We start from the raw sequence: 57,671 nt of genomic DNA, 5'->3' as shown, positions 1-57,671 counted from the left end.
ATTCCGAAAGGAATGCTAATACCGCATACGCCCTACGGGGGAAAGCAGGGGATCTTCGGACCTTGCGCTAATAGATGAGCCTAAGTCAGATTAGCTAGTTGGTGGGGTAAAGGCCTACCAAGGCGACGATCTGTAGCGGGTCTGAGAGGATGATCCGCCACACTGGGACTGAGACACGGCCCAGACTCCTACGGGAGGCAGCAGTGGGGAATATTGGACAATGGGCGAAAGCCTGATCCAGCCATGCCGCGTGTGTGAAGAAGGCCTTTTGGTTGTAAAGCACTTTAAGCGAGGAGGAGGCTACTTGGATTAATACTCTAGGATAGTGGACGTTACTCGCAGAATAAGCACCGGCTAACTCTGTGCCAGCAGCCGCGGTAATACAGAGGGTGCGAGCGTTAATCGGATTTACTGGGCGTAAAGCGTGCGTAGGCGGCTTCTTAAGTCGGATGTGAAATCCCTGAGCTTAACTTAGGAATTGCATTCGATACTGGGAAGCTAGAGTATGGGAGAGGATGGTAGAATTCCAGGTGTAGCGGTGAAATGCGTAGAGATCTGGAGGAATACCGATGGCGAAGGCAGCCATCTGGCCTAATACTGACGCTGAGGTACGAAAGCATGGGGAGCAAACAGGATTAGATACCCTGGTAGTCCATGCCGTAAACGATGTCTACTAGCCGTTGGGGCCTTTGAGGCTTTAGTGGCGCAGCTAACGCGATAAGTAGACCGCCTGGGGAGTACGGTCGCAAGACTAAAACTCAAATGAATTGACGGGGGCCCGCACAAGCGGTGGAGCATGTGGTTTAATTCGATGCAACGCGAAGAACCTTACCTGGTCTTGACATAGTAAGAACTTTCCAGAGATGGATTGGTGCCTTCGGGAACTTACATACAGGTGCTGCATGGCTGTCGTCAGCTCGTGTCGTGAGATGTTGGGTTAAGTCCCGCAACGAGCGCAACCCTTTTCCTTATTTGCCAGCGGGTTAAGCCGGGAACTTTAAGGATACTGCCAGTGACAAACTGGAGGAAGGCGGGGACGACGTCAAGTCATCATGGCCCTTACGACCAGGGCTACACACGTGCTACAATGGTCGGTACAAAGGGTTGCTACCTAGCGATAGGATGCTAATCTCAAAAAGCCGATCGTAGTCCGGATTGGAGTCTGCAACTCGACTCCATGAAGTCGGAATCGCTAGTAATCGCGGATCAGAATGCCGCGGTGAATACGTTCCCGGGCCTTGTACACACCGCCCGTCACACCATGGGAATTTGTTGCACCAGAAGTAGGTAGTCTAACCGCAAGGAGGACGCTTACCACGGTGTGGCCGATGACTGGGGTGAAGTCGTAACAAGGTAGCCGTAGGGGAACCTGCGGCTGGATCACCTCCTTAACGAAAGATTGACGATTGGTAAGAATCCACAACAAGTTGTTCTTCATGACGATGTATCTGAGGGTCTGTAGCTCAGTTGGTTAGAGCACACGCTTGATAAGCGTGGGGTCACAAGTTCAAGTCTTGTCAGACCCACCAAATCTGACTAACAAGCATTGTTAAATGCTGAATACAGAAACAGAAACATTGACTTATTGATAAGCTGGGGACTTAGCTTAGTTGGTAGAGCGCCTGCTTTGCACGCAGGAGGTCAGGAGTTCGACTCTCCTAGTCTCCACCAAATTTCAAGACAAGAAAACTTAAAGCACTGCTTTAAGGCTTTTCCTTGAAATTTAAGCAAGAAGCTATGCTTCGCGCAGATAGGTTGGATTATAGAATTTAGTAAGTTGAAGCTTATTAACTTCTGTGATTTATCACAGTTTCCTGACCTGACGAAGGCTGGAAAAATCATTAACAGAATATATTTGAGTTGAAATAATTTGTTCATACTCGTTTTAGTTAACTTAACAAGCAATTGTTAACGTTGAATGAAATGAGTTACTAGCGAAATTAACTGAATCAAGCGTTTTGGTATGTGAATTGAATTGAAGCTGTACAGTGTTTAAGTACACAGAACAACAAACTGTAAGGAAGTGATGAGAAATCATCATAGACTGTCTTAATCCTACTTGTAGGGATTAACGACTGTTTGGGGTTGTATAGTCAAGTAATTAAGTGCATGTGGTGGATGCCTTGGCAGTCAGAGGCGATGAAAGACGTAATAGCCTGCGATAAGCTCCGGGGAGGCGGCAAATATCCTGTGATCCGGAGATTTCTGAATGGGGAAACCCACCTGTCATAAGGCAGGTATCGTATGATGAATACATAGTCATACGAGGCGAACGAGGGGAAGTGAAACATCTCAGTACCCTTAGGAAAAGAAATCAATTGAGATTCCCTCAGTAGCGGCGAGCGAACGGGGAAAAGCCCATTAAGTCATATCAGTTTTAGTGGAATGCTCTGGGAAGTGCAACCATAGTGGGTGATAGTCCTGTACACGAAAGGGCTGATATGATGATGTCGAGTAGGGCGGGGCACGTGAAACCTTGTCTGAATATGGGGGGACCATCCTCCAAGGCTAAATACTCCTGACTGACCGATAGTGAACCAGTACCGTGAGGGAAAGGCGAAAAGAACCCCTGTGAGGGGAGTGAAATAGATCCTGAAACCGCATGCATACAAGCAGTGGGAGCCGACATGTTCGGTGACTGCGTACCTTTTGTATAATGGGTCAGCGACTTACATTCAGTAGCGAGGTTAACCGCATAGGGGAGCCGTAGAGAAATCGAGTCTTAATAGGGCGTTTAGTTGCTGGGTGTAGACCCGAAACCGGGTGATCTATCCATGAGCAGGTTGAAGGTTGGGTAACACTAACTGGAGGACCGAACCCACTGTCGTTGAAAAGCCAGGGGATGACTTGTGGATAGGGGTGAAAGGCTAATCAAACTCGGTGATAGCTGGTTCTCCCCGAAAGCTATTTAGGTAGCGCCTCGGACGAATACCATTGGGGGTAGAGCACTGTTTCGGCTAGGGGGTCATCCCGACTTACCAAACCGATGCAAACTCCGAATACCAATGAGTACTATCCGGGAGACAGACTGCGGGTGCTAACGTCCGTAGTCAAGAGGAAAACAATCCAGACCGCCAGCTAAGGCCCCAAAATTATAGTTAAGTGGGAAACGATGTGGGAAGGCATAGACAGCTAGGAGGTTGGCTTAGAAGCAGCCACCCTTTAAAGAAAGCGTAATAGCTCACTAGTCGAGTCGGCCTGCGCGGAAGATGTAACGGGGCTAAAACTATATGCCGAAGCTGCGGATTTGCAATTTATTGCAAGTGGTAGGGGAGCGTTCTGTAAGCCGATGAAGGTGTATTGAGAAGTATGCTGGAGGTATCAGAAGTGCGAATGCTGACGTGAGTAACGACAATGCGAGTGAAAAACTCGCACGCTGAAAGACCAAGGGTTCCAGTCCAACGTTAATCGGGGCTGGGTGAGTCGACCCCTAAGGCGAGGCCGAGAGGCGTAGTCGATGGGAAATTGGTTAATATTCCAATACTTCTATGTAATGCGATGAGAGGACGGAGAAGGTTAAGTCAGCCTGGCGTTGGTTGTCCAGGTGGAAGGTTGTAGGCATGTATCTTAGGCAAATCCGGGGTACTGTATGCTGAGAACTGATAGCAAGCTGTACTTGTACAGTGAAGTGGCTGATACCATGCTTCCAGGAAAAGTCTCTAAGCTTCAGTTACATAGGAATCGTACCCGAAACCGACACAGGTGGTCAGGTCGAGTAGACCAAAGCGCTTGAGAGAACTCTGCTGAAGGAACTAGGCAAAATGGTACCGTAACTTCGGGAGAAGGTACGCTGCCGACGGTGATAGGATTTACTCCTTGAGCTATTGGCAGCCACAGAAACCAGGCCCCTGCAACTGTTTATTAAAAACATAGCACTCTGCAAACACGAAAGTGGACGTATAGGGTGTGATGCCTGCCCGGTGCTGGAAGGTTAATTGATGGGGTTAGCGTAAGCGAAGCTCTTGATCGAAGCCCCAGTAAACGGCGGCCGTAACTATAACGGTCCTAAGGTAGCGAAATTCCTTGTCGGGTAAGTTCCGACCTGCACGAATGGCATAATGATGGGGGCGCTGTCTCCAGCAGAGACTCAGTGAAATCGAATTCGCCGTGAAGATGCGGTGTACCCGCGGCTAGACGGAAAGACCCCGTGAACCTTTACTGCAGCTTGACATTGAACTTTGATCTTACTTGTGTAGGATAGGTGGGAGGCTTTGAAACCGAGACGCTAGTTTCGGTGGAGCCAATCTTGAAATACCACCCTGGTAATATTGAGGTTCTAACTCTGTCCCGTTATCCGGGACGAGGACCATGTCTGGTGGGTAGTTTGACTGGGGCGGTCTCCTCCTAAAGAGTAACGGAGGAGTACGAAGGTGCGCTCAGCGTGGTCGGAAATCACGCGTAGAGTATAAAGGCAAAAGCGCGCTTAACTGCGAGACCCACAAGTCGAGCAGGTACGAAAGTAGGTCTTAGTGATCCGGTGGTTCTGTATGGAAGGGCCATCGCTCAACGGATAAAAGGTACTCTGGGGATAACAGGCTGATACCGCCCAAGAGTTCATATCGACGGCGGTGTTTGGCACCTCGATGTCGGCTCATCTCATCCTGGGGCTGAAGCAGGTCCCAAGGGTATGGCTGTTCGCCATTTAAAGAGGTACGCGAGCTGGGTTTAGAACGTCGTGAGACAGTTCGGTCCCTATCTACCGTGGGCGTTGGAAATTTGAGAGGATCTGCTCCTAGTACGAGAGGACCAGAGTGGACGAACCTCTGGTGTACCGGTTGTGACGCCAGTCGCATCGCCGGGTAGCTATGTTCGGAAGGGATAACCGCTGAAAGCATCTAAGCGGGAAGCCTACCTCAAGATAAGATTTCCCTAGGACTTTATGTCCTCTAAAGAGCCGTTGAAGACTACGACGTTGATAGGTTGGATGTGGAAGCATAGTGATATGTGAAGCTGACCAATACTAATTGCTCGTGAGGCTTGACTATACAACACCCAAACAGTTGGTGTTGTGGTTCAAATCACTGCAAACAACTTGATTTAGTTATAAAGCTAGATAAAATATCCAACTCAAATATACCTGTTAATAACTCATTTGATGAAAGTTAGGCACGAAGAGCACTGCTCTGAGGTTAGACCCAACGAATAGTCATAAACAGTTGTGCTGGCGACAATAGCAAGAGTGAACCACCTGATCCCTTCCCGAACTCAGAAGTGAAACCTCTTAGCGCTGATGGTAGTGTGGAGTTATCCATGTGAGAGTAAGTCATCGCCAGCTCATTAATTCTAAATCCCCCTCCGCTTAAAGCAGAGGGGGATTTTTTTATGCTGAATATATTAAAACTAAAAAGAGTAGAGCGGAGAAGACTTCACTATAAGGGCTTCTAAAATTTAATAGGTAAAAATAAGAAGAAGTAATCAGATGAAAAGAGCCGGAAATAAGCTATCTATAAGGGCCTAAATAGTAAAAAACCAGCATTTTCTGGCTTTTATGTCTTATTTACAAGAGGTTATAGAGCACCTTTTAAGTTTTCTTGATGTGCTTTAACCTGTTTGGCATATTTCTTTCCTTGACGTTTCATTTTCCAGCTCGAATGGTAGCCTGTTGGACCGACATTATAATAAGCCAAAGCTTTGGGCCAACTTTCTGCTTTTTGGTTATAGTTAGCGAGAATATAAGTGCCACAATTAATATTATTAATTTCTTCAAATAAATCGCCAGGGCAGGTTTGTTGCCAATAGCGCGGGATAACTTGGGTAAGTCCAATAGCACCAGCAGGGGAAACAGCATAATTTCTATAGCTGGACTCTTGTCTTATGACCGCCGCAACTAGTAATGGATCGACATTATAGCGATCGGCACTTTGTACAATCATGGGTGCAATACGTAGTGCTGTAGTTGGTTCAACAGCATATGCCTTTTGAATGCCATTGGCTAATTTTGCTGAACGCTTTTCAACGGAACCGCCACCAAGTGATGCACAACCAGTAAATATTAAAAAAGTTGTTGTTAAAACTAAAACAGATTTAGCTTTAATATGAGATGTTGGCAAGTATCGTTGATAATTAAGCAAACTGTATATCCATTGGTATAATGTCTGAGAAGATCATATTGAGCTGTGCAATTACAGTCAAGTTGAGACAGAAGGGACTATTTTATGGTTTTGTTAAATCCGTACTTTATTTAAGCTAAATAGAGGTGATTAATCGAAATCCTAGATTTTATGCTGTGAGTAGACCCGCTTGCAAAGATAGTTTTGTCATATAAACCCATCGTATTTAGCTTCTTTATAGGTGATTGCATGGACAAGTCAAAGAAATTCCTCTTGCTTATAGCAAATAGCCTAAGCAGTATCTACATTGGTAAGACTGGCTATTCTCCAAATATTAAGTTTGAAATTATGAGGATATAAGGCCTAATGTAAAGACATGACTGAGGACTTATAAAAAGTTTCAAATTTCAAAAAAGGGTATTTCTCACATATGGAAAACAGTATTGAATATTTGTTTTATGATGCTCATCGATAATGTTTAAAAATAGAGTGGAGATACATAAAAAATTAAAAACATTTATCTAATATTAAATTTACTCAATAAATCTAAATTCTGTGATAGCGATACGTTTTTTGAAGCCCAACAAATAAGTTCAGCCGTTGTTAGATAGCATGAATCTAAGTCCAACGCTTTCTTATTTACATTACTTTCAATGTGAAGCCATGATTCTTTATTTAGAGAAACCATGGCTTCAACATGTCCGAAAGGGATGTTTTAATTTATTTCAATTCGCTTGATGACTTTCCGAGTTCACGGCGTGCAATGATGAGTTGCTGAATTTGTTGCGTACCTTCAAAAATATCTAGAATTTTAGAATCTCTTGCCCATTTTTCTAAAAGCTCATCTTCGTTGTAGCCTACTGTTGAGGCAAGTTCGACGCACTTAAGGGTAATTTCATTACAAATTCGACCAGCTTTGGCTTTGGAGATGGAGGCTTCTTTTGAGTTTGGCTTTTTGTTATCTGCCATCCAGGCGGCTTTTAAGGTCAGTAAACGAGCCGCTTCCCATTCGGCTTCCATGCGATAAATTTGGCTCGCAATATGAGTCGTTTGTAAGTATGGCGTTATATATTGAGGATCCAAACAATCGCTGAAAATCTCTTTAATGCGTTCTAGTGAGGCCTTGGCACAGCCTATAGCCATCGCTGCAACGAGCGGACGGGTATTATCAAAAGTTTCCATCACGCCAGCAAAGCCTTTAGCGATGTCAATTTCTGCATTTCCCAATAGGTTGTTAGCTGGTACTTGGCAGTCGATTAAACGAATAACTGCAGTATCAGAGGCTTTAATTCCTAGCTTATGCTCTAACCGTTCTACTGTCATGCCAGCAGTTCCTTTAGGAATCACAAAAGATTTGATCGCTGAACGACCTAATTTTTTATCCAGAGTTGCCCAAACGACGATAGCATCGGCACGGTCACCTGAAGTCACGAAAATCTTTTCACCATTTAAGATGTAATCTTCACCATCTTTTGTTGCTGTGGTGCGAATAGCAGCAGAGTCCGAGCCACAGTTTGGTTCAGTAATTGCCATGGCTGCCCATGTGTTTTTGAAACGCCCTAACTGCTCTTCATTGGCAACAGCTGCAATTGCTGAGTTTCCCAACCCTTGGCGGGGCATTGATAGAAGTAAAGCGGTGTCTCCATAACACATTTCAATTACACTTAAAGCGGTAGAGAGATTCACTCCATTTTTATTGCCTTGTTCATTGGTGCCCCGCTTACCGACAGCAGCACCCGCGTTCATACCTTCACCGCCTTCATTCATACCATCGACCAAAGATGCCAACATATCCAATTCTTTAGGATAGCTGTGTTCAGCTTTGTCGTATTTTCGGGAGATAGGACGTAGTACATTGATGGCCACTTGGTGGGCTTGATCAATCAGTAATTTAAATTTTTTAGGGTTTTGTAAATTCATGCCAGTTTTCCTTTTTATTATGCATGTAGACCAGAGTGAACAATCGCTGTTGCACGTAAATCACGATACCAACGCTCAACAGGATGTTCTTTGGTGAATCCGTGCCCACCTAAAATCTGTACACCATCGGTGCCAATTTTCATGGCTTTTTCGGCACAAAGTAAACGTGCTAAATAGGCTTCACGGTGAAATATCTGCCCAGATTCAGCTAGACTTGCGGCATTTAGAATGAGCATACGCATTGCATCAATTTCAATGGCCATATCGGCAATCATAAAAGCAACACTTTGACGGTGAGAAATTGGTTCACCAAAGGCGGTACGTTCATTGGCATATTCAATACAATATTTTTTGACCGCTTCACATGTGCCGACCGCCATTGCACACCACATTAAATTGCCGAGGTCTAAAAATGCCGTGTAGTTGAAATCTTCATCACCTAAGCGTAAAGCAGGGGTTTGATTAAAAATTAAAGTTGCTGTTTCCGTTGCTTTGAGCCCCATAGCAGGAGATTTTTTAAACTGAATACTTTCATCCCGTCTGAGAATAAAAACTTCAGCTTGGCCATTAAGTTCAGCACTGACAAGGAAAATATCTGCACCTTCAGCCAATAGTACCAGTGTCTTTTCACCTTGAATAAAATATTGACCATCACGTGAAATGGCTTTGGTTTTTAACTGGTAAGGATTAAAAGCAGGCGTAACTTCTTGGATTGCAAAGCTAGCGCGAATGCTACTGTCTTGCGCAAAACTATTTAAATATAAAGCTTGTACTTGCTCAGAACCCCATTGTGTAATGGCATTAATCACACTAAAGGTAGAGAGCATACCAGCGGCTAAACTAAAATCACCTTTGGCCAGATGTTCTGCAATAAGTACATTACTCAGAATATTTTTCTCAGCAGCGACACCACCGAGTGCCTCAGGCAAAGCATAAAAGTTCAGACCTAGCTCTTCAATATATTGCCAAAGCTCTGTTGGAAAAGTTTCATTTTGATCGGCACTTGCGGCTAATGGGTAAAGTATATCGGCGGCAAACTGAGACATGGTGTCGATGGTCATTTGCTGATCTTCTGAATAGCTCAGATCAAATAATGATTTTTCTTGATTGTTGAGCCGTTGTTTATGTAGATCTTTATTGGCTTTAAAGGCTTTTTGTGTTTTTGATAGAGTCTTATAGCCCGCTTTTGAGCCTTGATAAAGCGATTTCTCCATAAATTTTCTAAGTTTTAATTGGTCAAGTACGTCGCTACTTGCCATTTTTGTGATCAGTGATAAGCCAAATCCCTGCGCCTTATTTACCATATTTGTCATTATTTTCATCCAGCAGAATTATTCTGTGGTTTTATGCTGACATAGCGGCACACGAATAACTATGTCATGACTGACATGACGTATTGTCAAAGATAAACGGTATGTGGCGTATTTTAAATTATTCTAATATTTTGTTTTTTAAGTTTTTTATTGAATCGTTTGGAATTGAAATGATTGATCAATTGACCAAAATGACATCGCGTCATTTTGGTCAATGTACTTTTAGATAAATTTTTTCACCATTGCGCGAACATTAGTTTTCGCTTCAATCACAGTCATAAAGGTATAAGCACCGATGAATTTACGGCTGATAAACATAAATTCTTTCGGTGGAACACTAAAATAGCGAGACGCCATCGACTTTGAGGCTTGTTGCATTACACGGCTATGAAGCTGACTGGCTTTCCAGTCATAAGCAAAGTGTTCATCCATAACACCAGCAGGTAAGTCTGGGTTGTTGCTTGGGCTGCTGAATGCTTCAGTTGCGAGTAAGAAGACTTTAGCCATATCGGGTTTAATGCTTTGAGGGATAGAGTCGAAAAACTCATAGCCTGTCATCGCTTGAACCATTTCTTCACTACTATGATTAAACCCAGCATGAATGAGCTTGCGTGCAACACCAAGTAAGTGTTCATCAAACTGTCGTATTGCGCCGAAATCAAGCAGAACGATTTTGTCCAAGATGTCATTGCCATTACCTAAGCGAACGAGGTAATTACCAAAGTTCGGGTCGGTCTGCATTTCACCCCATTCAAAAATCTCACGTACCGCAATTTCAAGTGATGCTTCGCCAAGTTTGTTGCGACGTTCTTGCGGCAGAGACAGCATGACAGGGCTGTTAATCGGCACGCCACGTTCAAATGTCATACACAATACTTGGTCTGTGCAGTAGCCATCTATAATTTGCGGCACGATGTAGCGTGGGTCTTCTTTTAAGCGAGCAGCAAAGCGGCGTGTGGTTGCAGCCTCAATTTTATAATTCACTTCACGGTGCATCATCTCACGAACTTCATCGAACCATTGGTCGAACTCGCGTGTTTGCGGCACCATACGTGTCAGTTTAAGCATGTTTTTAAACAGGCTCATGTCTGAGTCAATGGCTTCAGCAACGCCAGGATATTGAATTTTCAATACCATCTCTAAACCATCAGACTTACGCGTTGCACGGTGGACTTGTGCCAGTGATGCAGTGCCCAGTGGCTCATGATCGATGGTTAAATCATCTAGTTTAGAACCCAACTGGTTGTGCAGTTGCTGTTTTATCGCAGGCCACGCTAAAGCGACTGTTTGGTTATTTAAAGTATTTAAGGCTTGCGTGATTTCTTCAGGTAGAAAGTGTTCACCATAAAGTGCCATCATTTGGCCAATTTTGACGATAGAACCTTTAAGTTTGCCTATTTCAGAAACAAGATAATCGGCCTGTTCTTTCATTGCTTTTTTGCGTTTCTTTTCTTTTTCTTCTTCGCTAGAAAACATAGTTGTCGCATTAGACGCAGCCCAACGTGTTCCAGCAAGCAACGAAGCTTTGGCAATCGATAAACGACGATCCATAGAGGAGGTTTTCAGTTGTTTAAGCTTATCGTTGTGATCTGACATAATTCAGTAAAATCCTTTCATCAGCAAGGGCAGCATTTTAGATTGTAACGGATAATATCGTGTATTCACGTATTAAAAAAGTTCAACTTGCTGAATCTCGAGTTAAAAAAGGCCATAAGTGTTAAGCAACCATCTAAATAAAGCCTAATCGGGATTGTTACATGCGAAATTTTACTTTAAGGGTATTTTTCTGAATCAATTCATCTTTATGCATTTGTATGTGTTGCAGGATCATTTCTTGTACCGGTTGGTGCATAAACCCATGTGCATAACCTTTAACAATGATGATGCTCGGTAGGCTAAAAAAGAAGTATCGAGCATCTTCAATAGTTGCACATTCATAGATCCCTTGTTGCTGTAACAGCTTTTGGAAATAGGCTTTTTCAGTGGCGACATGATTGTTTTCGGTGTCATTCCAATAGCGTTCACGCATCGCCATTAAATTGTTGTGTTTATAACTCATAAATTTGGGGAATATTGGCAGAAGAACTCACCTTATAATAAGGCTGTTTGATCAGGTTTCAATGCAAAGCCTGTGACTTCATGTAAAAAGCTGTGCGGTGGAAATTTTATAAGAGGCTAGTATGTTCATACAAAATAGGATGTTATATTAAAGCGCTGCAGCACGCAGATGCTGTGAATGATTAGATTAAAAAATCAATGAAGAAAATTTGCTTTGGGGAAAGGAATTGAAACAAATATTCAGTGCGTTGCTTGTTGTGGGATTATTCAGTGGTTCAGCCTATGCAATGGGCCCAACTAAAAAATATGAAGCATGCATGAAGCAAACTGGCAATGTCTTGAGTGAAATTGATGCATGCATGAGTAAAGAATATAAAGTACAAAAGAAACGTTTAAAGAAAGTATTTAAGCCGTATTTAGCGAAGGCTCCTGCAGAAGAGCAAGGACTGGTTAAACAGTCTCATCAGCAATGGCTGGCGCAGCGTGATCAGATTTGTAATAACAAACCTATCGTGAAAAATGAAAAGACTGAATTACAGCGTATTTCTTGTCTGATGCAAATGACGCAAACCCGTGCAGATATGTACGAAGCACGTACAGGCAGTATCAGCAAATAAGAGCAAAGCGTATGAAAATGTGTTTGCCGTGCATCAAAACATTATAAATCATAGAAAAACAGGGTATCATAAGGCGTTTTTATTATGACCTTGGAGACGCCTTTAGTGGATCGCCCGACTATTAGCCCTGAACATATACAGGAAGCCGCTGAAAACTTAAGCACAATTCGTGATTTTATCCGTTTTGGAGTGACAGCATTACGTCAATACGATGCACATTTAGGTCAAGGTACAGAAGACTATTTTGCTGAAAGTTCAGCTTTGGTTTTACAAACTTTATCTTTAGATTGGAATGCGGATGCTGAAATCTTAGAGTCGAAGCTACTACCAAGTGAAAAGACAGAAGTTTTAAGCTTATTAGAACGTCGTATTAATGAAAAAGTACCGACTTCATATTTGCTTAATTTGGCATATTTTGATGGCAAACCATATTATGTTGACGAACGTGTACTGATTCCACGTTCACCGATTGCAGAATTGATTCAAAACCGTTTTGCGCCTTATTGCTTGGGTGAAAATGGCCAAATGGGTGAGGCAGTCAATAACTTGCCAGAAAACCCGAATCCAAAAACGCCACAACGTATTTTAGATATGTGTACGGGCTCAGGTTGTATCGCGATTGCTTTGGCTTATGCCTACCCAGATGCCGAAGTAGATGCAACGGATATTTCTAAAGAAGCTTTAGAAGTGGCTCAAATTAACTCGGAACACCACGACAAACAGTATCAAGTCGCTCTACTTGAGTCTGACTTGTTTTCCAAAATTCCTGCTGAAAATCAATACGATCTTATCGTGTCGAATCCACCTTATGTGGATGCTGAAGACATGGCAGATTTACCTGAAGAATTCCACCATGAGCCAGAATTGGCATTGGCGGCAGGTCAAGATGGCTTAGATTTGGTTCGTAAAATGTTAGCTCAAGCGCCAGATTACTTAACTGAAGATGGTCTCATCGTGATTGAAGTGGGTAATTCTGAATGGGCAATGCGCCAAAACTTTAATACCGTTGATTTTTACTGGTTACAGTTCCAAAAAGGCGGTACAGGAATCTTTGCATTGACCGCTGCTCAATGCCGTCAATTCCGTGATTTATTCATTCAATCTGTTCAAGCATAAAAGGAGTCGTTAGACATGGCAGGTAATAGTATAGGGCAACTCTTCCGTGTAACGACTTGTGGTGAATCTCATGGTGTAGGCTTAATGGCGATTGTGGATGGTGTTCCACCGGGCCTCGAGCTTACAGCAGACGATTTACAAAAAGATTTAGACCGTCGTAAGCCAGGCACATCTAAATTTGCGACACAGCGCAAAGAACCTGATGAAGTTGAAATCATTTCAGGTGTGTTTGAAGGTAAAACGACTGGAACTTCAATTGGTTTACTCATTCGTAATACCGACCAAAAATCGAAAGACTACGGTAACATTGCACAAAGCTTCCGTCCGGGACATGCAGACTATACTTATACACAAAAGTATGGTTTCCGTGATTACCGTGGTGGTGGTCGTTCAAGTGCGCGTGAAACGGCTATGCGTGTGGCTGCGGGTGCAATTGCGAAAAAATACTTGGCTGAAAAGTTTGGTATTTTAATTCGTGGTCATGTGACCCAAATTGGAACTGAAGTTGCGGAAAAATTGGATTGGAATGAAGTACCTAATAATCCATTTTTCTGTGGCGATGTCGATGCCGTACCGCGTTTTGAAGCACTGGTGACTTCATTACGTGAACAAGGTACCAGTTGCGGCGCAAAACTTGAAATTTTGGCTGAAAAAGTGCCTGTAGGTTGGGGTGAGCCTGTTTTTGACCGTCTAGATGCTGACATTGCCCATGCCATGATGTCGATTAACGCGGTCAAAGGGGTTGAGATTGGTGATGGTTTTGCCGTTGCTGGTCAGTTTGGACATGAGAGCCGAGATGAGTTAACCACTGATGGCTTCCTTGCGAACCATGCAGGGGGCATTTTAGGTGGTATTTCGAGTGGCCAAACTATTCGTGTTGCAATTGCGCTTAAACCAACAGCATCTATTACCACACCGGGTAAAACGATCAATATTAATCGTGAAGACACGGATGTATTAACCAAAGGTCGTCATGACCCTTGCGTGGGTGTGCGTGCGGCTCCGATTGCAGAAGCGATGCTTGCGATTGTTTTAATGGATCACTTTCTGCGTCATCGTGCTCAAAATGCAGATGTCGTTGCACCATTTGCACCGATTGAATACTAGAAAATTCTCTTTATATTTAAGAGAATACACATTAAAGTCAGACTTCGGTCTGACTTTTTTTATTTACGTATGAAAGCTAATCTTAAATGTAAGAAAAGAGCTGTTGGCATATTATGCCCGCTATGGTTATCACGATACTCAGAAAACAGCATCTTACCTATTAAGTTAAGTGCCAAATTTGGTCTTACTGAGTAAGAAAATTTAGAGAGTTAATTTTTAAAAGAAAAAAGAAGGGGCGTATGAATAAAAAAATAAGCACAGCCAGACGAGGCACCATTATATTTTTATCATTACTCACAGTTTTGGTTATTTCATTGTTGATATACGGCTATGACAGTATGCATGACCCTGAAAAAGTCAAAGCGCGCTTATATGCTTGTGGAAAATTTGGTGATCGGCACATGCTTATTGATAAGCAGTATTTACTTTTTGGCAGAGTGACCTATCAAGGTGTTAATTACTGGGGGAAAAATATCAAAGAAGAACACGAGGCCAAAGGTTGTGATGATCAAATTCAAAGTATTGCTTTGAAAGTGAAATGGCCTGAAATGAGAACGTCGAGTGAAGGCTTTAGACTAGGTTCTGAGTATAAAAATGATATCACAATCGCATTAAACCAACGCTCAGTTTGGAAAGAGGAGTGGGGAAGTAAAGACTTTTTTAATGAGTTTTTACTTTTAAAACAATATTTAAGGAAAGGAATGTCTTCTGGTGGAGAAGAGGTGAGTGAAGTATGGATAGATGAAACAAAAACATTTAACTCAGATTTGGGACTCTACGAAATAGACGTAAAAAGTGATGATGGTGTTGGAAAAAAGGTGTATTGGCAGGAGCGTAAAGGTAAAGGGGTAAGCCTAACCATTAAGTGTCTTTATTTTAAGACTGGTGCAACAAGTTGTGAACTTAATGCACATCAACCCAATTATGGGTTTAATACGAGTTATATAAAGATCGATTTTCATAGCGAATTACTGCCACATTGGCAAGAAATTTATCAAGATGCAGAACAACTCATTCATTCTTTTAAGGTTGAGAAAAAATAAAATGAAACATCCGAAGAGTATAGACCGTACCTATGCTCAAAGATGTTTAGATGACCTTAGGATAGCGCTAATGTCCGACAGTACGTGTCCTCTTTTGAAGCAAAAAGATAGTCATGTTAGCCAGTATAGTGCAATGCTTGTCCTAAACTGAGGTTGTGCTTTATAAAAATAAACGAAAGATAATACTTTAAGAGCAGTTTTCAACCGGATCATTACATGGTATATAAATTGCTCATAGAATAATAAGCATTATTGCAGGAGAGAAATGTTCTGCATTCGCCGAAGGAGCAACGACCCCGGAAACTCTCAGGCAAAAGGACTGTAATAATGAAAAAACTCTGGAGAGAAGTGTTCAATCACTCACCGAAGGGGATGGTTTAAAACATCATGGGATGTTTTAGGTCGAAGCTCTCAGGTACACATGACAGATGGGGTTGACATCAAACAATAAAAAGGAGGTGTCTATGTGTCATGTCGTTGTCATTGGTGCTGGAATTACAGGCGTCACAACTGCTTATGAATTAAGTCAACTGGGTTATCACGTGACAGTTGTGGATCGTCATTTATTTCCAGCCATGGAAACTTCTTTTGCAAATGGTGGACAACTGTCTGCATGCAATGCGGAAGTTTGGAACCAAAAATCGACAGTGCTGAAAGGCATGAAATGGATGTCTCAAAAATCTGCCCCTTTATTGCTCAATCCTGCGTTTAGTGTGCATAAATATGCATGGCTGATGGAATTTCTGGGCAATATTAAACATTATGAGGCTAATACCCACGAAACAGTACGTTTGGCTTTATTGGCTCGTCAGCGCTTGTTCGAAATTGCGGATAAAGAGTCAATCGACTTCAATTTAGAAAAACGTGGTATTTTGCATTTTTATCATAATAAACAAGATTATGACGTTGCCATCCGAGTCAATGATTTACTCAATAAAGGTGGACTTGAACGCTGTGGGGTAAGCAATGAAGAAATTAAGCAAATTGAGCCGACATTGACCGGCGACTATTATGCTGGATTTTATTGTGAGGGTGATGCGACGGGTGATATTCATAAGTACACCACAGGTTTGGCTGAAGTTACCAAAAAGTTAGGTGTGAAGTATCGTTTTGGTATGGATGTGACAGATATCGAACATTTAACTTCAGGTGTTGAAGTGAAGTTACAGCCAAGTTCAGAGAATGTTGAACTGCTTCCAAATGAAGTGGAAATGTTGGCTGCCGATGCTGTTGTGGTTTGTGCTGGGGTGGGTAGCTATCAATTGGCTGAATTGGTCCAAGAACGCGTCAATGTTTATCCTGTAAAGGGATATTCGATTACGGTGATGTTAAATGACGAAGAGAGTCAGCAAAATGCGCCGTGGGTGAGTTTGCTGGATGAAAGCGCGAAGATTGTAACTTCACGTTTAGGTAAAGATCGTTTCCGTGTTGCGGGCACTGCTGAATTTAATGGCTATAACCGTGATATCCGTGCAGATCGGATTCAACCTCTTGTTGACTGGACCAATCGTAACTTTAAAGTCTCGACAGAGCATGCGGTGCCTTGGGCAGGTCTTCGCCCTATGATGCCGAATATGATGCCTGTAGTGCGCCGTGGAAAGCTAGAACGTGTGTTCTTTAATACAGGACATGGGCACTTAGGTTGGACGCTATCTGCGGCAACTGCGGCAATGATTAGTCAAGAAGTCGCGACAGCGTATCCTGTTTAATTCGAGTGCATCCTTGGAGGGATAAAAACAAGCTTGCTTCGAGCTTGTTTTTATCATTTTTGTTCAATGATGTTATAATTCTGCCTTAATTTCAAAAGATTGCTCACAAATGAATACTTTAAACTTGAGCAAAAATAAGTAGTATTGTTTCAAGCAATTGATGACTAATGTGAAGGTGCATAATGATTAACATGAAAATGGCTTTGGTGGTTTTAGCTTCTGCAACAATGCTGTCGCTTGCTGCGTGTAGTGACAAAAAACAAGAGACTGAACAAACGCCAGTGGAAAGTTCAGCGGCTGAAACACCAGTAACCAATATTGAAGTTAGTCCAGAGATGATTGATGCTGCACCTTTAGAGTCTGAAGAAGCAGGTGCATCAGCACCAGCGGCAGCTTCTGAAGCGAAATAAGTCCAAAAATAATAAAAGCCTCCCAATGTGGAGGCTTTTTTTATGGGTGAGAGTGATATCAGCGTTTAATCGTAAATATTTAGATTCAGGATATAAATCAAAAAATTATATTGAAACCATAACGAACAATCGATAGAGTTTATTTAGTAAATATTGTCAATCTGTAATACTTTTCATTAATGCATCCTTCGCAAGCAAATAGACAGTAGAAAACATGATGTTTAATCATAACTCATGTAAAAATAAGGAAATATTTTGTACGCAGTTAAGCTCACAAAAGTCTCGTTGAATTTTAAACAGCATGGCCGAGCATTTTTGATTGTTGCTACGGTGATTTTTGTCTGCTGTTTGCTTGGGATATTCACTCGACCGATTGCATATTTCGCTTATTTTTGGCCAGCTAATGCCGTACTGATCGGCTTATTTTTAAGGTTTAAGCGACTCAGAAATGTTGGTGGCTGGTTGGGCGCATTTATTGGTTATATGTCGGCAGACTTAGTCACAGGGAATCATCTTGAGCTGACGTTGGCTTTAACAATCGCCAATTTTATGACAGTAGGCGTGTCTTTATTTTTTATCCATTATTTACAAATTGACTATCGTGCATATAACAAAGGTTTAAATTTTCTTTATCTTTTCTTGGTTTGTGTTTTTCTTGGGTGTTTTTCCAGCGCGATATTTGCCGTTGCGGTCGTTCCGTATATGCCCCATACTTTTATGGGCACGCAAGACCTGTGGGCTGAGTTTTATATTTGGTGGACAGGGGAAGTGCTAAATTGTATTTCACTTTTACCCCTCATGTTGACCTTTCCAGCAGCGAAAAAATTAAAGTATCTGTGGAATAATCGTAGACAGTGCGAAACCCAGTTTGTCGATGTTTTACCCTTACTGTCAGTTTTAATTTCTGTGGCATGTACTCATCTGTTCTTTGGTCCAGGCGCCTTACTTTTCCCTTTAGCAGGGCTGATTTGGGCGGCTTTGAGTTATAACTTATTTTATGTGAGTATCATTAACAGTTTGGTTTGTTTTGTGACGTACCATAGTTTAACGACCTATTATATTTCACGTACAGCAGATAACTTCTTGGCCACTTCTATTTCGGTGCGTATAGGGCTGTGCATGTTGATGATTGCACCTTTGCTTTTATGTATTGTGAGTCGTAATCGTCATGATTTGTATAAAGAAGTGCTCTATCTGGCCAACCACGATCCCTTAACTCATGTGGGAAATCGCCGTTTTTTCTTCACTCAAACTGAAAACTTATTGAAGGAAAATCTGGTTAAATAGATGAGTATCATTGTGCTAGATATTGATCACTTTAAGAAAATGAACGATCAATATGGTCACTATATTGGTGATGTATTGCTACAAAGCTTTGCCACGACGGTGAAAAGTAATTTGCGTGAACAGGATTTATTTGCGCGTATGGGCGGTGAAGAATTTGTGGTGGTGCTAAATAATACCACTGAAATTGAATCGCAAATCATTGCAGAACGTATCTGCCGTGCTGTCGCTACTTCAAAAATCCAAGTTGCACATGCTGTTTTGAGTATGACGGTGAGTCTTGGTGTGGTGCATCAAGTTTTACCAACGCAAAATAGCCTACAGAGCTTGTTAAATCGTGCTGATCGGGCGTTATATCAAGCCAAAACTTTAGGACGCAATCAAGTACAACTTGCCTCATAGGTTAAAATTTAGTAAAAGTATAAAACAATAAAAACTATAGATACTTGGATAAAAATGAATTTTTCTGAATACCTTCGTTATGATGGGCTGGGTTTAGCTGAGTTGGTTGCACAAAAACAAATCCATCCCGCTGAATTATTACAAATTGCAATTGAGCGTAGCCAACAAACCAATCCTGCTTTAAATGCGATTATTATTCCGATGCATGATTATGCTAAGAACAGAGCACAAAATGCATTGTCTGGCCCATTTGCAGGGGTGCCTTTTTTAGTAAAGGATTTATTTCAAGAATATGCTGGTTATCCAACCTCTTATGGATGCCAAGCATTTAAGCGCACAGGCCATATTGCAGAACATAATGCAGAAATTGTAAACCGTTGGGAAAACACAGGCATTTTAACTTTTGGCCGTACCAATACCCCTGAGTTTGGAATCAAGGGTATTACGGAATCAGATGCTTGGGGAGCCTGTCATAATCCTTGGAATTTAAAACATAATAGTGGTGGCTCATCAGGTGGCTCTGCTTCTGCAGTGGCCGCAGGGATTGTTCCTATTGCGGGTGCGGGAGATGGCGGTGGTTCGATTCGAATTCCAGCATCATATTGCGGTTTATTTGGTTTAAAACCAAGTCGTGGACGTACGCCGTGGGGTCCAGATATGAGTGAGGCAATGCACGGCGCTGCGATACAGCATGTATTGAGTAAAAGTGTAAGAGACAGTGCAGCCATGTTAGATGCAACGCAGGGTGCAGAGCATAGCTCATTGTTTAAAATTGAACTACCTAGCCAAAGCTATTTGGCCTGTCTACAGCAGCCTGTAAAAAAACTTAAAATTGCATTTAGTACTCAATCGCCTATCGGAACCCCAGTGTCTAAAGATGCAATTGATGCTGTGCAGCATACTGCACGTTTGTTGGAGTCTTTAGGGCATACAGTGGTTGAAGCGCAACCTGAGATAGATGGTATGTCTTTGGCCAGAGACTTTATCACGACGTGGTTTAGTCAATTTTCTTATATGTTAGAGCAGATCAAGCAACACGTTCCGACCACAGCAGGAGATTTTGAGCTGGATTCTTTAGCTTTGGCTGCCTTTGGTGCGAAAACGACTGCGTTAGAATATATTCATAATCTGAATAATTGGGGGGTGTATGTCACCCAAATGAACCAATTCTTTGATCATTATGATCTTTATCTGACTCCTGCTACAGCTTCAGTCGCACCCAAAAATGGGCAAATTTCTACCCCATCATGGCAAAAACCAATTTTAAAAAGTTTATTAAAAGTCGGCAAAGCACATCTGTTGGCACAAGGAAAACTGGTTGATAAAATTGTGAAAGATAATTTGCGTTGGGTGCCTTTTACTCAGCTAGCCAACATCACAGGTTTACCCGCGATGTCTGTACCTTTGTATTGGAATGCTGATAATCTTCCGCTTGGTTCGCAGTTTATTGCGCCTTTTGCCCGTGAAGATCGGCTCTTACAGTTGGCTAGTCAGCTTGAACAGGCCCAGCCATGGTTTCATAAATATAGTGAAATCAAAGTTTAGAAAGTAGATTAATTAAACGGTTGTAGTTTATGGCACAGATCAGAAGAGAACTTTTTTAAGCTTGAACTTCTTTGGGTAAGTAGCGAATAAAACCCAAGCCCAGTAGCACAGCACAGCCTGCCAGAATAAAAATATATTCGCCTGACAGGCTGTGCCAATAATGTCCTGCAAGAATACTTCCAGACGCTACACCCAGTCCCCACATGGTGCTATATAGGGCTTGACCACGTCCTTGTTGTCCTAAACTAAAGTTTTGGAAAATGATACGCATGGCGATGAGGTGAAATAAACCAAAGCTAAAGGCATGGATAGTTTGTGCGAAGAATTGCATCGCGAAGATTTGTGGAAAAGAACCGACCATAAACCAGCGTAGCGCCGTGAGGATCAGACAAATAGACACCATGAGTCGCCATGAAAAACGTTTGAAAAAAATGTGCGCAATGGCAAACATAATAATTTCGGCCATGACACCGACAGCCCACAAAAAACCAATTTCTGTGGTTGAGTAACCAGCTTGTTTTAAGAAGTTACTATAAAAACTATAAAACGGTGCATGCGAAAAAAGCAGAATAAACTCGATACCGAAAAATGCAGCGACAACGGTTTTTTTTAAAATAGGTAGCAATGGCTCGAGCTGCCCTTGTGAATGGGGTGCAGTGGTCGGTTCTTTTATGCTAAATGACCAAATAAAGGCCAAAAAAGAAATACACAGCAATAAAACTGGCAGCATAGTGATGGGTAAAATCTCTAATAAGGCTCCGATACCAAAAACCCCGACAATAAAACCGACAGAGCCCCATTTTCGAACTTTTCCATACAACGCACTGCGTTGTTCCGCGAGCCAAAATAGAGTAACGCCTTCAAACTGAGCCAGAATGGCATTTTGGAAGAAGCTAAAGATCAGCATGAGCAGGGCGATAGTCTGAAAGGAGTTTGGAATGATAAAAATCATGAACCAAATACAGGCTTCCATCCACGTTGCGACTCTGACCAAGAGCATCCGTTTCCCTGATTTATCTGCAATCCAGCCCCAAATAAAAGGAGCAAAAAAACGGGTAATGATCGCAATTGAGGAAAGGATACCGATTTCACTGTAGTTAAAGCCTTGATCTTCGAGATACAGGCTCCAAAACGGCATGAATGTGCCCACAATGGAATAATAGAAAAAGTAAAAACCAGCCAGTCGGTGCCGAATGGGGAAAGAAAGCATCGTACTGTATTCCTTGCTAGGGTGAGCAAATTTTGAAGAAGACTTGAATCTAAATAAAGCTTCAAGTCGATGAAGGTTCGAGAATTTTAAAAATGGAATTGTTTAATCATGCTTATTTAGTGCTCAGGGATTAAAGCCAATTAGCCTTTGACTAAACCACCATCTACAATCAAGTTTTGACCTGTCACAGCACAAGAATATGGCGATAAGAACATTAAAATGGCTGAAGCAAATTCCTCAGGTGTAACTACACGACGCAGTGGTGTTGCACTCGCGATGAAATCAAAAACTTCATTGGGCGTGCTTTTGCTGGCATCGATGGTTTGTAGTAAACCGCCAGAGAGCATATTGATATTAATGCCGTATTGACCAAGTTCATGCGCTGAGGTACGGGTAAATGCCAACAGTGCAGCCTTCGCCGTGGTGTAGTCATGATAAGGCACCACAGGGTTCTGCACCAGATTGGTTCCGATGTTTACAATGCGCCCAAACTGGTTTTGTTTCATACCTTCAAGCGCTGCTTGGGTTGTATTCAAAGCGGCTTTAACTGCACCTTCAAATTGTTGTTGCATAGTTTCCCAGCGTAGCTCATGAACTTTTGGGCGGACCTCACCATTAAACTCGAACTGAATGAGCGCATTATTAATCACGGCATTGATATGCTGTCCAAAATGCTGAAAGCTTGCATCAAACATGTTTTTGACTTGTGCACTGTCTGTAACATCAGCTTGGTAGGTGAAAACCTGCTTTGGATACTGCTGGATTAAGGCTTGAGCTGCAACGTGGCTGTTCAAATAGTTCACGACTACACGAGCACCCTCATTGATTAAGGCGTGTGTAATCGCAAGACCTAAACCGCGTGCGCCACCTGTGACCAGTACAACTTGATTTTTAATGTGCATGATATTTCCGAGTAGATAAATGTATGTATTTTTTAGATAAAGCAAGTATATCAAAACCTTTCCGTACCTTAGGTTTTACAACTGCTACTTTTCAGGTTTTCGATGCTCATTTAGCTGGATTAGAGTATTTGGATAAAAGTCGCCTAGCAGTAGAACAGTTTTAGCATTAATGATTATTGGGCCTGAGTTTGCTCAAGGTGTAGCCTCAAAATACGACGCAATTCTAATAATGTTTCTGCTTCCTCATGCACCGAGTGGTTGCCTTTAATAATTTTTTCAGAGACTGCTTGTTCTAAATGTGAACTTGAATAGGGCACAATACCATCGCTCATGTCATGTATGTCATTGGTCTGACGGTGATTGCCAATAATAGAATGATAAGGAACTGTGGATACAGGCATGATGTTACTGGTCAAGACCATAAAGCGTGACTTTGGACTTAAGTCGTCAGGGCCAGATTGCACCATGCCTTTGGTGCTAGAGCTACCATTGAGTTGTATATCCACTTGGTTAAAGAAAGTAATCGGCAACTTCACCATTTTCTTCACCAATTCCATGTACCAGCGGTCAGACAGTTCACTACCACGGTGAGGTGTAGCAATAAAAATTGCACGTCCAATGGGTAAATCAGAATGAAATTGAAAACGTTCTTTGATTACGGGGTATTGTTGTAATCGAGTGTATTGCTCATAGTTTAATAGTGGAATCACTTGCTCAGAAATATCGTGCTCACTAATCAGTAAGCGACTAATAACGCCGCCCATACTGTGTCCAATCAGCACGGCGTCACTGGCCGAGCGAGAGTTGGGTTGAACTTGTGCAAAGGCTTGTTTAAGTAGTGCATGAATCTGATAGCGGCTTTCAACAATTGGCATATTGGTTGAATAAAACACCTGCCATACCTGAAAGTTTTCTCGTAAAACTTTATCCCCCAAAATGTTATTGGTCAGATTGACCCAAGTTTCAGGGCTGCTGGCGAGACCATGAATAAGTACAATCACTTTTTTATTCGGTTGGTAGGGTTCAAGCATATAGACATGTGGCATACGCAAGTGCTCAGTTTTATCGAGCAAGGTTAAGTAGCCTGTAGAGCCCAGTTTATTTTCTGCCAGCCAATAAGCAAAAGGCACAGAATAATTCGCCGTGAGGATATATTTTTGTTGATGTATGTCTACATACTTTTGCGTATAAGGATTAAATAGCTCAATCTCAAAAATGGCTTTGCCATTAAGCACATCTTCAATGCTGCTTTCAGGGTTTAAAGGTTGCGCTGCTGCGGTTACGGACAAATAGCGTGCAGGATGGATATTGGGATTGGTTTGATTTTGATAAAAAGATATCGTGTCAAGGATAAAATCATTTTTATGAATAGGATCCGCTTCAGCCACAACCGCAAACTCTGCGCCCGGACCATCTTGACGGTTGACTTGATAAAAACCTGAAAAATTTAAGTTATAACTGGATTGAACTCGGTCAATGGTTTTACTTTTCAGTTCAGGATAGTGTTCTAAGTTCACAATATATTGACGTTGTTGGACGTTGAGTTGCCCGGGAACTTGATGAAAAGGCTGCGTACGGTACGCCGTGGTAATTAAACGTGACAATGCGACATTGTAAAAAGTGCGGACATGCATTTGTCTTTGATCAAAAACACGGGTACTTGGGCTTTCTTGCATTTTAAATAAATACACATAGCTATAGCGTAAACTTTGGTCGAAGGCATTAAGGCTCTGTTCTAAGCAGTGATTATTTTCACTATGTGGCTTTGCGTGGGTACAGTTGCGTTGTTTTGAGAGCTCTAAAGCTTGGGCCAAATACAGTTCACTTAAAGCAGCATAGCGTTCATCTGCAGCAATATCTGTTTGTGTGTTTAAGCGCTTCAAACATGTTTCAAATTCAGCGCTGCATTGCTGTGGCGTCAGGCTGAGTAATTTGAGTAAGCTGGTGGTTTCCGCACTCAATTGGTCGTGGGTTAAGATATTTTCAGACTTGCTACGAATAGCTTGATGGATGTTATTTTCTTTGACTTTGACCAACTGGCAGGCCGGCAATAAAACAATCGTTAGCCCTAAAATGATTGGTCGCGTGAAAGCATGATGTCTCGTTAAAAGCATAGTTTTTAGCACGGACGTTATCTATATAGGCTAAAGATGTCTTTCATTTTAAGATAATTTCTAACGAGTTACATCCAAATTCGGTCCGATCTTTTGTGTCCCTAGACATAACTTAAGAACACTTATATTCAGCTCAAGCAATTTGGCGAGCAAAGGCTTTACCCAAAACATGTTTATGTATAAATCGTAATTTATCGAGGACTGGTCCTGAGAGCGTAAATGGATAAGCATCTTCTAAACCCATACTGCGATTTAACGCATTTAAGTTAAAAGTCAGTGTCATCCACTGTTTGAGTAGTACATCAAAATCTTGAGCGCCGATTGGATTTTCGTAAAAGGTTAAGTCATGGGTATCTTTTCGATTATTGCGCACAATTAATCCTGCATAGTAAGCGGTTTCCAATGTGTCCATCATGTGTAAATAGTGTGCCCATGTTTCTGCCCAGTCTTCCCAAGGATGTGTGCTGGCATAAGAGCTGACATAAAACTTGTCCCAGTTTTGCGGTGCGCCATCTTCATAGTGGCGTTGTAGTGCTGCGTTATAATCTTGACGCTCATCTCCAAAATACTGACGGAACTCGTCGACCAGCTCAGGATGTAGCGATTTAATGAGGTCAAAATAATAATGACCACTTTCATGACGGAAATGCCCCAAAAGCGTACGGTAGTTTTCACCCATTTTAATACGGGTCGTTTCCCTATAGATGACATCTGCTTCACTGGCATTGAGTGTAATGACGCCATTAGCATGTCCTGTCAGCACAGGGTGCTCTGGTTCAGGCATGAGAAAATTAAAACGGAGTCCGTAGCGATCATCATCGTTATATTTGGGCCTTGGCATAATATTCAGGCGTTGCATTAAATACAGAAAACGCCGTTTAGCATGTTCGAGCCGTGACCAATAGACGATATGATCAGGGTTGTCGAGAGTAGGAATGGTATATGTGAGTACACAAGACTCACAGTAGATGTCGTTGCTCTCTGCGGGAATAACCCAATTACAGACTTGATGATGCTGATAGTTATAACAAGGCTTATAGCGCTTCGTCTGGTATTTTTCATTTAGCGCTAACCAAAGAACAGGGCTGTGTTGTTCAAAGCTTCCCATATCTTTTTCTGATGCAATATAACCGAGTGTAGTTTGGCAGCTCACACATTGTGAGTTGGCAAAAAAGACTTGGTTTTGACAGGATGCGCAACTAAAGAATTTCATCGGCGGCTATGTCTTTGGTGAGCTTTTAGAACCAGTATAAAGGATGTTGATTCCCTTCGTCATGTTCTGTCATCTGTTTTGATAGGCTTGCAAAGTTAAGTATTCATTGAGAGCATATTAGAAAGAATACATGTGCTTGGTTAGTAGCGAGCTTTTCAGCAGGTTCTTTTCTTTCATATTTGTATAAAGAGATATAAATTTTAAAATTTATATCCTGAATGAACGAAAAAGCTTGATTTAGGTGCAGATTCGTCAAAAATAGGGACTGGGAAAAATCAAAGCTTCATTTTAGAATTTCAAAGCCTTTTAAGTTTCTGGGAGTAAATATAATGATAACGAACGTATCGCCAAAAAAATGGCTACTCATGAGTTTGGGGGCGATGTTGCTTTCAGGTTGTGCGACAACCTCTACAGACCCAAGTCGTCAAAATGTGGGTACCACAGGTTTACTCATTTGTGCGCAGAATGAGCTTTGTCCAGTGGTTACTGTGAGCTGGAATGAATCGAACAAAGAGTTGCTTAAGTTAAAAATGCATTTGAGTAGTACTTACAATAAATACGACATTCAAAAGGTCGTGTTTACCAATGGACAAAAAAGCCAAACTTTTGCTGTCACTGGGCCAACCGAGCATGATCATGTGTTAGGCACAAACCGTTCGACCAATTATATTTTAGCGCCTGTAAATTTGATGAGTAGCTTAAAAGGTACAAATTCGATCAAAATGAATATTTATACAGATCAAGGTATTATCTCTCGATATGTGTATAAAGATGGCGTCTCAGCTCCAATTTTGGGTGAGTTCCAAAAAGTTTATCAATAAAAGAAAAATCGCCATCTGGCGATTTTTTTTTGCGTATAAGTGAGAGAAAACTAAAAGTTGTGAGGACATAAGATCTCATGTCCATAAGGTGTTTTGCCTATAGGGACGTAAACATTGGGCCTTTGACGGATGAAAAGTCAAGCTGAATAGCCCGAAATGCACTTTGATGTATCAATTTTAAAAATATAAATATTTTTTGCACAAAAAATAAACTTTTTAATGCGCTATTGCTGTCAGTCTAATCAAAAAAATTGGCATGTATTCTGCTTAGCTCTAGGTATTACAAAAACCTTTTTTGGTAATACCGAAAGGAGCAGCAAATGTCTAAACAATTCAAAGATGACTTAAATGCATTCTTCACCGTATTTAAACAGTTCGTGGTTGCTATCTTAAGCGCTAGAGCGGGCACTTATATCAAGCAAGACCCATCCAAAAAAGGATAAGCACGTGCCGAAACATAAATTGGCACGGATCAGCATCACTGTGCCTGAATTAACTGTCGATGCATTGGATCAGAAAATTGTTGATCAGCACTATGAAAGCCGTTCTCAAGCGATTGTCGACATGATCAATAAACATTTGATTGCGGATCAGGAGCAACGTAACGCCGTGATGGTGGGGACGTTTACCTTGCTCTATAACGCCAGTGTTACGCCACTTAGAGTCCAATTGCTGGACTTACAGCAACAGTTTTTAGAGCAAGTGGTCAGCTCACTGCATATTCAGTTAGATGAGCAAAAAATTCTAGAAGTGATGATTTTGCAGGGCTTAACTACAGAGTTAAAAGCATTAAGCCAGCAATTGATTGCTTTGAAAGGTGTGATCAAAGGGCATTTGGAGCTGATGGATGCAGTGATGCCGCCGATTCCACAAAATGAAAAACAGAGCGCGTTGAAATCATGACCATGTTCACCGTCCTCAATGACTCACTCCATACATAGCAAGTTTAAACATTTACAGCATCGGGAAAATTTCATCATGATTAAAAAAGCGTTTTTGTCAGTCTCTATTGTTTCGACTATTTTATTGGCGGGTTGTGATAACACCGCCAAAATTCCTGAAACAAAAAACAGTGCATCTGAGAGCACAGGCACCAAAACCATCACGATTGGCTATAGTGATTGGCCGGGTTTTGTTGCATGGCAGGTGGCAATTGAAAAAGGTTGGCTCAAAGAAGCGGGGCTGAATGTTGAATTTAAATGGTTTGATTATTCATCATCGCTTTCTGCTTTTGCAGCCAATCAGCTAGATGCAGTACTGGTGACCAATGGAGATAATCTAGTCACAGCCTCTGGGGGCACTCAAGGTGTCATGATTATGGCGACAGACTATTCCGCAGGTAATGACGTGATTATCGCAAAAGATGGAATTAACAGCATTGCTGATTTAAAAGGCAAAAGTATTGCTACTGAAAAAGGCTTGGTTGACCATCTATTGCTAAGTACAGCACTGACAGATGCAAAAATTAAGACCAGTGATATTAAATTGGTCAATTCTATGACCAATGAGCTTCCACAAGTTTTTGCAAGTCCAGATATTGCTGCAATTGCGGTCTGGCAACCTGTAGCCAATCAAGCGTTGAAGTCTGTTGCAGGGTCTAAAATTATTTATAGTTCTAAAGATAAGCCTGGTTTAATTTATGACACTCTGACTGTGAATATGAGCCATCTTTCTGCCAATAAAGAAGATTGGAAAAAGATGATTCAAGTGTGGGATAAAACAGTCAAATATATTAATGACCCTGCAACACATGAAGATGCCGTGAAAATTATGTCTAACCGTGTTGGAGTCGATCCGAAACAATATGAACAATTTATTGGCGGGACGCATTTACTCGATTTGGCAGCCAATAAAACCGTCTTTAAGAAAGGTTCAGGTTTTGACTCGATTTATGGCTCAAGCTACCACGTAAACAAATTCAACGTTGAAAATGGCATTTATAAAACAGAAATGGATGTTGATGGTGCAATTTACCCAGCTTTGATTGAAGAGTTAAAATAGGACTTCGTAGAAACTAAAAGCCCAAGTTAACTTGGGCTTTTTTGTGTGAGTGTGTTTAAAAAGCAAAGAAAGATCTAATGTTAAATACAGATTAGATTTTAAGGCATGTATTTATAAATGTGTACTTTTAGAAAACACATGAATAATCACGATGCCGATAATCATAAAACTTAAACCAACAACCGCCGCAAAGTCGAGCTGCTGTTTAAAGTAAATCCAACCGACTGTAGAGATCAGGATAATGCCTGCACCTGACCACAGTGCGTAAGCTAGCCCCATAGGGATGGATTTAAACGTTAGACCTAAGAAAAAGAGCGCAATTGCATAACCAATAATAGTTAAAACAATAGGTAAAGGTGCAGTGAAACCATTGGTCGCTTTTAATGCAGAAGTCGCGAGGACTTCTGCAATCACGGCAATCAATAAATAGAGAAAAGCCATAGCTTATTAAAGCTCCCTTCTAAGTGACCACCGTTGCATGATGCATGAGGTGATGTTGTTCTTGTTTCAGCCAATGCTGACTGTCCGCCGTGGTAGATGTTACATTGTGGAAAGTGTATTCAGGTTCATACACATCCACGACGAACACCAGCTGATATGCTTCGCCACCGATCAATTTACGCTGTATAAGGGTTTTAGTATCAACGACTTCAAAACCATCTAGAATGAGTTGTTGTTGAGTCATTTGGGTGCAGCTTGAATATTGAATGAGTTGATCCTGAGTTGAAACTGATACTTCATAGCTTTCAATTTGATTTAAGTCAGAAGGACTTTGCTCCACATAAGAAAGAACCCCTAATGCGTCTACATTCTGTTGAATATGGGGTAAACGTGACTGTGCATATGCCATATGCTCACCGCACATGATGAGACCGCCATCGAGCGAAATTTCTTGTTGCGTGGCAACATGTACAGCTTTGACTAAGTGTAGTCCTAAAAATAAACCCGTACTGGCTTGTTGACGCCAGTCTTCAACATAGGCATTACTGGGTGAAAACTCCAAAATACAATTGCCAATAGTATGTAGAGTTGCTGGCTCAGGCCACTGGGTATGGTTCTGATAATTACTACTTAGCTCCCATGACAGTGATGCATTTTGTGCATCCCAATGCGTATAACCGACCCATGCTTGACGCTCTACGATAGGTGTATCTATTACTGATTTAAGACGTAGGTCAATGGTGAAACTCTTGGACTGAAACCAATACACAATCGTATTTTCATCGGTCAGGCCATTGTAAAAGCTAATACTTTTACGTCGAAATGCGCCCATTAAATAGGTTGGCACACTACCTGAAGCAGCTGTGATGGGTTTTAGTTGACTTAAAGTTTCAAATAAATTCATGGTGTGTACTCCATGTTTGACTCAGTCAGACCAAAAGAATAAAGTGGAACGGCATTCTTTAAGGCCAACTCACCACTGGCTACACGCTGTTTTAAATAATGAAAGGTTTGAGCCGTTTGATTAAACAAATGTTCTCCACCTGCCAGTGGCGCATATTTAGGTGGCTCATTTGTATTAATCGGTTGGATGACATAGTCATAGTCACAAGAAAAAAATAAAGGGAAGGAATAGCGTTCTTGTTGGACTTTTTTAACCCGATGCTTGGTGGCTAAATATTTACCATTGGACAATATTTCCATCATGTCACCTATGTTCATCACCAAAGTATTTTCAAGTAGAGGAATATCAATCCATTCGCCTTGTTTAGTGAGGACTTGTAAACCGGGCGCTGTGGGTAGTAATAAAGTAAAGCACTCATAGTCGGTATGTGCCCCGATGCCTTCTGCATCTGTCGCTTGAGGGTTATATGGATAGTGAATGAGGCGTAACTGGCTGGGTGCATGTTGAATATGCACATCAAAAAAGTCTTCTTTTTGCTCTAAAGCCAGCGCAAAACAGCGAAATAGTTGATGACCAATCGCTTTTAAGTGCTGATAGTACTGTGAGACATGGCGTTTAAATGCGGGATCATCTGGCCATTGCGTTGGGCCAAGTAAGGGATAATTTAATGCAGACCCTTGATAGTCATAATTCACATCATAAGATTCTTTTAAATCGTAGCTGTTACTCGAAAACTGTTCCTCACCTATAGGCACATAGCCACTATGATTCACCGATTTTCCAATATAGTTTTGCATTTTGAGTGCGTCATCTTGGGCAAAATAGTGCTTCGCGATGTCACATAACTGTGCAAATAATGCAGGTTGAAATTGATCACCTCTAAGGTAGAGAAAGCCAACTTCTTTACAGGCCTGATCAAGCGCTTGAGCAACTTGCATATGGTCATCTAGATTTGGGCTATTTAAAAGGCTGATATCCACCAATGGAAGGACATATTTATCTTGCATGGTAAAATCCTCGCGTTGGCCGTCCAACAGTGCATAAAACCTAAGGGTCGTCCCTCAGGCTAGATCAATGAGTTATTTATGCGTACTAACTTGGGTCATACGTGGAATTTTGGGTAAATCTTCCAGTGCTGGATCGAGTTCTTCTTCTTGTGCATGTACTAAGAAATCGACCCGTTCTCGAAGTTGCTTAAAAGCAGGGCTGGACATCAGTTCAGTGTTTCGTGGACGGGGTAAATCTACTTCAATAATTTCTTTAATTTCCCCAGGATTGGCTTTCAGCGCTACGATACGATCAGCCAGTAAAATAGCCTCATCCATATCATGGGTTACAAAAATGATAGTGATATCAATGTTTTGCCATAAGTCCATCAGGTGTTTTTGCATTTTCTGACGGGTATGCGGGTCAAGCGCACCGAAAGGTTCATCCATCAGTAAAATTTTCGGTTCATTGACTAAAGCACGAGCAATCGCAACACGTTGCTTCATCCCGCCAGACAGTTGATGTGGATATTGGTTTTCATACTTCTCTAAGCCAATAATATTGATCCACTCTCGTGCAGCCGCTTCGGCTGAGGCATGACTTGCACCTTTCATCAGTGGACCAAACATCACATTTTCTTTAACCGATTTCCAAGGAAATAAGGTATAGCCTTGAAACACCATGCCTCGCTCTGGACTAGGGCCTAAAATGGGCTGTCCGTCTACTAGCAATTCACCACTGCTATATGGGTCTAGACCCGCAACAACACGACTAAAGGTCGATTTTCCGCAACCAGACGGGCCAATCACACAAATAAACTCTCGCTTATGAATTTTCAAATTGAGCTGATTTAAAATCGTGCGTGAGTTTTTACCATGCTGAAAAACTTGACTAAGTTGTTTGGCCTCTAAAATGACAGGACGTTGATAAATGTGATCAAAATACTGACGAGCATTGAATTCTGGCGTTCTTATATCTGTAGTTATCATTATTTTGCTCCCGCTTTCCATTTAAACAGATGTTGTCCGAGTTTCATTAAAATCACATCACAGACCAAGCCAATCACCCCAATAATTAAAATCGCAGCATAGACATTGTCAAAGTTCTGGTAGCGTGCTTGCTGGGTAATAAACCAAGTGATCCCTGTGGTGGTGCCAATCAACTCAGAGACAATCAAGTAGGTCCAAGCCCAGCCCAGCAAAACACGTAAATCACGGTAAATATCGGGTAACGCCGCTGGAATGACCACGTGAAACAGACTTTTTACTTTATTCGTCCCTAGGGTATAACCCGCTTCAATCAGCCCGCGGTCCACCATACGCGTAGTATTGGCAATAATCAGAATTTGCTGAAACAGCGTCCCAATCACGATGATGGCAATTTTTGGTGCATCATTAATGCCTAATATTGCAACAGCCAGTGCACCAAAGGCAGGCGCAGGTAAGTAGCGAAAGAACTCAACAAAGGGTTCAGTGAGCTGGGAAATTTTGTTGGAAAAACCACATAAAATCCCCAATGGAATACCAACGAGTGATGCAATAAAGAAAGCACTAAATACAATCTTGATACTGTGCCAAAGACTTTGATGAAACCATGGTGCATCGGCTTGAGTGGGTGGTGTCGTAAATGCCGTCACTAAGGCTGTCGCAACTTGGTGGGGTGCTGGTAAATAAATAGGATTGACCAAATTACCTTGCGGCGGTTCAGTGCCTGCATTGACGGCATTTTGTGTTTCTGCATAGAACACGCTTTTGTCTACACGGCTACCGACTTGTAAAAAAGAGACACTGCCAGAGTTGGTGATTTGTACCTGAGGATGCCAAATAAATGGTAAATAACTCACAGCACACCAAATGAGGATTGGTATTAGAAATGATCCAAAGCCCAGCAATATTTTGCTTTGAGGACTGAGTTCTCGCGCGACATAACCCATAGTTGCTTAGCCTCGATATTACTTTTTTTATAAAACGTAATACTGTCAAGCAAAATGAATGCCACATTTGTAGGGATATTGAGTGTTCACCTGTGTACTAATTGTTTAAATAAAAACAGCCTTTGACCTAAATATGTTTTAAAATGCGCTATCGATAGATTGACGCTCAAAAGGGGCTGCATCGCATGGCACAAAAGTCACAACAATCTGCATTGAATGAATTGATTGCAGAACAAAAACTACTGTGTGAAGAATTTGACTCGGCTTATGTTGAAGTAAAAGGTGATGATGTCGTTGCTGTTGCTGTGCATACTTTGAATCAAGAACCCATTGTTGGTTTACGTAAAAAACCAGAAACTGAAGAGAATGTCGCTTGGTTTATCTATGGTGGTGAATTGGGTGAAGGCCAAGACTTTTTTACAACCATGACTGTACGTGAGTTACAAGATATCTTGCCTGATGTACTTCCATACTTGGCTTTAAGTGAAGGTTATCGTTTTATGATTGATGGTGATGACTATGAAGACGTTTGGAAAGAAGGCGATGAGTCTTAATACATGAAAAAACAGACATGGACGTTGCTTAGTCTTTCGTTATTTTTATCATCGTTTCTATCAGCCCTGAGTTATGCAGAAACAACGAAGCTAACTCAGGCGCAGTATGATCAGAAGATGGCAGAATATACAGCAACTGTGAATTCAACCAAAACCGTTTTAGATGCAAAAGATAATCCAGCGACAGCAACAGAAATGAAAACTGCATTTTGTCAGCGTATGGATGCATATCATCAAATTGCAGCGCTATCCAAGGCCAATATTGAATTAAGTACCGCTTCAGTGATGTTGATGGTGGCCAACCGTTATCTTGATCAGCAAGAAAAAAGCCTGACCGATGCCGGGATGAATGAAAGTGCCTTCTGTCCAACTACGAAAGCTTTAAAAGTTGAAGATACGAAACGAGTAAAAGTAAAGTAACCCAATAAGACAGTACGGATTTAGAGTAGGCCTTAAGATCTAATTTATTGTTTCAGGATGCTGTAGAAATAGACAATGTCCTCGATTGTGTTAAGATAAATAAAAATCAACCATCGTTTGAGTAGGAGTTGGTGTATGGCAGCTTATACCGACATTAAAGTAGGCAAATATGAGGATGATATGATTCCTAAACTTGCCATTCATGCTTTTCATGATGCTTTTCAAAAAGCAACCACTCGTTCGTCTGTGGTTTATGCAAAAGCTGAACAGTTGGTTGAACGCGATATTCATGGCAATGAAACTGTTTTACAAGACTTAAGCAGTGCTTATGTCGATGTAGGCGTTTTACCGACACTGACACGTAAAAAGAAACACGCAACCGTATAGATTGATATGCCACCTCGACAACCTAGAATAAGAATGTTTGCGGGGCCGAATGGTTCTGGTAAAAGCACTGTTAAAGATTATCTTTTGCCCCAACATATTGGGGCATATTTAAATGCAGATGAACTGGAACAAAACTTAAGACAGAGTCAACGCCTTGATTTATTGCATTATCATCCTTCCTTAAAAGCTTTAGAGTTGGTCACTTTTTTAAAAAGTAAGAAGCGTCCTAAAGCGGGACAGTTCGTGGCCTTACTTACGCATGAGCCGATGGTACTAGATGAATGGAAGATCGAGTTTAAAACCAATGAAGTCGATTCTTATCTCTGTGCACGCATTATTGATTATATTCGGCTTGAGTTTCTGCGCTTAAAAGTCAGTTTTACTTTTGAGACGGTAATGTCACATATCTCTAAAGTTGAGTTTCTCCGAGAAGCGAAACGTCAGGGTTATAAAACCTATCTATATTATGTCTCAACAGTCGATCCACAAATTAATATTGCTCGGGTCAAGTATCGGGTCAGTGTGGGCGGCCATCCTGTTCCTGAGCAGAAAATTATTGAACGTTATTACCGTAGTATGGATCTGCTCATGCAAGCCATAGAGTGCTGCGATCGCGCCTACTTGTTTGATAACTCTTCTGACGGTATTCAAGCGTCTTTTCTTGCAGAAATAGAAGCAGCTGAAACCTTAAAAATGAATGCCGCCGTGTCTAAGCTCCCAAGATGGTTTGCAGAACGCGTACTATCAGAATTCCAATAAACTGCTCAGAAAAAAGCCGATTATTTCATCATTTTTCATGTGTCTACCTGCATAAAAACATATTCAAAAGTCGTGGATGTGTTTTATAAACCTATAATAATACTCATGATGTAGAGATGTCCCCATAACACTATTCAGTATCTTTAAATAAAAACTATAATGAAATAAAACGAGATAAGTTAAGTATATCTAATCTAAAAAAGGGCTGAATACAAAATCCATCGGGGATATATTCAAGCTTTTTGCATGATTGTGAAGAATAACTATGTAAAAGAAATACTTTAATGTGTTATCTAAAAGACTAAGAGCTTCGAAAACGAACAGGTAGTGCCCATTCAAATATCTAAACCTAGATGCAAGGGCTCGTAAACAGTGGTCATAGACGTGCATAGCATCGGTAGATACAAAGGACGCTTGATTATTTTTTAATTTAATATATTATAAAAACATATATTGTTTTAGAGCGATTGCCAATGCATGATTTTGCGTGGTCTTTTATAGGTGGAATATTACTCGGCATCTCCGCCGTTGGATATTTATATACCAATGGACGAATTGCAGGAATCAGTGGTCTGGTCTCTCAAGTTGTAAGCTTAAAAGGGATTATAAATACATCTGCACTATGGTTTTTATTGGGCTTGTTCGTTGTTCCGTTTATATACGCAGCTTTTTTTCAGCCTAATATTCATATGGAAGCGACACCTTTCATGTTAATTATTGCGGGTGTGTTGGTAGGCTTTGGAACGCGATTAGGTTCTGGATGTACCAGCGGGCATGGTATTTGTGGTATCAGTCGTTTATCCAAACGTTCAATCATCGCTACAATGAGTTTTATGTTCGCAGGCTTTATTACTGTGTATGTTGTCCGTCATATGCTTGGAGCAATCTAAAATGAAAAATGTTTGGGCATTCATTTGGGGTGGATTATTTTCAATTGGGCTCATGCTTTCAGGAATGTCGAATCCTGCGAAGGTGATTGGCTTTTTAGATATTTTTGGGCACTGGGATGCCAGTTTAGCTTTTGTGATGATGGGTGCAATTGCGGTTGCATTTATTCCTTTTCAAAAAGCTGTACGTCAGCCAGATTCAAAAACGGTTTATGGTGAAGTTATACAGCTTCCTAAAAATACGAAAATCGACAGAAAACTGATCTTCGGAAGTCTGCTATTTGGTATAGGCTGGGGAATTGCGGGAATTTGTCCTGCGCCGAGCTTTACTTTGATTGGACTGGGCTATTATCAAGCGATCTATTTTATAATTGCGATGTTCGTTGGTGTACTGCTACATCGTAAAGTAATGGAGAAAATGCCATGATGCAAATTGCTCAAGTAAAAGCATTTTTTGATACACAGACCAATACGTTTAGTTATGTAGTGAGCGATCCAGAAACTCAGCGCTGCGCCGTGATTGATAGTGTGTTGGACTATAATGCAGCATCGGCAACGACCAAAACAGAGCAGGCCGATTTAATCATTACTTATATTCAAGAAAATAGCCTAAGCGTAGACTGGATTTTAGAAACACATGTTCATGCAGATCATCTAAGTGCTGCACAGTATTTAAAGCAAAAACTAGGTGGAAAAATTGCAATTAGTCATAAGATTGAGACCGTACAACAAACTTTTGGTGAGATTTATCACTTAGATATTAAGAGTTTAAATGCCAAGCAGTCATTTGATTACCTTTTTGCAGATCACGAGACTTTTTTGATAGGCAACATAAAAGCATATAATATTCCGACACCAGGGCATACACCTGCGTGTCTCAGTTATGTCATTGGTGATGCTGTTTTCGTGGGGGACACGTTGTTTATGCCTGACTATGGGACGGCACGTTGTGATTTTCCCAAGGGGAGTGCGGCGGCTTTATTTGACTCAGTGAAGACTTTGTACACATTGCCAGATCAAACGCGGATGTTCTTATGCCATGACTACTTACCCGAAAGTCGTGATCAATACCAATATGAGACATCGGTTTATTCGCAAAAGCATAAAAACATTCATATCAATACTACAACGGAAAGGGCCGATTTTGTCGAGATGCGAAACCGCCGTGATGCAACGTTAAGTATGCCAAAATTGATATTACCTGCAATTCAAATCAATATGTTTGCAGGCAAGTTCCCTCAACCAGAAGACAATGGTATTTCTTACTTAAAAATTCCGCTGAATTATTTTTAAAACAGAAAAGTAGCAAGACTTAAAGCATTCGGCATCTTTTCACTTGCTTAAAATCTGATATTAAACAGACATGCACATCATGCTTTTAAATTTAGCCTAAGCAAATATCTCACCTAAAATAGCCTAAGCAAAATTGAACTTAATATAAAAAGTCATTTGATTTATTTCCATTAAAAATTCAATATCTATAGGAATCAAATAAAGTAAGTTTCATATGATCCTAAATCATCAATTTCATCAAAATGAGCAGCCGCGTGCAAAAACATTGGTCTTTGTTCACGGTTTATTTGGCAGTTTAAGTAATTTAGGGATGTTGGCTCGGGAGTATTATTCAAGCCACCATGTATTACAGGTAGATGTACGTAATCATGGGTTATCTACACATTCAAATGTGATGAATTATGAAGTAATGGCAGCTGATCTAATTGAAACTTTAGATGAACTCAATATCGAGCACTTTTCTTTGATCGGGCATTCTATGGGTGGAAAGCTGGTGATGAAAGTGACAGAGCTCGCAGCAGATCGACTAGATCAACTGGTGGTATTGGATATTACGCCTATTGCTTATAAAGAAAATCATCATGAGCAGATTTTTAAAGCGCTCTTTGCGGTACAAAAAGCAGATATTGAAACACGTCAGCAAGCTATAGAAATCATGCGTGAATATCTCAAAGAAGAAATGGTGATTCAGTTTCTTCTGAAATCTTTTAGCAAAGGGAAGTGGTTGTTTAATGTAGACGCACTTTATGAGAACTATACCCAAATTCTGTCATGGGAAAATATAGAGACATGGCATAAGCCTGCACTATTTATACGTGGTGGAAACTCAGCATATGTAGAAAAGCCAGAATATATAGCGGCTATCCAATCGCAGTTTTCTCAAGCCCAAATTCAAACAGTTGCAGATGCAGGACACTGGTTACATGCAGAGAAAACTGAGCAAGTTCTGCAAATCATTACTCAATATTTGAGTCAGCCTTCAACCTGATTAACTCAAATTCGCAGCTGAAAGTTGTCCTTCAGAGGTCAGCTTTTCAGCCATTTCCGCAGTTTTCTTTAAATTCGGCATTCGATATTCAGTATGGCCATAGTCTTGGATCGACTTCCAACGCCCGCCCCAAGTTAAACCTACAGATTCTGCAACTTCACCATAGAGCTGATAGCCACGCATCGCCCATGGATCTCGTTCAGAAATAACGACTTTTCCATCCCGCTTAAATGCGACATCTGCCGCCAATCCAAATTGGTGGTAACTCTGATAACCACGCGCCAAAGTCGTATTTTTATTGCTGGCTAAAGAATTCTGACGCTGTGGGCTACGATAACCTTCCAGTAAAACCAGTTCATATCCATGCTGCTCACGCATTATTTTAAATACCATCAGTAGACGTTGTTTATAGCGTGGGTTCATTTTATGCCACTTACGATCAGCCGTTGCTAAATTGTCATGTGAATGATTTGAATGTACATCCTGAATACTCGGATCGTAACTCGAAGCGCTGGCTTGAATAGAATTATTATTAAAATCCGCTTGCTCAAGCAGACTTGCTTCAACTATGGCCGCAGCAACTAAGGATTCTTCGATCTCTGGTGGTGGGGACAAAATTTGTCCATCAAGTAGGGCATAAATTTGTGGATCCGATTGTCTTAAATAATCGGCTTCGATTTTAGTGGGCGTGACGGGTCTGGTAAAAGCAAACATTAAGATGCTAGCAAATAAAAATAGACCTGCAACCAATATCCACCACTGTTGAATATGCCAATGCGATTGCAATTGCTCGGGTGCAGCAGCATGATTTATATGCTGTGCAAAATGACGAGCGGTTTGAAATCTTTGTTTTCCTTGAGGAATTAATCCCACAAAAAAACCAGCTAATTTTGCTCTAAGTTCATAGGACAGTGCCAAACTTAGCCCTAGTGCAAGGATTAGAAAGATCGAAAAAAGAGCATAAATCATAGTCTGATAGTGGTTGGCATGGGAGCTTCGACAGTACGAGTTGTAATCTTGGTTTGTACACTCCCTGTGGGAGATTCTTCGGATTTTTCCACTGCCTGTTCTGCTTTGGCTACTTTGTTGTGATCTTTATCTTTCGGTGCGGCCGAACTTTGCGCTGACGAGTTTTGTTTCTTATTTTCTTTTGGTAAGGGCTGCGGACTAGCACTCTTCATCGATGGTGCAGAAACTGTTTCAGCTGGACGAAGAAATGCTTTGCTTAATTCATCTTCTTTGGGTTGAGGAAAATCAGAAGGCGGCTCAGTTACATTTGAAGGTTGAACACTTTTAGAAGGGATGACTTTAGTCGCTTCAAAAATAGCTTCGGGTTCCCGCGTCGGGGCTTCATTATCGACTGAGGGTTCAGTGACATCGACGCTAGAACTTTGACTAACCTGTATTGAATCATTTTTTTGTTGTGTAAAAAAGTAAGTAAAACCAAGAGTAGCCATTAATAAGACACCACTCAAAAAACCACCAAATGCATAGAGCATAGGTGAAATATTTTTCTTTTTTGTAGACGTCAAAATTTTGACTGAAGTCCGTTTTTCATGAGCCATGGAGTTAGTTCTTAGGGTAAATGAATAGTAATATGTGCCTGTTCTGTTGGCGTAGAAATGACATTTTCATATGTGGCCAAAGAATTCGTACTTTGATTTGATAACATATAGCGTAAGCCCGCAAAGGATAAGAGCGCGAATACGATTAGAAAAAGTAAAATCCAGTAAAAAGGAAGCTCACGGTGAATCATGTGTTTAATTTGATCTGGGAGCGATGCAAAAGGGGAAAAGGCCGCCTTTTTCCCTTTCAAATAATCAATTTCATCGCCCACACGTGCCACCAAATGGTTTAAATTTTCTATAGATTCAATACGATATCTACCATGAAAACCCAGAAGCATGCAGTAATGATAAACTTCAAGTGCGGCTAATCGACTATTTCCTTTATGGCGTAACTCTTCTAAAATTTCGAAAAAACGATAACCCGCAAGTTGTGAGCCAAATAAACTAAGCTGTAAGGGACTGATTAACCAACTATTTTGGAGCTCGAAAAATTTTGCATCTTGCTGAGTCACAATGGTTTCATCTAATAATGCACAGTAAGCATATTTAGCATCTTGAATGTCATCGGATGAAAATTGTAATTTTCGGGCTTGGTTTTCAAAACGGTTGAGTAGGGCAATGATTTTTTCGCGAAATTCAGTCGAACTACTCGGTATATATTTGTTTTTCAATAAAAATACAATATAAAACCCGTCATGGAGTAAGTCTACCAAGTTGGTTGTGCTAGTGGCTTTGGCGGTCATGGGCTGAGAAATTGAACCAGCTCCAATTTGTCCATCATCAAAAAGTGAAGGGGCATTATTCATGATTCATTTCCTTAGCCATTCATCACAGCAATCAATTCAACAGCAATATCTTGGAAACCCGCTGGAATATAAATACAAATCGACTCGGCATCCAACATGCGTTGGTATAAGTCATTATTTGGTTCAATTTCAAAGTAACTCACACCAGATCGCACTGGAATAGCGGTTGGAACCTGCATTAAATGATGCAAAGGAACTGCAGGAAGTGCTGCAATGACGCGTTGTTCAACATCTACGGTATTACCGACTTTAAATCGTAACGGAACCAATTGAATTAGTTCGTGGCTTTGCATCACACTGCTAGAAACAGCCAAGTAAAGTCTTGAATCTCGGGTAATTTTATCTGACTCTAAACTGCCTAACCAATAAGATGGTCGCGTTTCTTTCAATTGAATACTGATATATCGGTTTGAAATAATCGTATCTAATAACTCACGTAGAATGACATCGAGCTGACTAAAACTTTCTTGTAAATTATGGTGTTGATAGCGAGGTAAATGATCAACCTCATGAGCCGTTGAAAAGGTCAGTAATGAGCCTGTTAAGCGTAATAATTCAAAAAACAGTCGCTCTGGATGGATATGCGGATATTGCATTAAATGATTCAACGTCGCGTGTGCTGTGTTGAGTGCATTGACCAACCAAAATGACACAATGTCGCCAGAGCGAAACTCAATAAGTTTTTGCTCATTTTCTCGATTATTGCTTTGAATGGTCTTAATTTTCGCTTTGATGACATTTAAGCTGCGTTTCAAACTCGAGATAAGATTTTCAGAAGATTCGATATGCAAGATAGGCGGAATAAAATGACGATCAAATTCAAATTGGCCTGAGCTTTGACGTTTAATTTTTGCTAAAGCTAAATACAAAAAGCCATCAAGCTCTTGATTCGGTTCTGCGTTGACCTCTAACAAGCGAAACTCTGCACGGCGGCGCAATAAGGTGATATCTGCCGCAGTAGCATCTGTAAATAAATCGTGGGTTGAAGTTAGATAAGAGTGGTAGCGACCGAACTGCGCACTATTTTCAGCGCTCACATTTTTCTTATTGGCTTGTACAATAGGTAAAGCCAAATAAACCAAGATTTCGCCACGTAAATTCAGTTCATCTAATAACACTGGCTCTGGCAGTAAATCACGTGTCGGCGCTTGATAGATTTCACCATCTTGCCAAATCATACTAATACTTTCGAGTGCCAAGATATGTGTGTGTAACTGGGCTTCATCAAATTGAATATTTTGAATGCCATAGGCAAATGGAATCGTGGAACGAATGGTATGATTCAGACGTTGTTCATGATACGCATCTTGTAATTGAAAATGTTGAGGACGTAAAAATAGACCTTCACCCCAAAGTATTTTTTCTGCTTTAAACATTTAGATTACCAATCGTTTGATTCATTTGCATGTTGTACGCCCAGTAGTTCTTGGACGTTATGCAGTGGATTTTCGTTTTTAATGACTTGATTTAACCATTCATGTAGTGGCATCTGACTCCACTTGATGGTTTTCTGTAACATATAGCTTACGGGACTATGCGGTTCATTGGCCTGAAAATAGTCAGAAATTTCTTGTAATACCCGCATGGCTTGTTCACGGTTTGCTAAGTGATTTTGCGGTTGAACCTGAAAGCCTTTGGATGGATGGACGGTGTTCATGTCAATCTCTTGTTCTTTGTACTGAGTAAATGAAAGTGCCTGTGTTGTTATCGTTGCGGCAGCAGAAGACTCAGACGTTTGTGTCGCCATTATAGGCTGAGTAAAAACATCAGTTTTGTAGAGCTTTTTTAAACTGGTGTGGATGTTTTCAAGCTGAGTATCAATCGCAGCAAAGCTTGGTGCATCTAAGCCCATTAAGGTATCTAACACACTTTTCAAAATTGACTATTCAGCCAGAATCGCCGAAAAATGTTGATAGTTCTGATATTGAAATGATTTTGATGTGTTGAACAAGCTCTGCTCAAACTGTTCCAAAATTTGAGAGCTATTGGCATCCTCCGTATAACTTTCTACTTGTTTCAACAAATGATTTTTTTGTCTCAGTAAGGCTTCATAATCGCTGAGTGAAAATGCAGGAACATTCACGATAGCGACTTGTTTAATCAGTGGAATCAAATGATTAATGGAACCTTGCAATAAACCTAGACGTTGATCTAAATCTTCTTCTTCAATTTCAGGATGAAGTTGTGTCCAATACTCATTTAGCGTTCGATGCATAAGCTCTAAGGCTTTTGCGGTGCCTTCGAATCCGTATAAATTTGACCACGCTTCAAGTAACCAGCCCATTAAGCGTAAATCTTTTGATTTTCCCGTGAGAAGCTCGATAGATTTTTGTTCAACGAAATGCCAGTCTGCTTGCTTAGGTTCAGCGACCCAGTCGCCTTGATCGAGTAGTGGATCATCCTGAGTTTTTGCAATTTTGATAGCGTGGAATTCATTGGAAAAAGACAAGTCTTGTCCACATGGTTGATCGCTTGAGATAGGAGACAATAAAGGCTCGATTTCTAAGCTCATAATTTTACACTCTATATTCTATTAAACTTGATTCGCTTTATTTTTAGCAGGATGTCGTTTCTTTTTAGCCGTGGTCTTTTCGACAGGGTCTAAAACATACGTAATTTCATCATCTTTGACATCAATCTGAATGACTTTAGGCAAATTGTCTACTGCCAAAGCCATCAATATTTCTGTGGCTAAAGCAGGCAATATACTGGCATTCAAAATGTGATCAACATTTCGTGCACCGCTATCGACTTCCGTGCAGCGACTTAATAACAGTTCTACCAATTCCTCTGAATATTGAACTTTGGTTTGGTACTGCTTCTCAAGGCGAGAGGTTATTTTCTTGATTTTATGATGGATAATTTGAATCAGTAAATCATCATGCAGTGGGAAATAGGGAACGATACGCATGCGCCCTAAAAAAGCAGGTTTAAATTGTTTATATAAACTTGGTTTTAACTGCTCTGCTAAGCTTTCCGCGGTTGGCCATGTATCAATCGGTTGATTCAAACACGCCTGCATAATGGCATTCGAACCTACATTCGAGGTCAAAATGTCGATATCAAGAACTTGGGAAAAGTTATAAAGCACTTCAACTGGTTGAAGAGTTAAATGCGCGAAATATTAATCATACATCATTAACAGATACTCGGTTTTTAGCTGGCGTTTCGATTGCAAATACGGCGTTAAACCATATGCGTCAAGAAGAAATGCGCTATTTATCTACAGATTTAACCTATCCGCCTGCCAAAGAGCTGTCTAATCTCGTTCGTAATTCTTTGCCTGCGCCAGATACGAGTGATGCAAAGGCTGTGGTGATCAAAGCACCAAAGAAAACCACGCGTAAGACTGCGAGTTCAACCAAACAAACCACAAAGAAAACAACGGCTCAGGTGGCAAAACCCAAAAAAGTTGAGAAAGTACAATCAACAGAAGTGGCGAGCAAACCGAATACAAATCCCTTCAATTCACTTTAAAAACTTTCATTTTTGAAATAATAAAAAACAGGATTTTCATATGGTTAAACGTGAAAGCGTCCAAAAAAAGTTACAGCGTATTCGACCACCTCGGGTACAACTGACTTATGATGTTGAAGTTGGTGATGCTAAAGAAATTAAGGAATTACCATTTGTTGTTGGTGTTTTAGGTGATTTCTCAGCGGCATCTGAAATAGAAAAAACCAAGCTCAAAGACAAAAAATTTATTAATGTTGATTTGGAAAACATTGATGAAGTCATGGAGTCTTTAGCACCACGTGCAGCCTATCAAGTTGAAAATACATTGACTGAAGAAGGTGGACGTATGTCTGTTGATTTGACGTTTAAGTCGATGGAAGATTTTCGTCCTGAAAATGTGGTTCAGCAAGTAGATCCTTTGAGAAAATTGGTGGAAGCTCGTGAACGTTTGACTGATTTGCGTAACAAAATTTCGAATAATGAGCGCTTAGAAGATCTACTTGATCAAGTTCTGCACAATACAGATCAAGTGCGTAAAATGAGTGTGGAGGCTGAAAATGAATAATGCCCAATCTGCTGCAGTTGCTCAAGATACCACTGAAGAATTTACGCTATTAGATTCAATTGTTGAACGTAGTCGAATTGCTCGAAATGAAGAAGAGCATGATCGTGCGAAAAGTTTAATTGGCGAGCTCGCTAAAGAAGTGATGGCGGGGACGATTACTGTTTCAGAAAATATGACATTATCGATTGATAAGCGTATTGCTGAAATTGATGCACTCATTTCAACGCAGCTCAGTAAAATTATCCATGACGAACAATTTCAAAAAATTGAATCGACATGGCGCGGTTTATATTACTTTTGCCAAGAAACGCCATCTAATCCATTGATTAAGATTCGTATGCTAAATACAACGAAGAAAGAATTAATCAAGGATTTTCAAGGCGCAACGGACTTTGATCAAAGTACATTGTTTAAAAAGATCTATGAAGAAGAATATGGCTCATTTGGTGGTGCACCATATGCCACATTAATTGGCGATTTCGAGTTTGATCGCACACCTTCAGACATGTATTTGCTGGAACAAATTTCACATGTTGCTGCAGCTGCACATGCACCCTTTATTTCTGCCGCAGATGCCAACATTCTTGGGTTGGAATCTTTTACGGATATTGACCGTCCGCGTGAAGTATCTAAAATTTTTGAAACCGCTGAATATGTCCAGTGGCGTTCTTTCCGAGAAAGTGATGATGCACGCTATGTTGCATTAACAATGCCACGTGTATTAGGTCGTCTGCCTTATCACCCTAAGGAAGGTACAGCGACTGAAGGCTTTAATTTTGTGGAAGAAGTCTCTGGGCAAAATCATGATGAATATTTATGGATGAATGCAGCCTATGCTTTTGGCACGCGTTTGACCAATGCTTTTGATATGCATGGTTGGTGTGCAGCCATTCGTGGGGTTGAAGGCGGTGGCCTGGTAGAGGGATTACCTGTTCATACCTTTAAAACCAGTGATGGTGAAGTGGTCTTTAAATGTCCAACTGAAATTGCGATCACCGACCGTCGTGAAAAAGAACTCAGTGATCTTGGCTTTATTCCTTTAGTACATTGTAAAAACACGGATTATGCAGCATTTTTTGGTGCGCAATCGACGCAGAAGCCTAAAAAGTATAATAGCGATTCTGCCAATGCAAACTCTGCTTTATCTAGCCAAATTCAGTACATTATGGCCGTTTCACGTATTGCACATTATTTAAAAGCCATGATGCGAGACAAAGTCGGAAGTTTTGCTTCGGCTGGAAACATTGAAACATTTTTAAATGAGTGGTTGGCTCAATATATTTTGCTTGATGACGGGGCTTCACAAGAGGCGAAAGCTCAATATCCGCTGCGTGAAGCATCTGTCAAAGTTGTAGAGAACCCAGCACAACCGGGGCACTACAAATCTGTGGTTTTCTTAAGACCACATTTCCAGTTGGATGAGTTGTCAGTATCACTGCGACTTGTTACTGAGTTACCTCAGTCCTCAAACTAATTTGAGTGCCAACACATAATAACTTTAGAATAGGAAAAGATTACAAATGAAAGACATATACGTACAGTTCAGAGGTAAATATAAGGTCGATGGCGAGTCACGTGATACAGAGCATCAAGGCTGGTTAGAGGTGAACTCTTGGTCACACAATATTCGTCAGCCAAAGTCTGCAACATCATCAAGTGTTGGCGGCCATACGGCGGAACGTGTTGAACATTCTGATATGCTGTTTGTTAAAGATTTGGATGCAACCAGTCCAAAACTTTGGGAAGCATGTTCGGCAGGTTATACCTTTGATGAAGTACAAATTGATTTTTATCGCGCAAATGGCGATAAACGTATCAAGTATCTACAAATTAAATTGAAGCATGTTCTGGTTTCAAGTGTTACACCAACAGTAAGTGAGGAAGGTGTTCCGCTTGAAGGGTTTGGTTTGAAATATGCCGCTGTGGAATGGACGTATAACCAGCAAGATATTAATGGCACACAAAAAGGTGCTGTGACCAAGAAATGGTCTCTATCAAACAATACTGCATCATACGCTGCATAAAAATAACTGAAAAAATAAAGGCTAACCATTGTTGGCCTTTATTTATGCGAGATGATTTTAATCAACATGAATCTAGATCAGCTTTATCCCTATGGGTTTAGAAAAACGCTATTTGACCGATTACTACCGACAACTGAACAGGACCGATTGGGGATGTCTCTTCAGGAGCTACGTGAATCCGTCGCGACCGACTTAGAAGATTTGTTGAATAGTCGTATGGCCAATTTTAATGATTCAATTGATGCTTTCCCGTTGGTGAAAAAGTCCATTGTTCAGTTTGGAATCATTGATTTTGTTGGATTATCGACTGCTAATCCGACCGATCGCGATAAAATTTGCCAGTCGATTGCAGCGTCTATTACAGCGCATGAGCCGAGACTAAAACAAATCAAAGTCGAAATGTTGCTTGATGGACAGAATATGGGGGCGTTGTGTTTGAGCATTCAAGCCTATTTAAATATTCATCCTTTATATGAACCCGTCATTTTTGATGCTTTGCTCAAACCGACAACACAACAATATGTTATTTCTGCAAGAGCTTAATGGGGCTGATTTGTGATTGAAGAATTATTACCGTACTACGAAAAACAATTACAAGAATTTGGGCAGCAGTCCCGTGAGTTTTCGCAAAAATATCCAAAAATCGCTCAGCGTTTATCCTTAAACCAAGAGCAAGTAGATGATCCACATATTGAACGCTTAATTCAGTCCTTTTCTTTAATTGCAGCAAGAATCGATAAGAAACTGGCGGACAGTTACGACATCTTTACCCGGTCTTTGTTTGAGGTGATGTTTCCTCAATACCTCAAACCATTTCCTGCATGTACTGTGGTCAGTTTTGAAGACTTAAATAAGTGTAAACAATTAACTGAAGCTCATCTTATTCCTAAAAATACTGCAATAAAATCAAGAAGTTTTAAATGTGTACAGTGTGAATTTAGCACCACACAAGAGCTAAAATTATTACCCATTGAACTTAGTCATCTCAATTTTAAAACCAACCCTAGTGCGCATATGCATTTAAATCAAAATGCAACGCTTAGCTTAGGATTTAATATTTTCAATCAGGCACATCGAATTTTAGAAAAAGAAAATTTGCCTATTTATTTGGATGCGATATCCAATTTTCCACTACAAGTTTTGGATGCTGTGTTCCAGTCGAGTACAGGATTTTCATTAAAGTTTGGTCATCGCGTCATCGATATCCCAAATCCGTTTAGTATCATGGGTTTTGCTGAAAGTGAAAGTCTGTTGCCCTTGGATCAACATACACATCATGCATATCGGCTGTTGATGGAATATTTCTGTTTTTCTGAAAAATTTAACTTTCTCAATATGAGCTTAGGTTTGTTAAAATATTTAGAAAAAGAGCAAAATCAGTTTGAAATTTTGATTCATCTTAAATTAAATTTAAATGATCAGGTCAATATTCGAAATTATTCTGAGTTGAATATCGCAAACTTTAAATTATATGTAGTACCAGTTATCAATTTATTTAAAAAACAGGCTGAACCTCAAAAAATTAATCATCAACAACTCGAATATCCTTTAATTACCGATGCTCATCATCCTGAGTTTTATCAAACTTATTCGATTACTAAAATGCAAATGATTCGTGAAAAGTCGAATAAAGATCAAACTACTTTTGACATTTATCCATTCTTTGCGATGAGTCATTATCAAAAGGATGAGACTCAGTTTTTTTATAGTTTGAATTCGGCACAGCTACAAAATAAATATGTTGAAACAGGTTATAGTATTATTTCAAAACATTTATCGCCTGAAACAACCAAATCCGATTTTATCAGTACGCAATTATTATGCTCCAATCGTGATTTACCCCATGAGGCATTGAGCCAAGCTAACAATATATTAAATTTGAATGACAGTAGTCTGGCACGGCGAGCTGTGGTTTTAAAAAGACCGAATAAACCCTATTACTTTGAACAAAATAAAAAAGAGCAATGGCGGATCATTTCGCATTTATCATTAAATACTTTATCTCTCACCAAGGGAGATGCTTTAAGCCATATTCAGGAATTGCTTGAACTTTATAACCTGCCTCAGCTCAAAGAAAACCACCTTATTATTAATGCGATTCAGTCGGTTAATTTTGAATTAAAGCAAAAGATGGTGGATGCAAGACCATTTCCACTCTTTATACGAGGGCTGAAAGTAAATCTAGGCATTGATTCGAAAGTGTTTCGAGGACATAGCTTATATATTTTTAGTCAGTTGTTGTCGCATGTCTTTAATCTAAAAGTCCAGATGAACAGTTTTGTCGATGTTGTTATTTCAGATGCTCAATCTCAACAGGAGTTATACCAATGCGTGCAGAACGTTGGTGGCAAGACACTTCTATAGTTGACGTACTGGTTGAACAACCGAACGCTTTTGAATTTATTCAGGCCACGCGATTACTACGTCATGCGGAAGCTCCCTATACTCAAAAAGAAGGGGATTGGGCAAAGCAGTTTAAGTTTCATAGTTCACTGAATCTCAATTTCCCGAATGCCGAAATTGAGAGTTTGACCCTTGATGAAGAAAAAATTCACTTAACCAACTTAATGATTGGTTTAACTGGGATTCAGGGCACTTTACCGTATAGCTATACCAATAAGATTAAACAAAGTGCGCGTATACAACGGAATGAAACGCTTCATTTTTTAGGTTTATTTAATCATAAGCTCACGGCGCAATATGTGGATGCATCTTTAGCTTACCATTTACCGATTCGCTATGAAATTGAGCAAGAAAACCATTACCTCGATATTCTGCATGCACTGAATGGCTATGTGAGTGCGCAGCATGAGCAACAGGATTTAGATGATTATTTTGCTGAATTCGCTGGGCTAATGCAGGGACAAAATAATACATCACATGCGCTAAAAACCATGCTGAGTTGCGTGTTTAAGCAACCTTTTAAGATTAAAGAATTTGTTGAAGAGGTCTTTCATTTGTCCCCTGAACAAAGAAGCACACTGGGGGCAATGCCAATCAATTGGGCATCAATACCTTTTGTGGAGAAAATATCCGTCAAATAGATGGAAAAATTGAAATAGAAGTTGGCCCTGTCCCATACATCGAGTATTTAAAATTTTTACCCAATCAAGCTGAGAGTATAAAACTCAAACGATTACTCGCAAGCTGGCTCAGTCCAACGCTTGGGGTGGATTTAAGAATCATCCTAAGGAAAGACGATATTCAACCAATTCAGCTGAGTTCAACGATGACCATTGGTTTATCACAAGGTGCTTTTTTGATGCCGATGCAGACCGAACACAATCATGAAACCTGTTATACATTGATGGGGATGGGGCATGCTTAAGCTCTTTATTGGTACTTTGAGCAGCTTATTGTTGCTTGTTGCAGGAATCGTCATTTTTTACTGGCGTGACATTCAGTATGAACCAACTGGGGCAGACCTGCTTAATTATTTGCTTCTATTTCCACTGATTCTGTGCGTAATTTTATGGTCTCCAGTATTTATTTATCATGGCATTAAAGCTCACCAAAAGCGCAAAGAGCAACAAAAACAAGCACAAGTAGAGCAGCATCAGGATGATGAGAACCAACAGGCTGAAGCTGTTGAAGTTCAGTGGTTAAACCTGAATATTTATTCTTCGTCTGCATATAGTGCCTTTGGGGAAAATGACGAGATTCTTGACGAGATTAAAAAATTTAAAAGCCCAGAGCTCGATACGCAATTACAAAATGCCTATGGCTTACCGATGCTGTCTTATCGCATACATGCACTAGATCATGTCATTACAAATCAGGACGATGATGAAGTCGTTGATCATCCGCGCCATCTACGAATTCAAGCCCTGATCGAGCATCAACTAGAGCAACATGCAGAAACATTGTGGCTAATCTCACAGCATTTAAAGCAATCGGCCTTATTTTATGACAGTGAATTGGCCTATGAATATCGTATGCATCCGGCATGGATTGATCCTACGAGTGAATATGATAGCAATGAACCAGAGGAACAACCTGATGTGCAGCAGGTTGCTAAATTAAACCGTATCAATATACATATGCTGCTGCCTGAATCGATGTTACATGTTTGGAATGAAGAACAAAGCAGTGGTGTCGTACAGGATTATTTAAGTTCACTGGGCGTGATTACGCAGCAAATTCATCTTGAGCACCATTATTTCAGTCAAGAAACGGCCTATAAAGATTGGATGCTGTTATTGGAGCAAATTTCTCAGCAGCCAGAGGAAATCACGTTCATCCTGAATGTAGATTCTGAAATTGACCAAGAACTGCTCGATGAAAAAACATGGTTAACCGACCATTACTTACCTGCTGAATATGCCTCTAGTTGGTGCTTAGCATCATCTTCTTTACCTCTAATTGAGATCAAACCCTTAAAACAACTCAAGATTGCACTAAACGAGGCCAATCTTGCTAATCATTTTGCATCCCCACCGATGAAGCAATTAGAACAATTTAAAGATATTCAGCCTTTTGTGCTGATGCTCGATGATATTACAGATATTCAAACCATGAAAAAACTTAACCAAATTTTCGATCGAAGTGGGATTGAATCACACCACTTTATCCATACCAAACAAAGCTCTGGACATACACAGCATTTGGCCAAAGTATTTGGATTTATGTTGAGTATGCATTTGCCTGATGAGTTGATGGCGATGATTTATAGCACTGATCAATTGTCTACACATTGTTTTCTACATGCGTGTGAAGACAGTAATATCCCTGTAGAACCAACCATTTAAATTAAAAAAGAATAAGAGAGTATTGTGAATTCTTTATTTTATAACGTCTTAGGTTATGTTTGGCAGTATGTGAGCAACCCTAAAGCTATTATGGCTATATCGGGTTTTGTCGCACTAATGGCCATGTATAACGTCATTCCAGCCAAAATCTTTTGGCCTTTAATGATTTGTTATGTATTCGGGTTGATGCTGTGGGGGATTTATTTACTCATTGTACGTCGTCGACATACAGCACAAGGTGAAGCACTTGCCGATGCCATTGCACATGACACCAATGCAGAATATGGTATACAAAAAAACAAAGATGAACTTCATTTGATTCAGCAACAAATGAAAGAGTCTATTCAGTTGATTCGAAAATCAAAACTGGGGGATAAAAAGGGCAATGCTGCACTCTACGAGTTGCCATGGTATATGGTAATTGGTAATCCTGCTGCAGGTAAAAGTTCGGCCATTTATAACTCAGGTTTAAAATTTCCTTTTGAAGAAACCCATCAAAAATCAGTTTCTGCTGGACTCAGCGGAACGCGTCATTGCGACTGGTTTTTTTCAACAGAAGGCGTGTTATTAGATACTGCAGGTCGTTATTCTGTTTATGCAGAAGATCATTTTGAGTGGCTAGGTTTTTTAAATATTTTGAAAAAAAACCGCTCAAAAGCACCAATCAATGGCTTGATCGTGATTGTCAGTATTGCTGAGTTAGTGAGTAACAGTCCAGAAAAGTCGATCAAACTGGCAAAGAATTTACGTGCACGAATTCAAGATCTTACTGAGCGCTTAGAAGTTTTTTCGCCTGTTTATTTGGTCTTCTCTAAAATGGATCTGATAGCAGGCTTTACTGAGTTTTTTGAATGTTATGAAGTCGGTGAGTTTGATCAGGTTTGGGGGGCGACACTGCCTTATACAACCGATGGGGCCAATAATGCTGTAGAATTGTTTGAAAAACACTATTCAATTTTATATGACGGTTTAAAAGGCGTCAGTACGACACATCTCAGCCGCCGACACTCGCAGAATATTTCTCCAAGTGTCATGACATTTCCTTTAGAGTTTAAGAGCTTAAAGCCTGCGTTAAAGACATTTATCGGCACGCTGTTTGAAGATAACCCTTATCAATTTAAACCTGTTTTCCGTGGCTTTTATTTCACCAGCGCACTTCAAGAAGGCATTATTGAAAGTCCAATGACCGAGCAAATTGCTCAAGACTTTTTATTGCAAAAAGGTTTAGACAATGAAAATGGCATTCCAACGCGCTCAGTTTCGCAAAACCATGGCTATTTTTTAAAAGGTTTATTTTCAGACATTATTCTGAAAGACAAGAACCTCGTTAAACAGCATATTAACCCTAGCCGAAAGCGTCAGCGTTATATTGCCTTTGTTGCCGCTTTATTTGGTGTAGCCATCATTTTAAGTCTATGGGTGTGGTCTTATCGGAATAATCAACAATTGATTGCAGACGTACAAGCCGATTTAGACAAAGTTGTTTTACTTGAAAAGCAATCGGGTCAAGAGTTGTCTACACAACTGAGTGCACTCTTGATTTTACAGGAACGTATGCAGCAGTTGGACCAATTTGAAGAAGATCGTCCTTTAAAGCTGGGTTTTGGTCTATATCAGGGAGATGAGCTGCAGGAGAAGCTAAAAACAGAATATTTAAAGGGTGTTGAGCAAATCGTCTTGATTCCAACACAACAAAATATTGCCCAATATCTACAGCGGGTGAAAAGTAATGAAGAAAAATTGCGCACAAACCATGCAAATGTAGAGCTGACACCTGTTGCAAAAACACAGCAATATTTAGAGCCTAATGATGCAAATCCACAAGATGCATACAATGCTTTAAAAGCCTATTTAATGATGGGCAATACTCAATATATGGATGCAAGCCATTTAAGTGATCAAGTCACACGCTTCTGGCGTTCATGGTTGGATAATAATCGTGGGCAAATGCCACGCGGAGAAATGATCCAAAAGGCTGAGCAAATTTTGTCGTATAGCATGACTTTAGCTAGCGATCCTAAATTTCCAGTGCTCAGCTCAGATAGCTTAGTAGTGGATCAAACGCGTCAAGTTCTCTTGTCTGTAGTTCGTGGAATGCCTGCACGAGATCGTGTTTATAATGAATTAAAAATGCGTGCTGCTGTCCGTTATCCAGCATTAACCATAAAACAAATGCTTGGCGATGCCAATCAAAATGCAATCTTAGGGAGTTATGCCTTACCGGGTATGTTTACACATGCTGCATGGTCAGAATATGTTGAACAAGCCATCGATGAAGTTGCAAAACGTCCTACGGATACCAAAGACTGGGTACTCAACAGCACACAGTCGGATGACTTATCATTTAGTGGTAGCCCAGACCAAATTCGTAAACAGCTCACAGAACTCTATAAAAAAGAATATATTGCGGAATGGCGGAAATTTTTAGGTGCGATACATTATGCAAAAGCTAAGGATTACGGACAACAGGCGAGTTTCGTTCAAGTTTTAGGCGAGCCTGAAAACTCACCCATTCGGAGTGTTTTTGATCGCGTTGCCAAAGAAACCAGTTGGGACAATCCCGTCGTAATGGCAGAGCTGGCAGCGCCGCAAACAGGTTTTGTGGCTTGGTTTAAACGCAAAGTATTAAGACGAGATGAAACTCAGCTTGATGCCAAAGTCATGAATCAAGCGCAAGGCCCGATTTCTAAAGAATTCCAGATGTTTTATCAGTTGGTGCGTAAGCGTGACGACCAACAAAATAAGTCTTTGCTTGATGAATACATGCAATCTTTAGCTCAAGTCCGAAGTAAATTCAATGACTTGAAAAGCTCAGGGGATATTGGACCATCTGCGATGAATTTGGTTAAGTCGACCATTAATGAGCAAAATTCTGTCTTTAATACAACACAGAAGCTGGTAGATGAAAAAATGTCTGTGGGCTTGTCTGAGGTTGATCAGAAACTGCTCCAAAAACTGTTGATGTCGCCACTGACACAATCATTTGAAAGTTTAATTCTCCCTGCACAAGATGAGATGAATAAGCTATGGGTTATGCAAGTCTACCAACCTTTCAATACGAACCTGAGTAAAAAATATCCTTTTAACTCTTCAGCGACACTGCAAGCAACTAGCAATGAAATTAGCCAGATTCTTGGCGAAAATGGCAGTATTGCGCGTTATGTCAAAGAGTATCTTGATCCACTGGTTATTCGTCGTGGTTATACCTTGACTTCTAAGACATGGAAAGATTTAGGGATTAGTTTAAATCCACAATTTGTAATGAATTTTCAAAGCTATGTTGCGCCAAGTAATGGCATGGCAACAGGAGCGTTAAATCAAGCTTCGTCTGCACCTGCTGCTACGGCGCAATCCAATTTTCAATTTTACCCAATTGAAAATCCTAAGTTTTTATCCTATACCATTGATATTGATGGACAAAGAATGCTTTATGAAAACGGCATTCAACAATGGGTGAATTTTGTATGGCCAAATGCCGGAGCAATTCCAGGTGCACGTATTACAGCCATTGATTTAGATGGGAAAACGCATACGATTTTTGAGGCACCTGGTGAATATGGCATTAATCGTTTAATTGACGGTGCTGAGCGAACGCAACGTGGCGGAAGCTATGAAATGATTTGGAGAAATCAGCAAAATCCAGAGCTTGCAGTAAAAGTCAATTTCCGTTTAATCAGCGGGGACGCAAATGGTGGAGTAGGCGGGCAGCGCAGTTACAATGGCATGCAACTGGTCGATCAAATTGTTACCAATAAATCCGTACGTGTGGTGGCAGCGCAAACCACACCTTCAGCAACAGCTGCAAGTCCTAAAGCTCCAACACCAGGTATACAGGAGCCACGTTTATGATTTCTCAAAAGTGGCTAGGTTGTAAGGAGTATTGCGATGGATGAAGTGCGGACCTTAGCTTTATATTATGGAAAATGTCCTGCACGGGGTGATTTCTTAAAAACACGCGGTCAGTATGCCTTAATTCAACTGATTGATCAGTGGATTACTGAGGCATTAGAACATGCCATGCAATCAGAGGGATTTACGCAAGAATATGAAAAGCTACCTTCATTAGACTTTTTTATTGCCAATCCACAAGAAAATAATTTTCTTGTGGCAAATTTGATAGCCAGTCACGATAGTTCTGGCCGTCAATTTCCAATGGTTTTGAGTCATTTATTAGAGGTTGAAAATAGTTTTGATAATCTTATTTATGCACCATATCGCTATAAGCAAACTTTAATCGATTTATTTCAAAAGAATCGTGTGGTACGTTCGATACGTGACCCCAATATCGTGCTTGATAAATTATCTAAATTAAATAATGAGATACAAGTTTTTAATAACAGCGAAGTTTCGGCATTTTATGAACACCATACGATACATTCATTTGCTCAATTACTAAGAATGACCAGTTACGAGCTTGCACAAAGCATGATTGGACTCGGGTTATTGTTACAGCCCGTCATTCAACATGGTACTAGTCGCTTAACTAAGGTGTTGATTTTACCTATTAATAACTCTAGCTACTGCTATGAAATTGCGGCTTTTTGGGTCAATCTAATCAGTTTTTTTATTCAAAATCAAAATGCTGAGCTTCTGATAGGAATTTTACATAGCGAAAAACCCGTACTGCTTTTTGGCTTTCAAGGGGCTGATATTATGACCTTAAGTGAAATTTTCACGCAAAAGTTAGATTCAGATCACTGGGTTTCATTGGTTCAAGCCAATTGGATTGATGCATATTTAGAGCAAAATGCAGGTTTGGCAACGCTGGAGCAAGCTTTATGTGAGCGGCAATTGAGCTTAATACAAGCTGTGAAACTTTTTAAAAAAACTTTTATAGATTAATAGAATATGAAAATAAATCATAGATTTAAGCTAAATAAATGGCTGCTGACTTTAACGCTAGCCCTGAGTGGGAATGTCTGGGCTGAACCGATTATTGTTGAAGGTGTTGTTCCAAATGATGCCAGTAAGCAAATTATTTTAAACAAGATGTACAGTGTCTATGGCGCTGACCAAGTGATTGATAAAATAAAGGTTAAAGCAGTTAGCGCTCCGAATGGTTGGAGTGAATCTGTTGCGAATATGGTGGTTCCAGAGTTAAAAAAAGTTCACCAAGGTAAACTTTCTGTACGTGGTACGCAAATGGAACTTAATGGAAAAATATCGAGTTCAAATGAAGTTCAGCCAACAACAAGCTTATTTCAAAGTTTAGTAACGCCACCATATCGCTTAAATGCGCAGCTTTCTGTCAATCAGGCTGAACAGCAAATCATAGATGAAGCACTTAAAAACAGAATTATAGAATTTGAATCTGGCAGTGCAGTTTTGGCTATGAGTGGGACTCAGATCTTAGATGAAATGGCGGTGGCTCTAAATAAGGTTGGTGGGAAAAAGGTTAAAATTATTGGACACACAGACAGTTCAGGTGATGCTGCAAAGAATCTTGTTTTAAGTAAAGAACGTGCTGTGGCTGTTAAAAACTACTTGATTAATAAAAGTATTGCAGCAGAACGTTTAAGCGTCGAAGGATTAGGCTCGAACAAACCTGTTGCTGACAATGCGACTGCAGATGGCCGTAAGAAAAACCGTCGAATTGAATTTGATGTGATCTAAGTTATTTATAAAAAGCCACAATTGATGATGTGGCTTTTTATAAATAACTTAGATTGCGTATAATGTATATTATGTTAAATCATGAGTACCTAACATTTACTTCATATTTATACTTCTTCTACCTAATATCAATAACTTATAGAAATAAAATTCCTAATCAAAAATATGATATGTTGACCTAAATTTTAGTTCATGAAGTTCACTATGTTTGAAGTCAAAAGTATCCAGTTAGAACAAAAGATATCTAATGAGAATGAAATCAAATTATTATTTAATACTGAGTCGACATTCCCATGCTTATTCCCATTATTGTTTAGCTTGAGAGTGATACGGTTTCAAAGCTTATCTACGCAATATTCTGATTTGATGGCACTAAAAGACTGGTATATATTTTGGTATAAAAAATACTCTATTTCCTTCTGCGAATTTTTCTATTCTTCAAATTATAATTTTGAACTTACTTATGAAGAAATTGATAATTTTATCATTTACCTCGAAAATAA

Annotated in this window: 48 protein-coding genes, 2 tRNA genes, 3 rRNA genes, 4 pseudogenes and 1 riboswitch (2 of these 58 running past the window's edge); of the genes and pseudogenes, 37 read left to right on the top strand and 20 right to left on the bottom strand. The window is 40.4% G+C overall.

Features of this window, described 5'->3' with window-relative positions:
* From AC4CVD_RS08495 to rrf, 5 genes are all read left to right on the top strand, one after another.
* Nucleotides 1-1,391 (top strand): 16S ribosomal RNA (locus tag AC4CVD_RS08495) (it extends 147 nt beyond the left edge of the window).
* A gap of 61 nt (nucleotides 1,392-1,452) precedes the next feature.
* Nucleotides 1,453-1,529, top strand: a tRNA-Ile gene (locus AC4CVD_RS08490).
* Between the two features lie 66 nt (nucleotides 1,530-1,595).
* Nucleotides 1,596-1,671, top strand: a tRNA-Ala gene (locus AC4CVD_RS08485).
* A 420-nt stretch (nucleotides 1,672-2,091) separates the two neighbouring features.
* Nucleotides 2,092-4,985, top strand: a 23S ribosomal RNA gene (locus AC4CVD_RS08480).
* 175 nt (nucleotides 4,986-5,160) lie between these two features.
* A 5S ribosomal RNA gene (gene rrf, locus AC4CVD_RS08475) occupies nucleotides 5,161-5,275 on the top strand.
* The 16S, 23S and 5S rRNA genes sit together here with 2 tRNA genes alongside, the layout of an rRNA operon.
* A gap of 232 nt (nucleotides 5,276-5,507) precedes the next feature.
* Here rrf and AC4CVD_RS08470 read toward each other — a convergent pair.
* The 5 genes from AC4CVD_RS08470 to AC4CVD_RS08450 form a co-directional block, all read right to left on the bottom strand.
* Nucleotides 5,508-6,071, bottom strand: coding sequence for a lytic transglycosylase domain-containing protein (locus tag AC4CVD_RS08470; RefSeq protein WP_126036612.1), 564 nt, complete (start codon nucleotides 6,069-6,071; stop codon nucleotides 5,508-5,510).
* A gap of 699 nt (nucleotides 6,072-6,770) precedes the next feature.
* Nucleotides 6,771-7,970: an acyl-CoA dehydrogenase family protein gene (locus tag AC4CVD_RS08465; RefSeq protein ID WP_281963675.1), complete on the bottom strand. Its 1,200-nt coding sequence runs from the start codon at nucleotides 7,968-7,970 to the stop codon at nucleotides 6,771-6,773.
* A 17-nt stretch (nucleotides 7,971-7,987) separates the two neighbouring features.
* Nucleotides 7,988-9,274, bottom strand: a complete 1,287-nt coding sequence (locus tag AC4CVD_RS08460; protein WP_490753505.1) for an acyl-CoA dehydrogenase family protein — start codon at nucleotides 9,272-9,274, stop codon at nucleotides 7,988-7,990.
* A 231-nt stretch (nucleotides 9,275-9,505) separates the two neighbouring features.
* On the bottom strand, nucleotides 9,506-10,879 hold the full coding sequence (locus tag AC4CVD_RS08455; RefSeq protein WP_004979504.1) for an ABC1 kinase family protein: 1,374 nt from the start codon (nucleotides 10,877-10,879) through the stop codon (nucleotides 9,506-9,508).
* A 157-nt stretch (nucleotides 10,880-11,036) separates the two neighbouring features.
* Nucleotides 11,037-11,342, bottom strand: coding sequence for a hypothetical protein (locus AC4CVD_RS08450; protein ID WP_004979505.1), 306 nt, complete (start codon nucleotides 11,340-11,342; stop codon nucleotides 11,037-11,039).
* A gap of 226 nt (nucleotides 11,343-11,568) precedes the next feature.
* Here AC4CVD_RS08450 and AC4CVD_RS08445 point away from each other — a divergent pair, with 226 nt between their 5' ends.
* From AC4CVD_RS08445 to AC4CVD_RS08410, 8 genes and pseudogenes are all read left to right on the top strand, one after another.
* Complete coding sequence (locus AC4CVD_RS08445; RefSeq protein WP_004979507.1) at nucleotides 11,569-11,958, top strand: lysozyme inhibitor LprI family protein; 390 nt, start codon at nucleotides 11,569-11,571, stop codon at nucleotides 11,956-11,958.
* Between the two features lie 105 nt (nucleotides 11,959-12,063).
* Complete coding sequence (prmB, locus tag AC4CVD_RS08440) at nucleotides 12,064-13,074, top strand: 50S ribosomal protein L3 N(5)-glutamine methyltransferase (protein WP_010326759.1); 1,011 nt, start codon at nucleotides 12,064-12,066, stop codon at nucleotides 13,072-13,074.
* A gap of 15 nt (nucleotides 13,075-13,089) precedes the next feature.
* The gene (gene aroC, locus AC4CVD_RS08435; RefSeq protein WP_490752847.1) at nucleotides 13,090-14,181 is read left to right on the top strand and encodes a chorismate synthase; all 1,092 of its coding nucleotides are present in this window, start codon (nucleotides 13,090-13,092) and stop codon (nucleotides 14,179-14,181) included.
* Nucleotides 14,182-14,420: 239 nt separating this feature from the next.
* Complete coding sequence (locus tag AC4CVD_RS08430; protein WP_490752845.1) at nucleotides 14,421-15,224, top strand: hypothetical protein; 804 nt, start codon at nucleotides 14,421-14,423, stop codon at nucleotides 15,222-15,224.
* 245 nt (nucleotides 15,225-15,469) lie between these two features.
* Nucleotides 15,470-15,556, top strand: a riboswitch (glycine riboswitch).
* Nucleotides 15,557-15,688: 132 nt separating this feature from the next.
* Nucleotides 15,689-16,933 (top strand): D-amino acid dehydrogenase, encoded by a 1,245-nt coding sequence (locus AC4CVD_RS08425; protein WP_490752843.1) that lies wholly within the window; start codon nucleotides 15,689-15,691, stop codon nucleotides 16,931-16,933.
* 182 nt (nucleotides 16,934-17,115) lie between these two features.
* Nucleotides 17,116-17,343 (top strand): hypothetical protein, encoded by a 228-nt coding sequence (locus AC4CVD_RS08420; RefSeq protein WP_004693026.1) that lies wholly within the window; start codon nucleotides 17,116-17,118, stop codon nucleotides 17,341-17,343.
* Nucleotides 17,344-17,598: 255 nt separating this feature from the next.
* A pseudogene (locus AC4CVD_RS08415) lies at nucleotides 17,599-19,029 on the top strand (GGDEF domain-containing protein).
* 54 nt (nucleotides 19,030-19,083) lie between these two features.
* A complete protein-coding gene (locus AC4CVD_RS08410; protein ID WP_490752842.1) occupies nucleotides 19,084-20,574 on the top strand; it encodes an amidase in 1,491 nt (496 codons plus the stop codon).
* A 55-nt stretch (nucleotides 20,575-20,629) separates the two neighbouring features.
* On the opposite strand, the gene AC4CVD_RS08405 is transcribed toward AC4CVD_RS08410, so the two are convergent.
* From AC4CVD_RS08405 to AC4CVD_RS08390, 4 genes are all read right to left on the bottom strand, one after another.
* The gene (locus AC4CVD_RS08405; RefSeq protein WP_490752840.1) at nucleotides 20,630-21,784 is read right to left on the bottom strand and encodes an MFS transporter; all 1,155 of its coding nucleotides are present in this window, start codon (nucleotides 21,782-21,784) and stop codon (nucleotides 20,630-20,632) included.
* 140 nt (nucleotides 21,785-21,924) lie between these two features.
* Nucleotides 21,925-22,686: a 3-oxoacyl-ACP reductase gene (locus AC4CVD_RS08400; protein WP_490752839.1), complete on the bottom strand. Its 762-nt coding sequence runs from the start codon at nucleotides 22,684-22,686 to the stop codon at nucleotides 21,925-21,927.
* A 173-nt stretch (nucleotides 22,687-22,859) separates the two neighbouring features.
* Nucleotides 22,860-24,800, bottom strand: a complete 1,941-nt coding sequence (locus tag AC4CVD_RS08395; protein WP_490752838.1) for an esterase/lipase family protein — start codon at nucleotides 24,798-24,800, stop codon at nucleotides 22,860-22,862.
* A 133-nt stretch (nucleotides 24,801-24,933) separates the two neighbouring features.
* On the bottom strand, nucleotides 24,934-26,013 hold the full coding sequence (locus AC4CVD_RS08390) for a zinc-binding metallopeptidase family protein (protein WP_490752836.1): 1,080 nt from the start codon (nucleotides 26,011-26,013) through the stop codon (nucleotides 24,934-24,936).
* Nucleotides 26,014-26,342: 329 nt separating this feature from the next.
* On the opposite strand from AC4CVD_RS08390, the gene AC4CVD_RS08385 reads away from it, so the two are divergent.
* The 4 genes from AC4CVD_RS08385 (at nucleotide 26,343) to AC4CVD_RS08370 (ending at nucleotide 28,835) form a co-directional block, all read left to right on the top strand.
* Entirely contained in the window at nucleotides 26,343-26,834 is a 492-nt protein-coding gene (locus AC4CVD_RS08385; protein ID WP_224469177.1) for a hypothetical protein, read from the top strand.
* A 320-nt stretch (nucleotides 26,835-27,154) separates the two neighbouring features.
* Nucleotides 27,155-27,277, top strand: coding sequence for a hypothetical protein (locus AC4CVD_RS08380; RefSeq protein ID WP_265102743.1), 123 nt, complete (start codon nucleotides 27,155-27,157; stop codon nucleotides 27,275-27,277).
* Nucleotides 27,278-27,281: 4 nt separating this feature from the next.
* The gene (locus tag AC4CVD_RS08375; RefSeq protein WP_490450552.1) at nucleotides 27,282-27,737 is read left to right on the top strand and encodes a CopG family ribbon-helix-helix protein; all 456 of its coding nucleotides are present in this window, start codon (nucleotides 27,282-27,284) and stop codon (nucleotides 27,735-27,737) included.
* Nucleotides 27,738-27,812: 75 nt separating this feature from the next.
* Nucleotides 27,813-28,835: an ABC transporter substrate-binding protein gene (locus AC4CVD_RS08370; RefSeq protein WP_201951482.1), complete on the top strand. Its 1,023-nt coding sequence runs from the start codon at nucleotides 27,813-27,815 to the stop codon at nucleotides 28,833-28,835.
* Nucleotides 28,836-28,946: 111 nt separating this feature from the next.
* Here the strand turns inward: AC4CVD_RS08370 and AC4CVD_RS08365 are convergent, their stop codons facing one another.
* The 5 genes from AC4CVD_RS08365 to AC4CVD_RS08345 form a co-directional block, all read right to left on the bottom strand.
* On the bottom strand, nucleotides 28,947-29,276 hold the full coding sequence (locus tag AC4CVD_RS08365) for a DMT family transporter (protein ID WP_159128315.1): 330 nt from the start codon (nucleotides 29,274-29,276) through the stop codon (nucleotides 28,947-28,949).
* A gap of 19 nt (nucleotides 29,277-29,295) precedes the next feature.
* Nucleotides 29,296-30,180 carry a hypothetical protein gene (locus AC4CVD_RS08360; RefSeq protein WP_490752834.1) on the bottom strand — a complete coding sequence of 295 codons (885 nt, stop codon included), beginning with the start codon at nucleotides 30,178-30,180 and terminating at the stop codon, nucleotides 29,296-29,298.
* Nucleotides 30,177-31,187, bottom strand: coding sequence for an isopenicillin N synthase family dioxygenase (locus tag AC4CVD_RS08355; protein ID WP_125273816.1), 1,011 nt, complete (start codon nucleotides 31,185-31,187; stop codon nucleotides 30,177-30,179). Before AC4CVD_RS08355 ends, AC4CVD_RS08360 begins: the two co-directional genes overlap by 4 nt.
* Nucleotides 31,188-31,259: 72 nt before the next feature.
* Nucleotides 31,260-32,156 (bottom strand): ABC transporter ATP-binding protein, encoded by an 897-nt coding sequence (locus tag AC4CVD_RS08350; RefSeq protein ID WP_490752832.1) that lies wholly within the window; start codon nucleotides 32,154-32,156, stop codon nucleotides 31,260-31,262.
* A complete protein-coding gene (locus AC4CVD_RS08345) occupies nucleotides 32,156-33,100 on the bottom strand; it encodes an ABC transporter permease (protein WP_262471249.1) in 945 nt (314 codons plus the stop codon). Before AC4CVD_RS08345 ends, AC4CVD_RS08350 begins: the two co-directional genes overlap by 1 nt.
* A gap of 185 nt (nucleotides 33,101-33,285) precedes the next feature.
* Between AC4CVD_RS08345 and AC4CVD_RS08340 the strand changes: the two genes are divergently transcribed.
* The 8 genes from AC4CVD_RS08340 to AC4CVD_RS08305 all read left to right on the top strand — a co-directional run bounded on the left by AC4CVD_RS08340 (nucleotide 33,286) and on the right by AC4CVD_RS08305 (nucleotide 38,388).
* On the top strand, nucleotides 33,286-33,654 hold the full coding sequence (locus AC4CVD_RS08340; RefSeq protein ID WP_004693046.1) for an immunity protein Imm33 domain-containing protein: 369 nt from the start codon (nucleotides 33,286-33,288) through the stop codon (nucleotides 33,652-33,654).
* Between the two features lie 117 nt (nucleotides 33,655-33,771).
* Complete coding sequence (locus AC4CVD_RS08335; protein ID WP_490752830.1) at nucleotides 33,772-34,074, top strand: hypothetical protein; 303 nt, start codon at nucleotides 33,772-33,774, stop codon at nucleotides 34,072-34,074.
* Nucleotides 34,075-34,209: 135 nt separating this feature from the next.
* Nucleotides 34,210-34,461 carry a hypothetical protein gene (locus AC4CVD_RS08330; protein WP_005399418.1) on the top strand — a complete coding sequence of 84 codons (252 nt, stop codon included), beginning with the start codon at nucleotides 34,210-34,212 and terminating at the stop codon, nucleotides 34,459-34,461.
* A gap of 33 nt (nucleotides 34,462-34,494) precedes the next feature.
* Nucleotides 34,495-35,220, top strand: coding sequence for an ATPase (locus tag AC4CVD_RS08325; protein WP_490753504.1), 726 nt, complete (start codon nucleotides 34,495-34,497; stop codon nucleotides 35,218-35,220).
* 473 nt (nucleotides 35,221-35,693) lie between these two features.
* Nucleotides 35,694-36,110, top strand: coding sequence for a YeeE/YedE family protein (locus AC4CVD_RS08320; protein ID WP_428853719.1), 417 nt, complete (start codon nucleotides 35,694-35,696; stop codon nucleotides 36,108-36,110).
* A 1-nt stretch (nucleotide 36,111) separates the two neighbouring features.
* Complete coding sequence (locus AC4CVD_RS08315) at nucleotides 36,112-36,534, top strand: DUF6691 family protein (RefSeq protein ID WP_490752828.1); 423 nt, start codon at nucleotides 36,112-36,114, stop codon at nucleotides 36,532-36,534.
* Nucleotides 36,531-37,400 carry an MBL fold metallo-hydrolase gene (locus AC4CVD_RS08310; protein WP_490752826.1) on the top strand — a complete coding sequence of 290 codons (870 nt, stop codon included), beginning with the start codon at nucleotides 36,531-36,533 and terminating at the stop codon, nucleotides 37,398-37,400. The genes AC4CVD_RS08315 and AC4CVD_RS08310 overlap by 4 nt, the downstream gene beginning before the upstream one ends.
* Before the next feature lie 214 nt (nucleotides 37,401-37,614).
* The gene (locus tag AC4CVD_RS08305) at nucleotides 37,615-38,388 is read left to right on the top strand and encodes an alpha/beta fold hydrolase (RefSeq protein ID WP_490752824.1); all 774 of its coding nucleotides are present in this window, start codon (nucleotides 37,615-37,617) and stop codon (nucleotides 38,386-38,388) included.
* On the opposite strand, the gene AC4CVD_RS08300 is transcribed toward AC4CVD_RS08305, so the two are convergent.
* The 6 genes and pseudogenes from AC4CVD_RS08300 to AC4CVD_RS08275 form a co-directional block, all read right to left on the bottom strand.
* Nucleotides 38,389-39,357: a M15 family metallopeptidase gene (locus AC4CVD_RS08300; protein WP_490752822.1), complete on the bottom strand. Its 969-nt coding sequence runs from the start codon at nucleotides 39,355-39,357 to the stop codon at nucleotides 38,389-38,391. It abuts the gene before it with no gap.
* On the bottom strand, nucleotides 39,354-39,953 hold the full coding sequence (locus tag AC4CVD_RS08295; RefSeq protein ID WP_490752820.1) for a hypothetical protein: 600 nt from the start codon (nucleotides 39,951-39,953) through the stop codon (nucleotides 39,354-39,356). The genes AC4CVD_RS08300 and AC4CVD_RS08295 overlap by 4 nt, the downstream gene beginning before the upstream one ends.
* A gap of 11 nt (nucleotides 39,954-39,964) precedes the next feature.
* On the bottom strand, nucleotides 39,965-40,762 hold the full coding sequence (gene icmH, locus AC4CVD_RS08290; RefSeq protein ID WP_490752818.1) for a type IVB secretion system protein IcmH/DotU: 798 nt from the start codon (nucleotides 40,760-40,762) through the stop codon (nucleotides 39,965-39,967).
* A gap of 11 nt (nucleotides 40,763-40,773) precedes the next feature.
* Nucleotides 40,774-42,138, bottom strand: coding sequence for a type VI secretion system baseplate subunit TssK (gene tssK, locus AC4CVD_RS08285; protein WP_490752816.1), 1,365 nt, complete (start codon nucleotides 42,136-42,138; stop codon nucleotides 40,774-40,776).
* Between the two features lie 5 nt (nucleotides 42,139-42,143).
* Nucleotides 42,144-43,274: pseudogene (gene tssA, locus AC4CVD_RS08280) on the bottom strand (type VI secretion system protein TssA).
* A 21-nt stretch (nucleotides 43,275-43,295) separates the two neighbouring features.
* Nucleotides 43,296-43,817: pseudogene (locus AC4CVD_RS08275) on the bottom strand (ClpB D2-like domain containing protein); the annotation flags it as partial.
* A 140-nt stretch (nucleotides 43,818-43,957) separates the two neighbouring features.
* Between AC4CVD_RS08275 and AC4CVD_RS08270 the strand changes: the two are divergent.
* The 12 genes and pseudogenes from AC4CVD_RS08270 to AC4CVD_RS08215 form a co-directional block, all read left to right on the top strand.
* A complete protein-coding gene (locus AC4CVD_RS08270) occupies nucleotides 43,958-44,239 on the top strand; it encodes a hypothetical protein (RefSeq protein WP_010326725.1) in 282 nt (93 codons plus the stop codon).
* 40 nt (nucleotides 44,240-44,279) lie between these two features.
* Nucleotides 44,280-44,783, top strand: a complete 504-nt coding sequence (gene tssB, locus AC4CVD_RS08265; protein ID WP_490752815.1) for a type VI secretion system contractile sheath small subunit — start codon at nucleotides 44,280-44,282, stop codon at nucleotides 44,781-44,783.
* Nucleotides 44,776-46,257 (top strand): type VI secretion system contractile sheath large subunit, encoded by a 1,482-nt coding sequence (gene tssC / locus AC4CVD_RS08260; protein ID WP_004693079.1) that lies wholly within the window; start codon nucleotides 44,776-44,778, stop codon nucleotides 46,255-46,257. Before tssB ends, tssC begins: the two co-directional genes overlap by 8 nt.
* Before the next feature lie 46 nt (nucleotides 46,258-46,303).
* On the top strand, nucleotides 46,304-46,807 hold the full coding sequence (locus AC4CVD_RS08255; protein WP_004693082.1) for an Hcp family type VI secretion system effector: 504 nt from the start codon (nucleotides 46,304-46,306) through the stop codon (nucleotides 46,805-46,807).
* Between the two features lie 66 nt (nucleotides 46,808-46,873).
* Nucleotides 46,874-47,350: a type VI secretion system baseplate subunit TssE gene (gene tssE, locus AC4CVD_RS08250; RefSeq protein ID WP_010326723.1), complete on the top strand. Its 477-nt coding sequence runs from the start codon at nucleotides 46,874-46,876 to the stop codon at nucleotides 47,348-47,350.
* Between the two features lie 12 nt (nucleotides 47,351-47,362).
* The gene (gene tssF, locus AC4CVD_RS08245; protein ID WP_490752812.1) at nucleotides 47,363-49,171 is read left to right on the top strand and encodes a type VI secretion system baseplate subunit TssF; all 1,809 of its coding nucleotides are present in this window, start codon (nucleotides 47,363-47,365) and stop codon (nucleotides 49,169-49,171) included.
* A pseudogene (gene tssG / locus AC4CVD_RS08240) lies at nucleotides 49,135-50,135 on the top strand (type VI secretion system baseplate subunit TssG). Before tssF ends, tssG begins: the two are co-directional and overlap by 37 nt.
* Nucleotides 50,128-51,555 (top strand): hypothetical protein, encoded by a 1,428-nt coding sequence (locus AC4CVD_RS08235; protein ID WP_490752810.1) that lies wholly within the window; start codon nucleotides 50,128-50,130, stop codon nucleotides 51,553-51,555. The pseudogene tssG and the gene AC4CVD_RS08235 overlap by 8 nt, the downstream one beginning before the upstream one ends.
* Before the next feature lie 90 nt (nucleotides 51,556-51,645).
* Nucleotides 51,646-55,404, top strand: coding sequence for a type VI secretion system membrane subunit TssM (tssM, locus tag AC4CVD_RS08230; protein ID WP_490753503.1), 3,759 nt, complete (start codon nucleotides 51,646-51,648; stop codon nucleotides 55,402-55,404).
* Nucleotides 55,405-55,440: 36 nt separating this feature from the next.
* Nucleotides 55,441-56,397, top strand: coding sequence for a type VI secretion system-associated protein TagF (tagF, locus tag AC4CVD_RS08225; RefSeq protein WP_348929210.1), 957 nt, complete (start codon nucleotides 55,441-55,443; stop codon nucleotides 56,395-56,397).
* Nucleotides 56,398-56,403: 6 nt separating this feature from the next.
* Nucleotides 56,404-57,168, top strand: a complete 765-nt coding sequence (locus AC4CVD_RS08220) for an OmpA family protein (RefSeq protein ID WP_490752808.1) — start codon at nucleotides 56,404-56,406, stop codon at nucleotides 57,166-57,168.
* Nucleotides 57,169-57,372: 204 nt separating this feature from the next.
* Nucleotides 57,373-57,671, top strand: the 5' end (the start) of a protein-coding gene (locus AC4CVD_RS08215) for a site-specific integrase (protein WP_490752806.1). It continues 1,048 nt past the right edge of the window; 299 of the gene's 1,347 nt are visible here — the first part of the coding sequence; the start codon lies at nucleotides 57,373-57,375; the stop codon falls past the right edge of the window.

This window comes from Acinetobacter sp. LipI_23, from assembly GCF_058243045.1.
Note: the sequence above shows the minus strand (reverse complement) of the source record. Positions and strands in the feature narration are given on the sequence as shown.

Bases quoted from the DNA above. Each gene is read 5' to 3' on its own strand.
- AC4CVD_RS08400 (WP_490752839.1), bottom strand. From the start codon at position 22,686: ATGCACATTAAAAATCAAGTTGTACTGGTCACAGGTGGCGCACGCGGT.
- tssK (WP_490752816.1), bottom strand. From the start codon at position 42,138: ATGTTTAAAGCAGAAAAAATACTTTGGGGTGAAGGTCTATTTTTACGT.
- AC4CVD_RS08300 (WP_490752822.1), bottom strand. From the start codon at position 39,357: ATGATTTATGCTCTTTTTTCGATCTTTCTAATCCTTGCACTAGGGCTA.
- AC4CVD_RS08335 (WP_490752830.1), top strand. From the start codon at position 33,772: ATGGCAGAATATACAGCAACTGTGAATTCAACCAAAACCGTTTTAGAT.
- AC4CVD_RS08425 (WP_490752843.1), top strand. From the start codon at position 15,689: ATGTGTCATGTCGTTGTCATTGGTGCTGGAATTACAGGCGTCACAACT.
- icmH (WP_490752818.1), bottom strand. From the start codon at position 40,762: ATGAATAATGCCCCTTCACTTTTTGATGATGGACAAATTGGAGCTGGT.
- AC4CVD_RS08295 (WP_490752820.1), bottom strand. From the start codon at position 39,953: ATGGCTCATGAAAAACGGACTTCAGTCAAAATTTTGACGTCTACAAAA.
- AC4CVD_RS08380 (WP_265102743.1), top strand. From the start codon at position 27,155: ATGTCTAAACAATTCAAAGATGACTTAAATGCATTCTTCACCGTATTT.
- tssE (WP_010326723.1), top strand. From the start codon at position 46,874: ATGAATCTAGATCAGCTTTATCCCTATGGGTTTAGAAAAACGCTATTT.
- AC4CVD_RS08340 (WP_004693046.1), top strand. From the start codon at position 33,286: ATGGCACAAAAGTCACAACAATCTGCATTGAATGAATTGATTGCAGAA.
- tssC (WP_004693079.1), top strand. From the start codon at position 44,776: ATGAATAATGCCCAATCTGCTGCAGTTGCTCAAGATACCACTGAAGAA.
- tssM (WP_490753503.1), top strand. From the start codon at position 51,646: ATGGCTATATCGGGTTTTGTCGCACTAATGGCCATGTATAACGTCATT.
- AC4CVD_RS08330 (WP_005399418.1), top strand. From the start codon at position 34,210: ATGGCAGCTTATACCGACATTAAAGTAGGCAAATATGAGGATGATATG.
- AC4CVD_RS08325 (WP_490753504.1), top strand. From the start codon at position 34,495: ATGTTTGCGGGGCCGAATGGTTCTGGTAAAAGCACTGTTAAAGATTAT.
- AC4CVD_RS08320 (WP_428853719.1), top strand. From the start codon at position 35,694: ATGCATGATTTTGCGTGGTCTTTTATAGGTGGAATATTACTCGGCATC.
- AC4CVD_RS08410 (WP_490752842.1), top strand. From the start codon at position 19,084: ATGAATTTTTCTGAATACCTTCGTTATGATGGGCTGGGTTTAGCTGAG.
- tssB (WP_490752815.1), top strand. From the start codon at position 44,280: ATGGTTAAACGTGAAAGCGTCCAAAAAAAGTTACAGCGTATTCGACCA.
- AC4CVD_RS08310 (WP_490752826.1), top strand. From the start codon at position 36,531: ATGATGCAAATTGCTCAAGTAAAAGCATTTTTTGATACACAGACCAAT.
- AC4CVD_RS08370 (WP_201951482.1), top strand. From the start codon at position 27,813: ATGATTAAAAAAGCGTTTTTGTCAGTCTCTATTGTTTCGACTATTTTA.
- AC4CVD_RS08355 (WP_125273816.1), bottom strand. From the start codon at position 31,187: ATGCAAGATAAATATGTCCTTCCATTGGTGGATATCAGCCTTTTAAAT.
- AC4CVD_RS08365 (WP_159128315.1), bottom strand. From the start codon at position 29,276: ATGGCTTTTCTCTATTTATTGATTGCCGTGATTGCAGAAGTCCTCGCG.
- AC4CVD_RS08450 (WP_004979505.1), bottom strand. From the start codon at position 11,342: ATGAGTTATAAACACAACAATTTAATGGCGATGCGTGAACGCTATTGG.
- AC4CVD_RS08405 (WP_490752840.1), bottom strand. From the start codon at position 21,784: ATGCTTTCTTTCCCCATTCGGCACCGACTGGCTGGTTTTTACTTTTTC.
- aroC (WP_490752847.1), top strand. From the start codon at position 13,090: ATGGCAGGTAATAGTATAGGGCAACTCTTCCGTGTAACGACTTGTGGT.
- AC4CVD_RS08430 (WP_490752845.1), top strand. From the start codon at position 14,421: ATGAATAAAAAAATAAGCACAGCCAGACGAGGCACCATTATATTTTTA.
- AC4CVD_RS08420 (WP_004693026.1), top strand. From the start codon at position 17,116: ATGATTAACATGAAAATGGCTTTGGTGGTTTTAGCTTCTGCAACAATG.
- AC4CVD_RS08460 (WP_490753505.1), bottom strand. From the start codon at position 9,274: ATGGTAAATAAGGCGCAGGGATTTGGCTTATCACTGATCACAAAAATG.
- tagF (WP_348929210.1), top strand. From the start codon at position 55,441: ATGGATGAAGTGCGGACCTTAGCTTTATATTATGGAAAATGTCCTGCA.
- AC4CVD_RS08465 (WP_281963675.1), bottom strand. From the start codon at position 7,970: ATGAATTTACAAAACCCTAAAAAATTTAAATTACTGATTGATCAAGCC.
- AC4CVD_RS08385 (WP_224469177.1), top strand. From the start codon at position 26,343: ATGATAACGAACGTATCGCCAAAAAAATGGCTACTCATGAGTTTGGGG.
- AC4CVD_RS08360 (WP_490752834.1), bottom strand. From the start codon at position 30,180: ATGAATTTATTTGAAACTTTAAGTCAACTAAAACCCATCACAGCTGCT.
- AC4CVD_RS08305 (WP_490752824.1), top strand. From the start codon at position 37,615: ATGATCCTAAATCATCAATTTCATCAAAATGAGCAGCCGCGTGCAAAA.
- AC4CVD_RS08395 (WP_490752838.1), bottom strand. From the start codon at position 24,800: ATGCTTTTAACGAGACATCATGCTTTCACGCGACCAATCATTTTAGGG.
- AC4CVD_RS08455 (WP_004979504.1), bottom strand. From the start codon at position 10,879: ATGTCAGATCACAACGATAAGCTTAAACAACTGAAAACCTCCTCTATG.
- AC4CVD_RS08350 (WP_490752832.1), bottom strand. From the start codon at position 32,156: ATGATAACTACAGATATAAGAACGCCAGAATTCAATGCTCGTCAGTAT.
- AC4CVD_RS08235 (WP_490752810.1), top strand. From the start codon at position 50,128: ATGCTTAAGCTCTTTATTGGTACTTTGAGCAGCTTATTGTTGCTTGTT.
- AC4CVD_RS08255 (WP_004693082.1), top strand. From the start codon at position 46,304: ATGAAAGACATATACGTACAGTTCAGAGGTAAATATAAGGTCGATGGC.
- AC4CVD_RS08345 (WP_262471249.1), bottom strand. From the start codon at position 33,100: ATGGGTTATGTCGCGCGAGAACTCAGTCCTCAAAGCAAAATATTGCTG.
- AC4CVD_RS08390 (WP_490752836.1), bottom strand. From the start codon at position 26,013: ATGAAATTCTTTAGTTGCGCATCCTGTCAAAACCAAGTCTTTTTTGCC.
- AC4CVD_RS08315 (WP_490752828.1), top strand. From the start codon at position 36,112: ATGAAAAATGTTTGGGCATTCATTTGGGGTGGATTATTTTCAATTGGG.
- AC4CVD_RS08220 (WP_490752808.1), top strand. From the start codon at position 56,404: ATGAAAATAAATCATAGATTTAAGCTAAATAAATGGCTGCTGACTTTA.
- AC4CVD_RS08270 (WP_010326725.1), top strand. From the start codon at position 43,958: ATGCGTCAAGAAGAAATGCGCTATTTATCTACAGATTTAACCTATCCG.